Raw genomic sequence first — 56,498 nt, 5'->3', positions numbered from 1 at the left:
CGGAGCCGGGAAGTCCATGGACTCCAGGATCACCGGGTTCTTGTCGTCGGACAGCGTCTCACCGGTGGTGGTCTGCTTCAGGCCCATGACGGCGACGATGTCGCCGGCGCCCACCGACTCGATCTCCTCACGCTTGTTCGCGTGCATGCGGTAGATCTTGCCGATGCGCTCCTTCTTGCCCTTGACGGAGTTCAGCACGGAACTGCCGGACTCCAGGCGGCCCGAGTACACCCGGACGAAGGTGAGCTTGCCGAGGTGCGGGTCGCTCATGATCTTGAACGCGAGACCCGAGAAGGGCTCGTCGTCCGAGGGCTTGCGCTTGATGATCTGCTCGGCGTCGCCGACGGCGTGGCCCTCGATGGCCTCGACGTCCAGCGGCGACGGCAGGTAGCGCACGACCGCGTCGAGCAGGGGCTGGACGCCCTTGTTCTTGAACGCGGTGCCGCAGAACACCGGGGTGACGGTGACGGAGCCCGCGCCGCCCTTGGAGGCGAGGGTGATGCGGCGGATGGCCGCCATCAGCTGCTCCTGGCTGGGCTCGGTGCCCTCCAGGTACAGCTCCATCATCTCTTCGTCGTTCTCGGCGACGGCCTCGAGCAGCTTGCCGCGCCACTCGTCGGCGGCCTCGGTGTGGGTGTCCGGGATGTCGACGACGTCGTACATCTCGCCCTTGGTGGCCTCGGCGGACCACACGAGGGCCTTCATCTGGACGAGGTCGACCACGCCCTTGAAGTCGGCCTCGGCACCGATCGGCAGCTGCATGACCAGCGGAACCGCGCCCAGGCGGTCCACGATCATGTCGACGCAGCGGTGGAACTCGGCACCGGTCCGGTCGAGCTTGTTGACGAAGCAGATGCGCGGCACGCCGTAGCGGTCGGCCTGACGCCACACGGTCTCGGACTGGGGCTCGACACCGGCGACACCGTCGAACACCGTGACAGCACCGTCGAGCACGCGCAGGGAACGCTCCACCTCGACGGTGAAGTCGACGTGACCCGGCGTGTCGATGATGTTGATCGTGTGATCGACGTTCTCCAGCGGCCAGTGACAGGTCGTCGCGGCGGACGTGATCGTGATGCCGCGCTCCTGCTCCTGCTCCATCCAGTCCATCGTGGCAGCGCCGTCGTGGACTTCGCCGATCTTGTACGAGACACCGGTGTAGAACAGGATCCGCTCGGTGGTCGTCGTCTTGCCCGCGTCGATGTGGGCCATGATCCCGATGTTGCGGACCCTGGCCAGGTCAAGTGAAGTGGTAGCCATAAGGCTTCAGTCTTCTCTCGGTTCTCTCGATGGGGGCGCGGACTACCAGCGGTAGTGCGCGAAGGCCTTGTTGGACTCGGCCATCTTGTGGGTGTCCTCGCGACGCTTGACCGCGGCGCCCAGACCGTTGCTGGCGTCCATCAGCTCGTTCATCAGACGCTCGGTCATGGTCTTCTCGCGGCGGGCGCGGGAGTAGCCCACCAGCCAGCGCAGCGCCAGGGTGTTGGCACGGCCGGGGCGGACCTCGATCGGCACCTGGTAGGTCGCGCCACCGACACGGCGGGACTTGACCTCCAGGGAGGGCTTGACGTTCTCCAGGGCGCGCTTGAGCGTGATGACCGGGTCCTGCCCGGTCTTCTCGCGCAGGCCCTCGAGGGCGCCGTACACGATGCGCTCGGCGGTGGAGCGCTTTCCGTGCAGAAGAATCTTGTTGACGAGCGACGTCACCAGAGGAGAACCGTAGACCGGGTCGATGATGACCGGGCGCTTCGGGGCGGGGCCCTTACGAGGCATTCTTACTTCTCCTTCTTGGCGCCGTAGCGGCTGCGGGCCTGCTTGCGGTTCTTGACACCCTGGGTGTCGAGCGAGCCGCGGATGATCTTGTAGCGAACACCCGGCAGGTCCTTCACACGGCCACCACGCACGAGCACGATGGAGTGCTCCTGCAGGTTGTGACCCTCACCCGGGATGTAAGCGGTGACCTCGATGCCGCTGGTCAGTCGCACACGCGCGACCTTACGCAGGGCAGAGTTCGGCTTCTTCGGGGTGGTGGTGTAGACGCGCGTGCAGACGCCGCGGCGCTGGGGGGACCCCTTCAGCGCGGGCGTCTTGTTCTTCTCGACCTTGTCTTGCCGGCCCTTTCGGACCAGCTGCTGGATCGTAGGCACCGTTTCTCCGGTTTCTGTGTGCCGATCTCGATACTTCTAACCTGGGGTTTCAGCGGCTCACGCCGACCCACGCGGTCGGGTGTGTCGCGCACCTCATACGATTTCCGTCGAAGCGAAAGTGCGTATTTGTCGGTGTATCGGCCTCGGTGTCCCGTACGGACAAGTGCACGCACGAGAACCCGGGCACACCCCAGGCACAAGGTCAGAGCGTACCCAGCGCTCAGCCTTCGGTCAAAACATATGGTCTCGGCCGATGCCGCACCCTCCCGCCGGGCTCCGCCGGATGCTCGCGGGAACGCACTCAGCCGTGACTGACCGCCACTACCACCATAACGACGATCGCCGTGAGCGCGACCGTGAACGCGGTCAGAAGGTATCCCATCACCAGGCCGCACACCGCGAGCGCGTCGCCCCGCTCGCCCGTGCGCCGGATCTCCCGGCGCGCCATGTGCCCCAGCACCACGGCCGGTATCCCGGGGATCAGCAGTCCGAACATCCCCACCGCACCGCAGACCAGCGAGGCGACCGCCTTGGCGTTCACGGCCGGCGGCGGCGTGGGCAGCCGGCGGGGACGCGGGATGTCCACGGTGAGTCCGTACAGCTCCTGGTACGTCACCGCCTGGTAGGCCAGCCCGACCCGGTCCTCGAACTCCGGCTGGGTCAGCCGCCCTTCGGCGAACGCCGTCTTGAGCACGTCCACCGTACGCTCGCGATCATCGTGCGCAGCCCGCATCGCTCCATTATGCCCGGAAAACCACGTTCCGAGGGAGTCCCGTCACACGGTCGGCCGGACCGCGCCGCGCCTCCCCCGGTTCGAGCCGCCCGCAAAGGCCCCCAGGCCCGTCCAGGACGGCGGAAAGCCGCTGGGCGGCCACCCCCCGAAGGGATGGCCGCCCAGCGGCCTCGAGCGGACGACTCAGCCGTTGTACGGGCCGTAGTCGTAGTCCTCCAGCGGGACGGCCTGGCCGGAGCCGGTGCCGAACGGGCTGTAGTCGATGTCGTCGTAGCCGACGGCCGAGTACATCGCGGCCTTGGCCTCCTCGGTCGGCTCGACCCGGATGTTGCGGTAACGGGCCAGACCCGTACCGGCCGGGATGAGCTTGCCGATGATGACGTTCTCCTTGAGGCCCAGCAGCGAGTCGGACTTGGCGTGGATCGCCGCGTCGGTCAGGACTCGGGTCGTCTCCTGGAAGGAGGCGGCCGACAGCCAGGACTCGGTGGCCAGCGAGGCCTTGGTGATACCCATCAGCTGCGGACGGCCGGAGGCCGGGTGGCCACCCTCCGCCACGACCCGACGGTTCTCGGTCTCGAAGCGGCCGCGCTCGACCAGCTCGCCCGGCAGCAGCTCCGCGTCGCCGGACTCGATGATCGTCACCCGGCGGAGCATCTGCCGGATGATGATCTCGATGTGCTTGTCGTGGATCGACACACCCTGCGAGTTGTAGACCTTCTGCACTTCCCCGACCAGGTGGACCTGGACGGCCCGCTGACCCAGGATGCGCAGCACGTCGTGCGGGTTGGTGGCACCCACGGTCAGCCGCTCGCCGACCTCGACGTGGTCGCCCTCGCCCACCAGCAGACGGGCACGCTTGGAGATCGGGTAGGCGATCTCCTCGGCACCGTCGTCCGGGGTGATGACGATCTTCTTGGTCTTCTCCGTCTCCTCGATCCGGATGCGGCCGGCCGCCTCCGAGATCGGGGCGACACCCTTGGGGGTACGCGCCTCGAAGAGCTCGACGACACGCGGCAGACCCTGGGTGATGTCGTCACCGGCCACACCACCGGTGTGGAAGGTACGCATCGTCAGCTGGGTGCCGGGCTCACCGATGGACTGGGCGGCGATGATGCCGACCGCCTCACCGATGTCCACCAGCTTGCCGGTCGCGAGCGAACGGCCGTAGCACATCGCGCAGGTGCCCACCGCGGACTCGCAGGTCAGGACCGAGCGGGTCTTGACCTCCTCGACGCCGTTGCGGATGAGCTGCTCGATGAGCACGTCGCCCAGGTCGGTGCCGGCGGTGGCCAGCACCTTGCCGTCCACCACGACGTCCTCGGCGAGGCAGCGCGCGTACACGCTGGTCTCGACGTCGTCCGTCTTGCGCAGCGAACCGTCCTCGGAGCGCTCGGCGATCGCCAGCTTGAGGCCGCGCTCGGTGCCGCAGTCCTCCTCGCGGATGATGACGTCCTGGGAGACGTCGACCAGACGACGCGTCAGGTATCCGGAGTCGGCGGTACGCAGAGCGGTGTCCGCGAGACCCTTACGGGCACCGTGGGTGGAGATGAAGTACTCCAGCACGGTGAGACCCTCGCGGAACGACGCCTTGATCGGCCGCGGGATGGTCTCGTTCTTCGCGTTGGACACCAGACCACGCATACCCGCGATCTGACGCATCTGCATCATGTTTCCGCGGGCACCCGAGTCGACCATCATGAAGATCGGGTTGGTCTTCGGGAAGTTCGCGTTCATCGCCTCGGCGACCTCGTTGGTCGCCTTGGTCCAGATCGCGATGAGCTCCTGCGTGCGCTCGTCCTTGGTGATCAGACCGCGCTCGTACTGCTTCTGGACCTTCTCGTCCTGTGCCTCGTAGCCCGCGATGATGGCCTTCTTGGCCTCGGGCACGACGATGTCGGAGACGGCCACGGTGACGCCGGAACGGGTCGCCCAGTGGAAGCCGGACGCCTTCAGGTTGTCGAGCGTCGCCGCCACGATGACCTTCGGGTACCGCTCGGCCAGGTCGTTGACGATCTCGGAGAGCTGCTTCTTGCCCACCGGGTAGTCCACGAACGGGTAGTCCTCGGGCAGCAGCTCGTTGAAGAGCGCACGGCCCAGGGTCGTGTTCAGCCGGAAGGAGTCACCGAGCTGCCAGGGCTCCTCGCCCTCGACGTCCGCCGGCGGGGTCCAGCCACGCGGCGGGACGGTCCCGATCGGGAACCGGATGTCGATCCTCGACTGCAGCGAGAGCTCGCGCGCGTCGAAGGCCATGATCGCCTCGGCGGTCGAGCCGAACGCCCGTCCCTCGCCCCGGAGCTCGCGCTCCTCCGCGTCCGTGGTGAGGAAGAACAGACCCAGGACCATGTCCTGCGTCGGCATCGTCACCGGACGGCCGTCAGCGGGCTTGAGGATGTTGTTCGAGGACAGCATCAGGATGCGGGCCTCGGCCTGCGCCTCCGCGGACAGCGGCAGGTGCACGGCCATCTGGTCACCGTCGAAGTCCGCGTTGAACGCGGTGCAGACGAGCGGGTGGATCTGGATGGCCTTGCCCTCGACCAGCTGCGGCTCGAAGGCCTGGATGCCGAGGCGGTGCAGGGTCGGCGCACGGTTCAGCAGCACCGGGTGCTCGGCGATGACCTCTTCGAGCACGTCGTACACGACCGTGCGGCCGCGCTCGACCATGCGCTTGGCCGACTTGATGTTCTGCGCGTGGTTCAGGTCCACCAGGCGCTTCATCACGAACGGCTTGAAGAGCTCCAGCGCCATGGCCTTGGGCAGACCGCACTGGTGCAGCTTGAGCTGCGGGCCGACGACGATGACCGAACGGGCCGAGTAGTCGACGCGCTTGCCGAGCAGGTTCTGACGGAACCGGCCCTGCTTGCCCTTGAGCATGTCGGACAGCGACTTCAGCGGACGGTTGCCGGGGCCCGTGACCGGGCGGCCGCGGCGGCCGTTGTCGAAGAGCGCGTCGACGGCCTCCTGAAGCATGCGCTTCTCGTTGTTCACGATGATCTCGGGGGCACCGAGGTCGAGGAGGCGCTTGAGGCGGTTGTTGCGGTTGATGACGCGGCGGTACAGGTCGTTCAGGTCGGAGGTCGCGAAGCGGCCACCGTCCAGCTGCACCATCGGACGCAGGTCCGGCGGGATCACCGGGACGCAGTCCAGCACCATGCCCTGCGGCTTGTTGGTGGTCTGCAGGAAGGCGGAGACGACCTTGAGGCGCTTGAGCGCACGGGTCTTCTTCTGGCCCTTGCCGGTACGGATGATCTCGCGGAGCTTGGCGGCCTCCTCGTCGAGGTCGAAGGACTCCAGGCGCTTCTGCAGCGCCGCGGCACCCATCGAACCCTGGAAGTAGGTGCCGAAGCGCTCCCGCAGCTCGCGGTAGAGCAGCTCGTCACCCTCCAGGTCCTGGACCTTGAGGTTCTTGAAGCGGGACCACACCTCGTCGAGCCGGTCGAGCTCGCGCTGGGCACGGTCGCGCAGCTGCTTCATCTCACGCTCGGCGCCCTCGCGCACCTTGCGGCGCACGTCGGACTTGGCGCCCTCGGCCTCCAGCTCGCCGAGGTCGGCCTCGAGCTTCTTCTGCCGGGACTCGATGTCCGAGTCACGGCGCTGCTCGATCTGCTGACGCTCGACGGAGACCTGGGCCTCCAGCGAGGACAGGTCGCGGGTGCGACGCTCGTCGTCCACCCACGTGATCATGTAGGCGGCGAAGTAGATGACCTTCTCGAGGTCCTTGGGGGCGAGGTCGAGCAGGTAGCCCAGCCGCGACGGAACGCCCTTGAAGTACCAGATGTGGGTCACGGGAGCGGCCAGCTCGATGTGGCCCATCCGCTCACGACGCACCTTGGCGCGAGTGACCTCGACGCCGCAGCGCTCGCAGATGATGCCCTTGAAGCGGACACGCTTGTACTTGCCGCAGTAGCACTCCCAGTCCCGGGTGGGGCCGAAGATCTTCTCGCAGAAGAGTCCGTCCTTCTCGGGCTTCAGGGTGCGGTAGTTGATGGTCTCAGGCTTCTTGACCTCGCCATGGGACCACTGCCGGATGTCGTCCGCGGTCGCAAGGCCGATCCGCAGCTCGTCGAAGAAGTTGACGTCGAGCACTTTGTCGTCAATCCCTCTTTCGGGGTCGAAAGTCAAACATGTCTGAACGGTCCGGGGGAGGCGGGGAGCCGCTCACTGCGGCTCCCCGGCCGGCCCGTCAGACCTCTTCGACGCTGCTCGGCTCGCGCCGGGACAGGTCGATTCCGAGCTCCTCCGCCGCGCGGAAGACGTCCTCGTCCGTGTCGCGCATCTCGATGGACATGCCGTCCGAGGACAGCACCTCCACGTTGAGGCAGAGCGACTGCATTTCCTTGATGAGCACCTTGAAGGACTCGGGAATGCCCGGCTCGGGGATGTTCTCGCCCTTGACGATGGCCTCGTAGACCTTCACGCGGCCCAGGACGTCGTCGGACTTGATGGTGAGGAGTTCCTGCAGCGCGTAGGCCGCGCCGTACGCCTCAAGGGCCCACACCTCCATCTCGCCGAAGCGCTGACCACCGAACTGCGCCTTACCGCCCAGCGGCTGCTGGGTGATCATCGAGTACGGGCCGGTGGAACGGGCGTGCAGCTTGTCGTCCACCAGGTGGTGCAGCTTGAGGATGTACATGTAGCCGATCGAGATCGGGTCCGGGAACGGCTCGCCGGAGCGGCCGTCGAAGAGCCGGGCCTTACCCGAGGGCAGCACCATGCGCTGGCCGTCGCGGTTCGGGATCGTGGCCTCGAAGAGACCGGCGATCTCGTCCTCGCGGGCACCGTCGAAGACCGGGGTGGCGACGTTGGTGCCGGGCTCCACGCGGTCGGCGCCGATCGCCGTGAGGCGACGCGCCCACTCCTCGCTGAGACCGGAGACGTCCCAACCCTGGGCTGCGAGCCAGCCGAGGTGGATCTCCAGGACCTGTCCCGGGTTCATTCGGGACGGGACACCCAGAGGGTTGAGGATGATGTCGACCGCGGTGCCGTCCTCCAGGAACGGCATGTCCTCGATCGGCAGGATCTTGGAGATGACGCCCTTGTTGCCGTGACGGCCGGCGAGCTTGTCACCGTCGGTGATCTTGCGCTTCTGTGCCACGTAGACGCGGACCAGCTGGTTCACGCCCGGCGGCAGCTCGTCGCCCTCCTCGCGGTCGAAGACGCGCACGCCGATGACCTTGCCGGTCTCGCCGTGCGGCACCTTCAGCGAGGTGTCGCGGACCTCACGGGCCTTCTCGCCGAAGATCGCGCGCAGCAGGCGCTCCTCCGGGGTCAGCTCGGTCTCGCCCTTCGGGGTGACCTTGCCGACCAGGATGTCGCCGGCGACGACCTCGGCGCCGATGCGGATGATGCCGCGCTCGTCGAGGTCTGCCAGGACCTCCTCGGAGACGTTCGGGATGTCCCGGGTGATCTCCTCGGGGCCGAGCTTGGTGTCACGGGCGTCGACCTCGTGCTCCTCGATGTGGATCGAGGAGAGGACGTCGTCCTGCACCAGACGCTGGCTGAGGATGATCGCGTCCTCGTAGTTGTGGCCCTCCCACGGCATGAACGCCACCAGGAGGTTCTTGCCGAGCGCCATCTCACCGCGCTCGGTGGACGGGCCGTCGGCGAGCACCTGGCCGGCGATCACCCGCGCGCCCTCGTCCACGACGACCTTCTGGTTGAAGGACGTGCCCTGGTTCGAGCGGGAGAACTTGGCCACCCGGTAGGTGTTGTAGGTGCCGTCGTCGTTGGCGACGGTGATGTAGTCCGCGGAGACCTCCTGGACCACACCGTCCTTGTCGGCCTTGATGACGTCACCGGCGTCGACCGCGCAGCGGTACTCCATGCCGGTGCCGACCAGCGGGGCCTGCGCCTTGAGCAGCGGCACGGCCTGGCGCATCATGTTCGATCCCATGAGCGCGCGGTTGGCGTCGTCGTGCTCGAGGAACGGGATCATGGCGGTCGCGACCGACACCATCTGGCGCGGCGAGACGTCCATGTAGTCCACGTCCTCACCGGGGACGTAGTCGATCTCACCACCACGGCGGCGCACCAGGACGCGGGACTCCGCGAAGTGGTCGTCGTCGGTCAGCGGCGCGTTCGCCTGCGCGATGACGAAGCGGTCCTCCTCGTCGGCCGTGAGGAAGTTGACCTCGTCGGTGACGACACCGTTCTCGTCGACCTTGCGGTACGGGGTCTCCACGAAACCGAACGCGTTGACCCGCCCGTAGGAGGCCAGCGAGCCGATCAGACCGATGTTCGGGCCTTCGGGGGTCTCGATCGGGCACATGCGTCCGTAGTGGGACGGGTGCACGTCACGGACCTCGAAGCCGGCCCGCTCACGGGACAGACCACCGGGGCCCAGCGCGGACAGACGGCGCTTGTGGGTCAGGCCCGACAGCGGGTTCGTCTGGTCCATGAACTGGGACAGCTGGCTGGTGCCGAAGAACTCCTTGATGGAGGCGACGACCGGCCGGATGTTGATCAGGGTCTGCGGCGTGATCGCCTCGACGTCCTGGGTGGTCATCCGCTCGCGGACGACGCGCTCCATACGGGCCAGACCCGTGCGGACCTGGTTCTGGATGAGCTCGCCGACGTTGCGCAGACGACGGTTGCCGAAGTGGTCGATGTCGTCGACCTCGACGACCACGGAGGAACCGTTGTCGCCGGTGGTCTCGGTCTCGCCCGCGTGCAGCTTGACCAGGTACTTGATCGCCGAGATGACGTCCTCGACGGTCAGCACACCGGCGTCCAGCGGCGCGTCGGCACCCAGCTTCTTGTTGATCTTGTAGCGGCCGACCTTGGCCAGGTCGTAGCGCTTGGGGTTGAAGTAGAGGTTCTCCAGCAGCGTCTGCGCGGCCTCACGGGTCGGCGGCTCGCCCGGACGCAGCTTGCGGTAGATGTCGAGCAGCGCGTCGTCCTGGCCCTGGGTGTGGTCCTTCTCCAGGGTGGCGCGCATCGACTCGTACTCGCCGAACTCCTCGAGGATCTGCTCGGTGGTCCAGCCGAGCGCCTTCAGGAGGACGGTGACGGACTGCTTGCGCTTGCGGTCGATGCGGACACCGACCATGTCGCGCTTGTCGATCTCCATCTCCAGCCAGGCACCACGCGAGGGGATGACCTTGGCGGAGTAGATGTCCTTGTCGGACGTCTTGTCGATCTGGCTGTCGAAGTAGACACCCGGCGAGCGCACCAGCTGGGACACCACGACACGCTCGGTGCCGTTGATGACGAAGGTGCCCTTGTTGGTCATGAGCGGGAAGTCGCCCATGAAGACCGTCTGGGACTTGATCTCGCCGGTCTCGTTGTTGGTGAACTCGGCCGTGACGAAGAGCGGGGCCGCGTACGTGAAGTCGCGCTCCTTGCACTCGTCGATCGAGTTCTTCGGAGGCTCGAAACGGTGGTCGCGGAAGGTCAGCGACATCGACCCGGAGAAGTCCTCGATCGGGGAGATCTCCTCGAAGATCTCCTCCAGACCGGACTTGGTGGGGACGTCCTGGCCACTGTCCAGGGCCGCCTCGACGCGAGCCTTCCAGGCGGCGTTGCCGAGAAGCCAGTCAAAGCTCTCGGTCTGCAGCGCGAGGAGGTTCGGGACCTCGAGGGGCTCCTTGATCTTCGCGAAAGAGATGCGCAGCGGGGCGGTGCTTGCGCCGTTGTTCGAATTGGCAGTCGAGGCGTTGCGCGAGGCGGCCAAGAGGGGGTCCTTCCGAGGGCTCGGACTCACTACGCGCGTACCGGTTCCGCCCCCGGGCGCAGACAAGGATGTCCTGGTCAGGACGGTTCCTCATGTGTGCTCAGGCTTGGGCTTGCCCCTGGTGACGGGCCAGGCGACAGCTAACAGGCAGCGCAAAGGGTCAGTGTAGCCACTTGGCACACTGATGTCCAGTGCAGAGTTTCGGAGACCGGTGCTGCACCAATCTCGTCCTCCGGAGGGGTCGGTGAGATCCCCTTGTTGTGAGCCGTCATGCCCTCTTTCACGCTTGCCACGCTAGGCATTCCCGCATCGCCTTCGTTCCATGCCTCGGTCCATGGCCGATGTGACGACGCGTCCTGAGAATCGCGCGCTGCGTGCGGTTCGTCAAGGCCTCCGCCCCGCGGAGATCGTCACAGCTCGACGAAGCCGACGGTCCCGGAACAGTGATGATCACCCTACCCGGGTCGGTCGCCGGACCGGGTGACGCACCACGCAAACGACCGAGGGCGGCCACCCGAAAGGGTGGCCGCCCCGCGGCTGATCAGCCCCTCGGAAGGGGCAGAGATCACTTGACCTCGACAGCCGCGCCCGCGGCCTTGAGGGACTCGGCAGCCTTCTCGGCGGCCTCCTTGTTGACCTTCTCCAGGACCGGCTTCGGGGTGCCGTCGACGAGGTCCTTGGCCTCCTTCAGACCCAGGGAGGTCAGCTCGCGCACGACCTTGATGACCTGGATCTTCTTGTCGCCGGCGCCGGTGAGGATGACGTCGAACTCGTCCTTCTCCTCGACGGCCTCGGCCGGAGCACCGGGGACACCGGCGGCGGCGACGGCGACCGGGGCGGCGGCGGTGACGTCGAACTTCTCCTCGAAGGCCTTCACGAACTCGGAGAGCTCGATGAGGGTCATCTCCTCGAACTGGGCGAGCAGGTCGTCCTGGCTGAGCTTCGCCATGATGGCGGTCCTTCCACTAATTCGGCTGGTGCCGGATGTACATGTCGGCGGGCGTACGGGCCCGCTAGAGCACGGGAGTGGTTACTCCGCGTCCTCGGCGGGAGCCGGCGTACCGGCACCGCCCTGCTCGGCCTTCGCGCGCAGCGCTTCCACGGTGCGAACGAGCTTCGACGGCAGGGCCTGGAAGACAGCAGCGGCCTGGCCCTGCTTGGCCTTCATGGCACCCGCCAGCTTGGCGAGCAGCACCTCGCGGGACTCGAGGTCCGCGAGCTTCTTGATCTCATCGGCGGACAGCGGCTTGCCGTCAAGCACACCGCCCTTGATGATGAGGTTCGGGTTCTCCTTGGCGAAGTCACGGAGACCCTTCGCCGACTCCACCGGGTCACCGGTGACGAAGGCGACCGCCGTCGGACCCGCGAACAGGTCGTCCAGAGCGGTGATCCCGGCCTCGTTGGCCGCGATCTTGGTCAGCGTGTTCTTCACCACGGCGTACTGGGCGTTCTCACCGAGCGAACGGCGCAGCGTCTTGAGCTGCGCCACGGTGAGACCGCGGTACTCGGTCAGCACGGCGGCGTTGGAGCTGCGGAACTTGTCCGTCAGCTCCGCGACCGAACCGGCCTTGTCGGGCCTCGCCATAGAGCCTCGGCCTCCTTCCGGGTGATTCGGACCGCGCGGGAAGGGGCCGGGCAAAAACAAACGCCCCGGCGCAGGCGCACGGGGCGTGACTCGACCGGGACCGCGAGAGCGATTCCGGGAGTACATCCACTGTCACCTGCGCGGGCCGTCCGCATCAGCGGATCCTTCGGCTGCCGCGCCCTCACGGGCGCGCCAACAACCAGCGGTCTTTGGCTTCCCCGAAAGAATACGTGAACGGGTCCTTGCCAGGCAAATCCGCTATCGGGGCAGGTCAGCCCGTGGAACCGGTGCCCCCGGACAGATCGGACGGCTTCATGTTCTTGATCATCTCGAAGAGGTCGAAGGTGTCCTTCGCCGGCGGTGCCTCGACTGTGGCGGCGGTCCCGAAGTCGGAGTAGGTCGCGGCGATGCGGACCGTGCCCTCGGTCATCTTCATTCCGATGGCCATCCGGACCGGGAAGTGGTCCTCGTTGACCCAGATCTCGGTGTCGTACCCCTTGATGCCCGCCTTCTCGGCGCCGGCGATCGCGGCCTTGCGGTCCTTCTCGGGGACCAGGTCGGCGGCCTTGTTGGCGGCGATCATCTCCGCGAAGGTGAGCGTGCCCTTGTAGTGCTCGGTCTGCGCGCCGCCGACCTTCTCCGCGCCGACGTGCTTGAGGTTCGGCGACTGGAGCAGCAGGGCGAGCTGCTCGGCCGGGTCCTGGTTCATGTTCTCCAGGCCGGCGGTCATCCGCTTCTGCATCTCCGCGTCGCCGCTCGCCTCGGCCGCCGCCTCGAAGTCCATCTTCATCCAGCGCTTGCCGCCCGTCTCGGCGGCCATGCTCGCGCCCATGTCCATGTACATGGCGTTGTCCAGCATCTTCATGCGCACCTGGGAGGGACCGCCCGGGTCGCCCTCGGTGAGCGCGGAGCCCGTGACGGTGACGTCCATGACCGCGGGGTCCCAGCCCTGCACACCGGAGATCTGCGTGGTGCCGCCGCCCTGCGTCCCGGCGGGCGCGGTGATGGTCATGCGGACCTTGGCGGACTTCGCCTCGGAGGTCGTCGTGAAGGCGGCCTTGACGGCCTTGGCGATCTCGCTCTGCGACAGCACCCGGGAGACCGGCGAGCCGTCGGCCTTCTTCCGCTTCTTCCCGCCCCCGTCACCGTCGTCGCAGCCCGCGGCACCGGCGACGACGGCCACCGCCGCCAGACAGACGCCCGCACGCTTCCATCCGGACATGCTCATGCTTTCCCACCCCATGCTGTTGGTGTGCTGTGAGTCCCCCGTGAAACCTGAGACACCGTAACCCAAGCCACCGACAGCGCCGTACGCGATAAAACCGGCCCCGCACCTCCGGGAGGAGGTGCGGGGCCGGTTCACATCACACGAGCCGCAGGGGCCCGACCCGGTCAGACGGCGGCCGGGTCCTCCTCGACGAGGAGGTTGCGGGTGCGGTTCGGGTCCACCGGGATGCCGGGGCCGATCGTGGTGCTGATGGCGGCCTTCTTGATGTAGCGGCCCTTGGCGGCGGACGGCTTCAGACGAAGGATCTCGTCCAGGGCGGCGCCGTAGTTCTCGACCAGCTGCTGCTCACCGAACGAGGTCTTGCCGATGATGAAGTGCAGGTTCGAGTGCTTGTCGACGCGGAACTCGATCTTGCCGCCCTTGATCTCCGTGACGGCCTTGGCCACGTCGGGGGTGACGGTGCCGGTCTTCGGGTTCGGCATCAGACCACGGGGGCCGAGGACGCGGCCGAGGCGGCCGACCTTGCCCATGAGGTCCGGGGTGGCGACGACGGCGTCGAAGTCCAGACGGCCCTTCGCGACCTCGTCGATCAGCTCGTCGGCACCGACGATGTCGGCGCCCGCGGCACGCGCGGCCTCGGCACGGTCACCGGTCGCGAAGACCAGGACCCGGGCGGTCTTACCGGTGCCGTGCGGAAGGTTCACGGTGCCACGGACCATCTGGTCGGCCTTGCGCGGGTCGACGCCCAGACGGAAGGCCACCTCGACGGTGCCGTCGAACTTGCTGGTGGAGGTGTCCTTGGCGAGACGGACGGCCTCGAGCGGCGCGTACAGACGCTCCCGGTCGATCTTGGCGTCCGCAGCGCGGAGAGACTTGCTGCGCTTGCTCACTACTGCTCCTGTGTGTCGTGAGGAGTCGTGGTGCGGGCCGAGCAGGCCCTACCACGGAACTGCCGGTGGTGTGGGTCAGCCCTCGACCGTGATGCCCATGGAACGAGCGGTGCCGGCGATGATCTTCTCCGCGGCGTCCAGGTCGTTCGCGTTGAGGTCGGGCAGCTTGGTCGTGGCGATCTCGCGGACCTGGTTGCGCGTAAGCTTCGCGACCTTGGTCTTGTGCGGCTCGCCGGAGCCCTTCTCCACGCCCGCAGCCTTGAGGATCATGCGGGAGGCCGGCGGGGTCTTGGTGATGAAGGTGAAGGAACGGTCCTCGTAGACCGTGATCTCCACCGGGATCACCCAGCCACGCTGCGACTCGGTGGCCGCGTTGTAGGCCTTGCAGAACTCCATGATGTTGACGCCGTGCTGACCCAGCGCCGGGCCCACCGGCGGGGCCGGGTTGGCCGCGCCGGCGTTGATCTGGAGCTTGATAAGCCCCGTGACCTTCTTCTTCTTGGGAGGCATGTGCTCTCTCCGGGTCCTAGTGAGAGTTTTCCTGCCTGCGAGCAGGCATACCGCACCACGATAGCGGGTATCGTGCCGAGCTCTGAAACCGGGCAGGTCAGAGAAGCTCTCGGTCGGCGCCGCCCGCCCTCGGCCGCCCCCGCCGATCCGCGCTTCCGCGGCCGGCCACGGCCCCGCGCACACGCTCCCCGGACGCGCTGGCGGGCCTGCCCGGGGCGGACGCCCGGACACCCGAAGGGGTGCCGCAGCGGCCCGCCGTGCCCGGCGAGGACCGCGTCATGGGCGCCCACCCGGCACGGGGCCGGAGGCACCGCCGACCGTCGCCGCACGCGGAAGAGCCCCCGCCCGGCGGGAAACCGCGGGCGGGGGCTCTTCCGGTGTTCGGGGTGCGCTAGTTCTTCTGGATCTGGTCGAAGCTGAGCTCGACCGGCGTCTCGCGGCCGAAGATCTCCACGAGGCCCTTGACCTTCTTCGAGTCCGGGTTGATCTCGTTGATCGTGGCCTGCAGCGTCGCGAACGGGCCGTCGGTGACCGTGACCGAGTCGCCCACCTCGAAGTCCAGCACCTGGACCTCGACCTTGCGCTTCGGCACGGCGCCGCCCTCGCCGCCCTCGGCGGTGGCTGCTGCCAGCTCCTCGACCTCCGGGGCCAGCATCTTGGTGACCTCGTCCAGCGTCAGCGGGTACGGGTCGTAGGCGTTGCCGACGAAGCCGGTGACGCCGGGGGTGTTGCGGACGACGCCCCAGGACTCGTTCGTCAGGTCCATGCGCACCAGCACGTAGCCGGGCAGCTTGTTCTGGCGGACGGTGCGGCGGTCGCCGTTCTTGATCTGGACGACCTCTTCCTGGGGCACTTCGGCCTGGTAGATGTAGTCCTCGACGTTCAGCGAGACGGCGCGCTGCTCCAGGTTGGACTTCACGCGGTTCTCGTAGCCGGCGTAGGTGTGGATGACGTACCACTCGCCGGGGAGCACGCGCAGCTCCTCGCGGAACGCGGCGACCGGGTCCACCGGGGCCTGCTCCTCCGCGGCTTCCTCACTCGTGGCCTCGTCCGCCCCGTCCGCCTCGTCCTCGTCGACGACCTGGACGGCAGCCTGCTCGGCGGGCTCGCCGGCGGCCTCGTCTGCAGCCTCCGCCTGGTCGATGTCGCCGTCGGCTGCCTCGACGATGTCGAGCGCGGTGTCGTCGCCCTCGACGGTCTCGTCGGCGTCGTACAGGTTCGGGTCAGACACGGTCGCTGCTTCTTCCTTCACGATGTGGAACAGGCGGTCGGGCGCCGCGGGCGCCCTCCGCGGGAGGAATCACCCGAAGACGTACGAGACGCCCTTGTTGAATCCCCAGTCAATCACGGTAACGAGCGCGATGATGACCACAACGAAGACAATCACCACGCTGGTGTAGGTGACCAGATCGTTGCGCGTGGGCCAGACGACCTTGCGGAGCTCCGCGACGATCTGGCGGTAGAAGAGCGCGAGGCGGGCGAGAGGGCCCTTCTTGCCGCGCTTGCCACCGCGGCGGGGCTTCTTCGAGCCGGCGTCGTCGGATTCACTGTCGGGACGACCACTTTCAGGCGTCGCGGTGGAGCCCAGGGCTTCCGTCACTCGTCCTCACCTGAATCCGGTTCGTTTGCCGAAACAATCCTCAAAGCGTCTGCCTGCTTGTAGCAGGGCCGGAGGGACTCGAACCCCCAACCGCTGGTTTTGGAGACCAGTGCTCTACCAATTGAGCTACGACCCTTTGAGTGCCCCCCAACGTACCGCATCCGAGCGGCTGCACGATGTGCGCAGCCAAGATCAGCTCGCGGGGGCCATCGACGGATGAGTGTACGTGTTCGCGGGCCGGGCGTCGAATGCGAAGCGTGTCCGGGCGCGGTTCGGCGAGGTTCCGCTCGGTTCTGCCCGGAACGTGAACTCGTGTGCTCCGGTGCCGCCGGGTCTGCGACGATGCAGACATGACCGCTGCAACTGAACGACGCGTGTCGGCCCGCATCGGGTCGATCTCCGAGTCCGCGACGCTCGCCGTGGACGCGAAGGCCAAGGCCCTCAAGGCCGCCGGGCGACCGGTCATCGGCTTCGGAGCCGGCGAGCCCGACTTCCCGACCCCCGACTACATCGTCGAGGCGGCCGTGGAGGCGTGCCGCAATCCGAAGTTCCACCGCTACACGCCGGCCGGCGGTCTGCCGGAGCTGAAGGCCGCGATCGCCGCCAAGACGCTGCGCGACTCCGGCTACGAGGTCGACGCCTCCCAGATCCTGGTCACCAACGGTGGCAAGCAGGCCATCTACGAGGCCTTCGCCGCGATCCTCGACCCGGGTGACGAGGTCATCGTCCCGGCGCCGTACTGGACGACCTACCCCGAGTCGATCCGGCTGGCCGGCGGTGTCCCGGTGGACGTGGTGGCCGACGAGACCACCGGCTACCGGGTCTCCGTCGAGCAGCTGGAGGCCGCCCGCACGGAGAAGACCAAGGTCGTGCTCTTCGTGTCGCCGTCCAACCCCACCGGCGCCGTCTACACCGAGGCCGAGACCGAGGCGATCGGCCGCTGGGCCGTCGAGCACGGCCTGTGGGTGCTGACCGACGAGATCTACGAGCACCTGGTCTACGGCGACGCCGCCGCGGTCTCGCTGCCGGCGCTCTTCCCCGAGCTGCGCGACAAGTGCGTCGTCGTCAACGGCGTCGCCAAGACCTACGCCATGACCGGCTGGCGCGTGGGGTGGATCATCGGCCCCAAGGACGTCGTGAAGGCCGCCACCAACCTGCAGTCGCACGCCACCTCGAACGTGAGCAACGTCGCGCAGGTCGCCGCCCTGGCTGCCGTCTCCGGCGATCTGGTGGCCGTGGCCGAGATGCGCAAGGCCTTCGACCGCCGCCGCCAGACCATCGTGCGGATGCTCAACGAGATCCCCGGTGTCGTCTGCCCCGAGCCCGAGGGCGCGTTCTACGCGTACCCGTCGGTCAAGGCGCTGCTCGGCAAGGAGATCCGCGGCAAGCGGCCGCAGAGCTCCGTGGAGCTGGCCGAGCTGATCCTGGAGGAGGCCGAGGTCGCCGTGGTCCCGGGCGAGGCCTTCGGCACCCCCGGCTACCTGCGTCTGTCGTACGCGCTCGGTGACGAGGACCTCGTCGAGGGCGTCTCCCGGCTCCAGAAGCTGCTGGGCGAGGCCAAGGCCTGAGCGCCTGTTCCGACCGCCCCGCGGGCCCCCTGACCGGCCGGTCAGGGGGCCCGCGTGTGTGTGCGGGCAAGCCCTCGTTCGGGGAAAGCGACCGAAAGCGGTACCGGCACCCCCCACCGGTGCGGCAGGATCTGTGGATGGCACGCGATGTATCCCTCCTCCCCAAGGCGCACCTCCACCTGCACTTCACCGGCTCGATGCGGCCCGCGACCCTGCTGGAGCTCGCCGACAAGTACGGGGTGCACCTCCCCGAGGCACTGACCTCGGGCGAGCCGCCCAGTCTGCGGGCGACCGACGAGCGCGGCTGGTTCCGCTTCCAGCGCCTGTACGACATCGCGCGTTCCGTGCTCCGCTCCCCCGACGACATCCGGCGTCTGGTGCGCGAGGCCGCCGAGGAGGACGCCCGCGACGGCTCGGGGTGGCTGGAGATACAGGTCGACCCCACCTCGTACGCGCCGCGCCTGGGCGGGCTGATCCCTGCGATGGAGATCATCCTGGACGCGGTGGAGACCGCCTCCCGGGACACGGGCGTGGGCATGGCCGTCCTGGTCGCCGCCAACCGCACCAAGCACCCGCTGGACGCCCGTACGCTGGCCCGCCTCGCGGTGCGCTACACCGACCAGGGGGTGGTCGGCTTCGGGCTCTCCAACGACGAGCGCCGGGGGCTGGCCCGGGACTTCGACCGCGCCTTCGCCATCGCCCGGGAGGGCGGGCTGCTGGCGGCGCCGCACGGCGGCGAGCTGGCGGGCGCGGGCAGCGTCCGGGACTGCCTGGACGACCTCCACGCGAGCCGGGTCGGGCACGGCGTGCGGGCGGCCGAGGACCCGCGGCTGATGGCCCGGCTCGCGGAGCGCGGCGTCACCTGCGAGGTGTGCCCGTCGTCCAATGTCGCCCTCGGCGTCTACGACCGTCCCGAGCAGGTTCCGCTGCGCACCCTCTTCGACGCCGGCGTGCCGATGGCGCTGGGCGCCGACGACCCGCTGCTGTTCGGCTCGCGGCTCGCCGCGCAGTACGAGCTGGCCCGGCGGGCGCACGGCTTCACCGACGAGGAGCTGGCCGAACTGGCCCGCCAGTCGGTGCGCGGTTCCGCGGCGCCGGAGGGCGTGCGGAACAAGCTCCTGGCGGGCATCGACGACTGGCTCGGCGACTGATCCCGGCCGGGACGGGCCTGGGCGGCCGCCGGCGGCTCAGAGGCTGCCGGCGGCTCAGAGGCTGCCGGCGGCTCAGAGGCTGACGCCGACCGTCACCGGCTCGTTGACCAGGGTGATCCCGAAGGCCGCGTGGACGCCGTCGACGACCTCGCGGGCCAGCGCGAGCAGATCGGCGGTCGTCGCCCCGCCCCGGTTGGTCAGGGCCAGGGTGTGCTTGGTGGAGATCCGGGCGGGGCCGGTGCCGTAGCCCTTGGTGAAGCCCGCCTTGTCGATCAGCCAGGCGGCGGAGGTCTTGATGTGGCCGTCGCCCGCGGGGTAGGCGGGGGGCGCGGTGTCCGGGCCGAGCCGGTCGTGGACGCGGGTCAGGAAGTCCGCGTATCCGGCCTCGGTGAGGATCGGGTTGGTGAAGAAGGAGCCCGCCGACCAGGTGTCGTGGTCCTCCGGGTCCGACACCATGCCCTTGCCCGAGCGCAGCTTCAGCACCGTCTCGCGGGCGGTGGCCAGGGGCACCCGGTCGCCCGTACCGACGCCGAGGGCGCGGGCCACCTCGGCGTACTTCAGGGGGCCGGACATGCCGTCGGCGTCCTCCAGGGCGAAGCGCACCCGCAGCACGACGTAGCGCGCGGGGTCCGCCTTGAAGCGGCTGTGCCGGTAGGAGAAGGCGCACGCGGCGTTGTCCAGGACGACCGTCTCGCCGGTGGTCCGGTCGTACGCGATCACCTCGGTGATCGTGCTGGCGACCTCCTGGCCGTACGCGCCCACGTTCTGGATGGGCGTGGCCCCGGCGGAGCCCGGGATGCCGGCCAGGCACTCGACGCCCGCCAGGCCCGCCTCCACCGTGCGGGCGACGGCGTCCGTCCACACCTCGCCCGCCGCGAGCTCCAGCTCGGTGCCGTTCAGCTCGAAGCCGCCGGTGGCGATGCGCAGCGCGGTGCCGGCGAAGCCCTCGTCGCCGATCACCAGGTTGCTGCCGCCGCCGATGACCAGCAGAGGCGTCCCGGCGGCGTCGGCCTCCCGGACGGCCTCGACGACCTCGGCGTCCGTGGTCGCCGTCACCAGGCGGGTGGCGGGACCGCCGAGGCGGAAGGTGGTCAGGGGCGCGAGCGGGGCGTCGTTGAGTACGTGCACGGCATTCAGGGTACGGGGCGGGCGGCCGGACCACGGATGCCGCCCGTCCCGTACGGGATCAGAGCGCCTCCAGGAGCGTCGCGTTGGCCAGTCCGCCCGCCTCGCACATGGTCTGCAGCGCGTAGCGCGCGCCCCTGGCCCGCATGGCGTGGACGAGGGTGGTCATCAGCCGGGTGCCGCTGGCGCCGAGCGGGTGGCCCAGCGCGATGGCGCCGCCGTTGACGTTGACCTTGGCGGGATCGGCGCCGGTCTCCTGGAGCCAGGCGAGGACGACGCTCGCGAAGGCCTCGTTGACCTCGAAGAGGTCGATGTCCGCCAGGTCCAGCCCGGCTCGGCGCAGTACGCGTTCGGTGGCCGGGATGACGCCGGTCAGCATCAGCAGGGGGTCGGAGCCGGTGACGGCGAAGCTGTGCAGCCGGGCGAGCGGGCGCAGGCCCAGGCGCTCGGCCGTCTCGCCACTGGTGATCAGCACGGCGGAGGCCCCGTCGTTGACCGGGCTGCTGTTGCCCGCCGTGACCGACCACTCGATCTGCGGGAAGCGCTCGGCGTAGCCGGGGTCGGCGAAGGCGGGGCGCAGCCCGGCGAGGATCTCGGGCGTGGTCGCGGGACGGACGGACTCGTCCGTGGCGAGCCCGGCGAGCGGCGCGACCTCGGCGTCGAAGGCGCCGGCCGACCACGCGGCGGCGGCCCTGCCGTGCGACTCTGCGGCGAAGGCGTCCATCGCCTCACGGCTCAGCGACCACTTGGCGGCGATCAGCTCCGCGCTGATGCCCTGCGGCACGAGTCCGCCGGGGAAGCGCGCGGCGACGCCCGGGCCGAACGGGTCCGCGCCGGGCGGCACGTTGGACCACATGGGGACCCGGCTCATCGACTCCACACCGCAGGCCACGACGACGTCGTACGCGCCGGCGAGGACCCCCTGCGCGGCGAAGTGCACGGCCTGCTGCGAGGAGCCGCACTGCCGGTCGACCGTGGTGGCCGGGACGGAGTCCGGGAAGCCCGCCGACAGCCAGGCCCAGCGGGTGGTGTTCATGGCCTGCTCGCCGACCTGGTCGACGGTGCCGCCGATGACGTCGTCGACGAGCGCCGGGTCGATCCCGCTGCGGCCGACGAGCTCCTTGAGGGTGTGGGCGAGCAGCTCCACCGGGTGCGTCCCGGCGAGGGCACCTCCCGGCTTGCCCTTGCCGATGGGGGTGCGGACGGCTTCGACGATGACCGCGTCGCGCATGACGTTCTCGCCTTCTGCGGGGTGTGGGGCGGGACGAGTGGTTAGTTTGACTTTCAAACCATGACGCGGAGACGAGGGTAGGGCGAGTGGGTTTGGAATCACAACCCGCTGTGTGAGACTGGGCCGGTGAGCCCCACCACACCTGTGCCGCCGCTGCCGGGGCGTCCCTGCTCCGCCGCCGCGGCCCTGCACGTCGTCGGCGAGAAGTGGGCGCTGCTCGCGGTCCGCGAGATCCTCTACGGCAACCGGCGTTTCGACGCCCTCGCCCGCAACACCGGCGCCCCCCGCGACCGCCTCACCGCGCGGCTGCGCGCTCTGGAGGAGGCCGGCATCGTCGAACGGCGCGCCTACAGCGAGCGGCCGCCGCGGTACGAGTACCACCTGACGGAGGCGGGACGCGATCTCGCGCCGGTCATCCGGGCGCTGGTGGCGTGGGGCGACAAGTGGGCGGTGGAGGAGCCGCCGGTGGTACTGCGGCACCGGGGGGACCATCCGGTGGACGCCGTCGAGTACTGCCGCACGTGCGGGGACGAGGTCCACGACCGCGACCTCGCGCTCGACATCCGGAGCGAGGGGTGGACGCCCGCGGGGCGGACGGGGGCCACGCCACCCGGCTGAACGGCAGGCGGGCGGAGCGGGCGGAGCGGGCGGAGCGGACGGATCATGCCGCGAGGCGGGTGCGCCGCGTCGGCACACCCGCCTCGCGCGAGGCACCGTCAGGGCGCCGCGTCGACCAGGGGCTTGGCCGGGACCGGGGTCGCTCCGGGAACCTTCGCGGCGCGGCGTCCCGGGACGAGGAGCGCCGCGAGCGCGCCGACCGCGACGGCGGCCGCGCCCACCCAGAGCGCGGGGGTGAGGCCGTCGACGAACCGCGTCGCGGACTCGTAGCCGCCCTGGGCGGAGAAGACCGCCGCCAGGGTGGCGACGCCGAGGGCCCCGCCGACCTCGCGGAGGGCGTTGTTGGCGCCCGAGGCGATGCCCTGCTCCTCCGGCCGGACGCTGCCCATGACGATGTTGGCGCTGGGCGCGAAGTACATCGCCATCCCGATGCCGCTCACGATCAGCGCCGGCACCTGCGACGCGTACGACATGCCCGGCTCCACGATCAGGGCGAACCAGCCGAGCCCCACCGCCTGCAGGGCGAGCCCGGCGGCGACGACCGGCCGGCCGCCGATGCGGTCGGAGAGGAAGCCGGCGATGGGAGCGACGAGCATCGGCATGCCGGTCCAGGGCAGCATCCGCAGCCCCGCCTCCGTCGGGGAGTAGCCCGCGACGCCCTGGAGGAACTGGCTGAGCAGGAAGATCGAGCCGAACATGCCGAGGAACATCAGCAGGCTGGCCGCGTTGACGGCGGCGAAGGCGCGGCTGCGGAAGAGCCGCATCGGCAGGATCGGGTTGCGGGCGCGGATGCCGTGCCGGACGAAGGCGGCCAGCAGCACGCCGCCGCCGATGAGGCCGCCCAGGACCGGGCCGCTGGCCCAGCCGTCCGCGTTGCCGCGGACGAGGGCGTAGACGATGCCGAACAGACCCGCGCTGGCGAGCACCGTGCCGGTCAGGTCGAGCCGGGGGTCGGGGCCGTGGCTCTCGGTGAGCCGCAGCCGGGCGAGGGGCAGGAGGAGCAGGCCGATCGGGACGTTCAGCCAGAAGATCCACTGCCAGGAGATGTGCTCGGTCAGCGAGCCGCCGATGAGCGGTCCGGCGGCGACCGCGAGGCCGTTGACGGCGCCCCAGATGCCGAACACCATGCCGCGCCGCTCGGGCGGGACGGTGGCCGAGAGCAGGGTGAGGGTGAGCGGCATGAGGATCGCGGCGCCGACACCCTGGACGGCGCGGGCGGCGATGAGTTCGCCCATGCCGGGGGCGAGCGCGGCGGCGGCGGAGGCCGCGGAGAAGACGCCGAGCCCCACGAGGAACATGCGCCGGCGGCCGAAGCGGTCGCCCAGGGCTGCGCCGAACATCAGGAGGACGGCGAAGGTGAGCGTGTAGGCGCTCACCGTCCACTCCAGGTCCTCCAGGGCCCCGCCGAGGTCCGCGCGGATGGAGGGCAGCGCGGTGGTGACGACGAGATTGTCGAGCGCCGCCATGAACCCGGCGACGCTGGTGATGACGAGTGCCCAGGCGACGCTGCCGCGCCTGGCGTCCGTCGGTTGCTGTGCCATGAACTCCCCCAGCCGATTAGTAATTGATCAATAACTTTCATGGCCATGGGTCGGCCCGGGATGCGCCGGCGCCACCCGTCAGCCCTTCTCCGGGAAGCGGTCGCCATAGAGGTCCACGATCCCCGCCCAGCCGCGCTCGTCCTGCGGGACACCGAGCGCCACCAGCACGTTCACGAGCATCCCCGTGCCGAAGAACTGCGCCATGTCGCCGTCGCTCGCCCCTGTGCGCACCCTGACGTAGTCCCACAGACCCAGCCAGCCGCGCCGGCAGGCCTCGCGGATCTCCTCGTCGTCGACGGCGGCCACGTACATCTGGAGTTGCATCCGCAGGACGTCGCCGCCCCCGACGAGCTCCTGGTACGAACCGCACATCGCCTCGAAGGCGTCTTCCCCCTCCAGCCCCTCGGCCGCCTTCTCGAAGTGCGCCTCGATCGTCTCGACGCACCGCGCCGCGGCGGCCAGGAACAGCGCCTTCTTGTTCGGGAAGAGCCTGAAGAGGTACGGCTGCGACACACCCATGCGCTTGGCGATGACGCCGGTCGAGGTGCCGTTGTAGCCACCCGTGCCGAACTCCGCCATCGCCGCGCGGACCGCCGCCTCGCGGCGCTCGTCCGCGCTCATCCGCATCCCGTCGCCTGCCATGTGAAGTAAGTTATCAGTCAATAACAAGCCTGGGCAAGAGGAAGACGGCGGGCACGCCCGCCGCCCTCTCCTCACGGCTACGCGAGCCGGACCACCGCGCGGGACATGCCCAGCACCTTCTGCCCGGCGCTGACGGCCGTCACGTCCACCCGGACCGTGCGCTCGTCGTCGTCCAGCTTGGCCGCGACCTTGGCGCTGACCTCGATCAGCGCACCCGTGCCGTCGTTCGGCACCACGACCGGCTTGGTGAAGCGGACGCCGTACTCCACGACCGCACCCGGGTCGCCGGCCCAGTCCGTCACCACGCGGACCGCCGAGGCCATGGTGAACATGCCGTGCGCGATGACGTCCGGCAGGCCGACCTCCCTGGCGAACTTCTCGTTCCAGTGGATCGGGTTGAAGTCACCGGAGGCGCCGGCGTACTGCACGAGTGTGGCGCGGTTCACGGGGAAGGACCGCGCCGGCAGCTCGGTGCCGACCTCGACCTCGTCGTAGGAGATCTTCGCCGTCATCGGTCACTCACCCTCCGGCGCGCGCGCCACCAGTTTCATCAGCGCCGTCACCACGTGCTCGCCGCTCTCGTCGTGGACCTCGCCGCGGACGTCGATGACGTCGTTGCCCGCGAGCGACTTGATGGCCTCGATGGTGACCGTCACCGACAGGCGGTCACCGGCCCGCACGGGGCGGGTGTAGCTGAACTTCTGGTCGCCGTGCACCACCCGGCCGTAGTCCAGTCCCAGCTCCGGGTCGAGGACGACCTGCCCCGAGGCCTTGAACGTGATCACGAACGGGAAGGTCGGCGGCGCGATCACGTCCTGGTGGCCCAGGGCCTTGGCCGCGTCGGGGTCGGTGTAGACCGGGTTCGGGTCACCGACGGCCTCGGCGAACTCGCGGATCTTCTCCCGGCCCACCTCGTACGGAGCGGTGGGCGGATACGTCCGCCCCACGAAGGACTGGTCCAGCGCCATCGGCACCTCCTGGAGCTGTGATGTACACGTCGGCGGGTCCGCCAACGCCAAGAGGCCGCCCCCGTTGGCAGGGGCGGCCTCGTTGGTCTTACGGCCTGGATCAGCGCGTCTCGCGGTGCGCGGTGTGCGCGTTGCAGCGCGGGCAGTGCTTCTTCATCTCAAGACGGTCCGGGTCGTTGCGCCGGTTCTTCTTGGTGATGTAGTTCCGCTCCTTGCACTCCACGCAGGCCAGCGTGATCTTCGGGCGGACGTCGGTGGCGGCCACGTGAGTGCTCCTTGACGAACGGCAATAAGGTTTGAACACGGAAAGAGTAGCCGATTGAGGGACCGATCCCACAATCGGCTACGCGGGTAGCGGCGACCGGACTTGAACCGGTGACACAGCGATTATGAGCCGCTTGCTCTACCGACTGAGCTACGCCGCTTCGATGAAAAGATCACCCGCCGGGTGGCGGGTCATCCGATCACCAGAGCCCCAATACGGAATCGAACCGTAGACCTTCTCCTTACCATGGAGACGCTCTGCCGACTGAGCTATTGGGGCGAGCGAGGAAGACATTACACGGTCCGCAGCCGAAGGTGAAATCCGTATCTTGCGGGCAGTCGCCGGACCACCTCCCGCCTCCGCCGCCCCAGCCGCTCGGCCCCATACGTCACTTGACGTCACCAGTACGACTATTCGCTCTTCCCGGACGGACCGGGCACGGCCCCCTAGGCTCGGAACCGCGTGATCTTGCCTCCGGCCCCGAGGAGCGCGATGACCGACAGCCAGCCGCAGCAGCCCACCGACCCCCCGCTCGGCGAAGCCGCCCCAGCCCCCGCCCTCCTGCTCTGCGGTGCCCGCCTCGCCGACGGCCGCACCGTCGACGTGCGTCTGGCCGGAGCGCGCATCGAGGCCGTCGGCACCGCCGGCAGCCTCCACGAGGGCACCCGGGTCGACCTCGGCGGCTACCTCCTGCTGCCCGCCCCCGCCGAACCCCATGCCCACCTCGACACAGCCCTGACCGCCGGCTCCGCCGGCCCGCCCTCGTACGACGCCGAGGACGTGCAGCGCCGGGTCACCGAGGGCGCCCTCCACCAGCTCGGCCACGGCGCCACCGCGGTCCGCACCCACATCCGCATCGGCGACGTGCAGGGGCTGCGCGCCCTGGAGGCGGCGCTGCAGGCCCGGCGCGCGCTGCGCGGCCTGGTCGACGTGCAGACCGTCGCCGTGCCCCGGGTGCTCACCGGGCCCGCGGGCGCGGACGGCCTCGCCGTACTCCGCGACGCCCTCAAGATGGGGGCCGACGTGGTGGGCGGCTGCCCCGACCTCGACCCCGACCCGGCCGGCTACGCGGAGACCGTGCTCACCGTCGCCGCCGAGTTCGGCCTCCCCGTCGACCTGCACACCGACGCCGCCGACCCGGCCCGGCTCTCCCGGCTCGCCGCGATGGCGGGCGGGCTGCGCCCGGGCGTCGCCCTCGGCCCCTGCGGCGGTCTGACCCGGCTCCCGTACGACACCACCGTCCGTCTCGCCGGGCAGCTCGCCGCCGCCGGGGTCTCGCTGACCGCCCTCCCGCAGGGCGGCTGCGGCGCACTGGAGTCGGTGCGCCGGGGCGGCACCGCGCCGGTGCGGACGCTGCGGGCGGCAGGCGTCCGGATCGCCGCGGGCAGCGGCGCACTGCGCGATCTGGCCAACCCCGTCGGCCGCGGCGACCCCCTGGAGGCCGCCTTCCTGCTCGCCACACACGGCGAGTGCGCCCCCGGGGAGGCCTACGAGGCGGTGAGCCGGGACGCCCGCGCCGTCATGGGGCTGCCCGAGGTGCGGGTGGAGGCGGGCTTCCCCGCCGAGCTGCTCGCGGTGCGGGCCGACCGGCTGGAGAGCGCGCTGTCGCTGGCGTACAGCCGGATCGTCATCCACCGGGGGCGGGTCGTCTCGCGGACGAGCGCGGTGCGCGAGTACACCGACACCCTGGCGCTCGACCTGCCGCGTCAATCGAGGAGCCGCCGTGACCCGGCATGAACGGCACGCCGGGCGTAGCGTCGGTGGCATGCGCACTGTGATCGCTGGTGGACATGGACAGATCGCGCTGCGGCTGGAACGGCTGCTCGCCGCGCGCGAGGACGAGGTGGCGGGCATCATCCGCAGGCCGGAACAGGCCGATGACCTGCGCGAGGCCGGCGCCGAGCCGATCGTGCTCGACCTGGAGTCGGCGTCGGTGGACGAGGTGGCCCGGGCGCTGGCCGGCGCGGGCGCGGTCGTCTTCGCGGCGGGCGCGGGGCCGGGCAGCGGCGCCGCCCGCAAGGAGACCGTGGACCGGGACGCCGCCGTGCTGCTGGCCGACGCCGCCGAACGCGCGGGCGTGCGCCGTTACCTGATGGTCTCCGCGATGGGGGCGGAGGCCGATCCCCGCCCCGGTACCGACGAGGTCTTCGCCGCCTATCTGCGCGCCAAGGGAGCCGCCGACGCCGAGGTGCGCCGTCGTGCCGCCCTGGAGTGGACAATCGTCCGCCCCGGCCGTCTGACCGACGACCCCGGCACGGGGCGGGTCCGGCTCGCCGCCGACACCGGGCGCGGTTCGGTGACGCGTGACGACGTCGCGGCGGTCCTCGCGGAGCTGCTCGACACGCCCTCGACGGCGGGGCTCACCCTGGAGCTGATCGAGGGTCACACACCGGTGTCGGTCGCGGTGAAGGACGTCGCCGGCAACTGAACCGCACCCCGGAACGGATGCCTTGGCCCCCGGACCCCGTTTCCGCGAGGCGCGGATGTTGGCTGGGGCGGGCGGGTAGAGGGGGAACGGCCGAGATGCGATCAGCGCGGCTCTGGGCTGCACTTGATCGTATCGGGACGCCCAGCACCATCCCCCTGACGTCACGGAGAGAGCATGCCGATAAAGCCCCCGGCACCCCCGTTCACCCGCGAGACCGCGATCGAGAAGGTCCGCATCGCGGAGGACGCCTGGAACAGCCGCGACCCCGAGAAGGTGTCCCTCGCCTACACGCCGGACAGCCGGTGGCGGAACCGCGGCGAGTTCGTCCACGGACGGGAGGAGATCGTCGCGTTCCTCACCCGGAAGTGGACGAGGGAGCAGGAGTACCGGCTCATCAAGGAGCTCTGGGCCTTCGACGGCAACCGCATCGCGGTCCGCTTCGCCTACGAGTGCCGCGACGACTCCGGCAACTGGTACCGCTCCTACGGCAACGAGAACTGGGAGTTCGACGACGAGGGCCTGATGCGCGTACGCCTGGCCAGCATCAACGACACCCCCATCGCCGAGTCGGAGCGCAAGTACCACTGGCCGCTGGGACGGCGGCCCGACGATCACCCGGGTCTTTCCGACCTCGGGTTCTGAGCGGCCAGCGCCTGCTGCCGCAACTCCACCCGGGCCGCGGGCGAGCGGCCCGGGCCGGTACGCCAGTAGGGGTGCCAGAACAGACGGCAGGAGAGCCACAGCAGACGTCGCCGCAGCAGCGCCGCATGCGCCGGCTCCGCTGCGAGTCGCGCGTAGGTGCGGTGCCATTCGCGCTGCGCCTGCACCAGATCGGGCGGGAACACGGTGTTGGCCATGCACGATATTCAATCACGTGTTCGATTTTCTCGGCACGTCTCACGCGTCACTCGTAGGGGTGAGCTTGTGACGGAGCCCGCCGTCGGACGTCCTACGGCCCCGGGGCTCCCCCGCACCCCGGGGCCGTGGGAAGACGTGCCGTCGACGGGGCTGCCTACAGGTTCAGGACGACCAGGGCCCCCACACCACCCAGGCCCAGGGCGACGGCGGCATCGGCCCAGCCGCCCCTCCCCCAGCGGAAGTAGCGGTCCAGTGCGAGCCGCCCGGGGCCGATCGCGGCGATGCCGAGGGCGACGACGGTGATGGCCAGGTTGTACTCGATGCCGCCCTGCTCGTCCCACAGCCCGCGGGCGCCGGTCACGGTGGCCATCGCATTGATCATCACGCCGATCAGCGCGGCCGAGGCGAGCGGGGTGAGCAGCCCCAGCGCGAGGCCCACGCCGCCCAGGAACTCCGAGGCCCCGGCGATGGCGGCGTAGACCTTGCCCGGCGAGTAGCCCAGTTCCTCGAAGCCCTTGCCGGTGGTGGTGAGCCCCTGGCCGCCGAACCATCCGAGGGTCTTCTGGAGCCCGTGCCCCGCCATCAGGACGCCGAAGGTGAGCCTGATCAGCAGCAGGCCGCAGTCACCGGCGGTCACCCGCGGCCGCCGCGGCGGGACCTCCTCGGTCTGCGGCGGAACGCGCAATCGCTCAGCTATGTAGTGCATGGGGAACCCTCTTCTGCCTCCAAGCCCCGACGGGCGGCGCCGGCCGTCCCGGGGGGCAGCGGAGCGTGTTGATGCGGTCACCGCGGATCACACAGGCATCCCTCCTCCCTCGGAAGGCACGCGATATCTGTGTGCCGCTTTCAACCACTTTCCCCTCTTTCGTACATCTCATCCCGAAATTCTGGAAGTGCCGAATGGCACCGGTGGCCTCACCCCTCAGAGCCGCAGTCGCGGGGCCCGGTCGTCCGGGATGTCCGGACCGGCGAAGCGGAAGGGGACCGAGAGGACGGATGCCAGGGCCCGGCCGGCCCGGTCTGCGGCGTCCGCCGAGGGGCGGCGGCGGCTCGCGTCCCACTCTCCGCCGAGGTACCGCACCGCCCCGGTGGATCGCGGCCAGGTGGTGCCCGGCCGCGGGATCCGCGGTGATCGCCTGCGGGTCGACGAACCAGTCGCGGCCCGGGCGTGCGGGGACTCCGTGTCGAGGGGGCTGTCGGGGGTGCGGGGGCGATCCGGTCGCCGTGGTGGTCGTGGCGTCCGCCCACGAAGGGCTGGGCGTCGTGGAGCCCGAGGCCGCAGGCCCGGCCGGCCGGCCGGCCTCGAGGCCGACGCGGACCGCAAGGAGCGGGTTGTCCTGCGGGACGTACCCGCCCCGCGCGGCGGGGCCTGCCGGACGCCGGCGTACGGGGCGGCCTCAACCAGCCTCGCGGCGAACGAAGTTGCGCGGCCGTGCAACCCCCCGCGCGTTTTCGGGAGTACCTACGAACAGACGTCCACGCGGCGGCCACCACATCCGGTGGCCGCCGCAGGCCGGCGCGCGGGCCCACCGCGCCGGCCGTCAAGGACCGCCCGGCGCAGTGCCGGGCGGCGGCTTCGAAGGAGAAATGCTCCGTGGCTCTCAGTTTTGCCAGGAAGGCGGGCATGGCGACCGCCGCAGCGGTCGCCATCGGCGCGGTGTCGTTCGGCGCCTCCGCGGTGGCGGCGCCGGCGGGCCCGGCGGCACCGGCCGCACACCAGGTCGGCGCAGCACCCGCCGCCGCGGCCGCCAAGGCGGTCGCCGCGCCCCGGAAGCAGACGCCCGAGATCGTCACGCAGCTGATCGGCAAGGGCCGCGTGGACGGCAAGCGCTGGTCGGTCGCGCTGGAGTTCCACCGGACGCTGCCCGAGGGCTACGAACTGCCAACGTCCCCCGACGGGACCCCCGCCCCCGGCACGGCACTGCTGTGCCAGCGCATGTACATCGACGGCGTCCGCATCGACCACCAGGGCGGCCCCTGGTCCGACTGCCAGCCCGTCACCGGCACCCACGACCCCGCCGGCAGCGGCAGCATGGGCCTGTGGGGCTTCCAGGACAAGGGCACCAGCGGCTCCCGCCTCATGGTCTCCAACCCCGAGGCCGACATCGCCTACGGCATCGTCGACCTCACCGACGGCACCCGTCTGAAGGCCGCCACGGTCACCGTCCCGGGCACCGACTACCGCGCCTGGGCCGTCGCCATACCCAACGGCAAGACGATCTCCGCCGTCGACCAGTACGACAAGCGCCACCACCGCCTCACCCACGACACCTACTGGCGCTGACCCCGGGAAGAAGGACGGGCACCTCCTGCCGTGCAACCACGTGACCACCGAGCCGAGGACGGCGGACCGGACGCGGAGTTCACCCGGTTCGTCGCCGCCCGCTGGCGCGCCCTGACCCACACCGCGTACCTGCTCACCGGGGACTTCCACGAAGCGGAAGACCTGGTGCAGTCCACGCTGGCCAGGGTGTACCCGCACTGGGGACGGCTACGGCCCGAGCACGCCGAGCACTACGTGCGGCGCGCGCTGGTCAACACCAACCGTAGCCGGCACCGCCGCCGCAGGATCGCCCACCTCCTCCTTCCGTCACTGCCCGACACCCGCCCCGTCCCCGAGGACGTGGCGGGTGTCGGGGGCGTGGACGGCTACGACGCCTTGGCCCGCCTGCTCGCCGAACTGCCCGAGCGGCAGCGGGCGGTCGTCGTGCTGCGCTACTGCGAGGACCTGTCCGCGGAGGATGTGGCGGACATCCTCGGTTGTTCGGTCGGCACCGTGAAGAGCCAGGCCTCCCGGGCCCTGGACAAACTACGCAACCGGGGGACCCTCGCCCGGCTTCACCCGTCCAGCCGCCCCGCAGAGGCACGATGACTCCCGACCAGGACCGACACACCGCCCAAGAGGACTGGCTGCGCGACGCCTTCGTGCGGTCGCGCGACGCCTACCCCTCCTCGCAGGCTCCCGTCGAACGGATCCTCGCCACCGCGCGCGCCCGCAGGAAGCGCCATCGCGCCGCCACTGCGGTCGGCGCCGTGGCCGGTGCCGCCTGCGTCCTCGCCGCCGCCCTGGCCGTCGCACTCCAGGGTCCCCACCCTTCCGCCGGTCCCGCGCAGCGTTCCTCCCCCGCCGCGAGCCCGACCGCCACCGCGACGCCCGGGCCCCTCACCGTCTCGGTGGACGGGGGCACGACGGGCGGCGCCCCCTGGTCGGTGACGCTGGAGTTCCACCGGTCACTGCCGGAGGGCTACGAACTGCCCACGGCGCCCGACGGGACCACAGCCTCCGGCACGGCGCTGCTGTGCCAGCGGATGTACATCGGCGGCGTCCGCATCGACCACCAGGGCGGGCCCTGGTCCGACTGCCAGCCCGTCACCGGCAGCCACGACCCCGCCGGCTCCGGCAGCATGGGCCTGTGGGGCTTCCACGGCAAAGGCACCAGCGGCTCCCGCCTCATGGTCTCCAACGCCGAAGCCGACATCGCCTACGGCATCGTCAACCTCACCGACGGCACCCACCTCAAAGCCAACACGGTCACCGTCCCGGGCACCGACTACCGCGCCTGGGCCGTCGCCATACCCAACGGCAAGACCATCTCGGCCGTCGACCAGTACGACAAGCGCCACCACCGCCTCACCCACGAAACCCAGTGGCGCTGACCTCTGAACGAGCGTGGCCGCTGTCACATACCACCCGGCCGCCCTGTCCTCATGGAGAAAACACACCGGCCACGGAAGGTGGGGTTCCTCATCATGGGCGCCGAGCAGCCGCAGCAGGCCGAAGGCCATGTGCATACCGACCACCCGGGCCGGTACCTGGCGCGACTGCGCGAGTGGGCGGGCACGGCGGGCAGCCGCCCGCAGCCCGAGCGGCTCGCCGAGTGGTCCGACACGCACGGGACCATCGACTTCGAAGGCGGCCGGTGCACCCTGCAGGCGGGGCCCGATGCGCTGACGCTCCGCGTCGAAGCCGCCGACCGGAACGGCCTCCGGCGCATCCAGCGGCTGATCACCGAGCGCCTGCGGGAGACCGGCGGGCCCGACGCACCTCCGGTCACCTGGCAGCCGGCCGTGACCGTAACGCCCCACCCACGCCACCGCACGAAGCTCGGCATCGCAGCCGTCGTCGTCCTGGTCGTCGCCGCCCACCTGGGCCTGGGCGGACTCCTGCTGGCGTCCGGTCCCTGGAAGCACTGGGCCCTGGCCGCCGTACTGGCCGCCCTCCTGGCCAAGACCGCCTACATGCTCCGCCGCCGCACCGTTCGCCGCGGGCAGGCCCGCCAAGCCCGCTGATCCGCGGTAGCCGTCCATTGCCGCCGGCGGCAGAAGGCACGGCCGGTCCCATGAACGCTGCGCGCTCGCCGACCACGTTTCAGGAACCGCTCGGATCACGGTCGAGACCGGCGGCTGACCGTCACGGTCCCGCCAACGGGCCCGGCGCGCCGCGCCGGGCCCGACTCTCACATGGGTGAGCCTGGAGTTCCACCTGGCGTCGGCTTCACAGTCCGCGTGAAGTGGACCGCCCGGCCCGGTTCTAGCGCACGTCGACGTAGTCGGAGGCGCTGGTGGCGACGCCGGTCGTGGAGTTGCCGTAGTACACCCAGCGGTAGTAACCGTCGATCGATGCGGTGACCGTGGTCTTCAGGCCCCCGGTGCTGCTGGTGGTGGCCTTCTTGACCGTCTTGAAGGTGTCGGCGCCCTTGGCACGGAACTGGAGGCTGACCGAACGGCCGCTGTAGGCGCCGTACTTCTTCGTGCTCCAGTTCGCCCGGGTCAGCTTGCCCGTGACAGTGATCGGCTTGCCCTTGGTGACCGGCTCCGGCGAGGCGTTGGTGGTGGCCTTGGCCGCGCGCTTGAGCTGGACGGTCGTGGAGCGCGTCTCGCGTTCCGCGGTCTTCAGGCCGCCGCTGGCCTTCCACAGCCGCAGCGAGACGCCGACCTTCCAGGTCGTGGCGTCACTGTTGGAGTCGACGTGCTCCTGGCTCGGGTGCGGGTCGATGTAGAGGTTGCCCTCGCAGCGAGCGTGCTTGGAGTCGATCTCGTAACAGGTGTAGCTGCCCGGCCCGATGAAGTTCTCCCCGGTGTCCGCCGCCGTGTTGATGCTGCCGCGGTAGAGGAAGGGGAATGTGTCGTAGCGGGAGGGGTCGGCGGTGCTGTACCCGGAAGGCAGCGCGATGTTGAACCGCATGGACGGCTCCACCACCTTCGACGTGCCGACGACGATCGGCTTGCCGTTGTTGACGACGATGCTCGACACGGTGATGCCGGTGTCCGCCGCCTGAGCCGTCGGCGCGCTCAGCGCCGAGAGCCCCAGCGCCCCCACAAGCGTGGCCACCGCGGCGATTCGTCTGCCAGTTTTCATTCACACCTCTTCAGCAGAATGCCGTTGGAAGAGGCGGCAGCTTATCTGATGAGTTCATGCCTTCCGCCCCGCCCGCCCGGCCCACCGCCCTGCGCTATGGCTCGATGTCAAAGAGCGGGATGGTCGGTGGTGGCGGGGCGAGTACGGCGCGAAGGCGGTTGAGCGTCGCACGCCATTGCCTCCCGTCCCGTGGATCGACCCAGTTGGACGCCAATCCGGATTCGTCGCCGACGACGCGGGCGAGGGCTTCGTCCGCCAAGGGCCGGAGATCGGAGGGGAAGGCCGGCATCAGTGTTTCGGGGCCGTAGGACGTGTCGACTGGTTCACCGCCTGGACACTGCGCTGCGATCAGTGCCGCAGCGGCCACGGCTTCCTCCGCTTCCGTGAGGTAGCCGCTGGCGTCCACGGTCCGGGTGAGCACGCCGCGGATCAGGGCTTCGCGTTCCTCGGGCTTGGCGTCGTCGAGAGCGTCGGCAAAGTCCGCGGCGGTGTCGTTGTCGAAAGGGCCGGTAGCCCAGGTACCCATGATGATCTCCTCGCACGGCTACGCCCGGAGCCTCGCACCGGCCACTGACAAGGCGGTTGACGCCGACCAGGGTCCGCCGTCCCACGGATGCCCCACAGCCCCGCAGGTCGGGCACCGGATTCCCGTCCACACCCCGTCCACAACCGCTGGTAGAGGCCGTACAAGAACGGGACGAAGCGAGACAGTGACCAGCATCCGCCGGTGCAAACAAAACAGCCCCTGATCTGCGTTTCCGCAGCTCAGGGGCTGTGTTTCCACTGTGGCGGCGCCAGGATTCGAACCTGGGTAGGCTAAGCCGACGGATTTACAGTCCGCTCCCATTGGCCACTCGGGCACACCGCCTGGGAAGTGTCTCCGCGGGCCGCTTGTGTGCGGTCCCCCTTGGCGACGTCGTAAACAATACCCGATGCGCGGGGGTGCTCCGCCACCCTATTGATCAGCGCTCCGGGCGGGTCCGGTGGCTAGGCTTGCGGGGGCGGCCCGGTAGCGGGTCGCGAACCTGACAGATCAGAGCCAAGGAGCCAACAGAAGATGGCCGACTCCAGTTTCGACATCGTCTCGAAGGTCGAGCGGCAGGAGGTCGACAACGCCCTCAACCAGGCCGCGAAGGAGATCTCGCAGCGCTACGACTTCAAGAACGTCGGCGCGTCGATCTCGTGGTCCGGGGACAAGATCCTGATGCAGGCCAACTCCGAGGAGCGGGTCAAGGCCATCCTGGACGTCTTCGAGACCAAGCTGGTCAAGCGGGGGATCTCGCTGAAGTCGCTGGACGCGGGCGAGCCCCAGCTGTCCGGCAAGGAGTACAAGATCTTCGCGACCATCGAGGAAGGCATCTCGCAGGAGAACGCCAAGAAGGTCGCCAAGATCATCCGCGATGAGGGGCCCAAGGGCATCAAGGCCCAGGTCCAGGGCGAGGAGCTGCGCGTCACCTCCAAGAGCCGGGACGACCTGCAGGCCGTCATCGCGCTGCTGAAGGGCAAGGACCTCGACTTCGCGCTGCAGTTCGTGAACTACCGCTGAGCGAGGTCTTGCCGGAGGTCCCGGTCGGGAGGAGGCGGCCGGGGCCTTTGCCGCGCGCACGACGGGGCGCATTCGGAGGGTGCCGCCCGGGAGGCCGCCGCAGGTGCGTAGTGTCTTCCTGTTAGGTCTCCCCGGGACCGCCCCGCCCGTCGACGGCGGACCCGGGGCAGCGTCTCGAGGATGGAGCCGGGCATGCAAAGCCGCACCGCTTTGGTCGAGGACCTGATGAGCCGCTTCCCGCACGTTCCCCGCGAGGCGGTCATCAAGGAGGACCTGCTGCGCGGCGGGATCGCGTTCGACGAGTCCGCGCTCAGCGGCAACGAGGACGGCGACGTCAAACCGAAGTCTTACTTCATCTTCTCCTTCGACCATCGCACGCTCCCCGAATTGGGCGCCGCCGCGCTGAAGCGGCCGCCGGAGGAGATCGTGCTCACCGGCGGGCCGTACGACCTGCGCCGCACGGTGGTGTCGGTGCGGGTCAACCCGGCCTCGCCGTACCGCGTGCGGGCGGGCGGGCGCGGTGTGCTCGGCCTCTACCTCGACGGGGTGCGCATCGCGGACGTCGGCCTGCCGCCGATGCCGGCGTACTACCGGCACAGCCTGGAGAACGGGAAGTCGGTGATGGAGGTCGCGCCCACGATCCAGTGGGGCTACCTGATCTACCTGACGGTCTTCCGCGTGTGCCAGTACTTCGGCGCCAAGGAGGAGTGCCAGTACTGCGACATCAACCACAACTGGCGCCAGCACAAGGCGGCCGGCCGCCCCTACACGGGTGTGAAGCCGGTCGAGGAGGTGCTGGAGGCGCTGGAGATCATCGACAAGTACGACGAGACGAAGTCCTCCACCGCGTACACCCTCACCGGCGGGGCGATCACCTCCAAGGTCGCCGGACGGGACGAGGCCGACTTCTACGGCCACTACGCGAAGGCCATCGAGGAGCGCTTCCCCGGTCGCTGGATCGGCAAGGTCGTCGCGCAGGCGCTGCCCAAGGAGGACGTGCAGCGCTTCAAGGACTACGGCGTGCAGATCTACCACCCCAACTACGAGGTGTGGGACCGCCGTCTGTTCGAGCTGTACTGCCCCGGCAAGGAGCGCTACGTCGGCCGGGACGAGTGGCACCGCCGCATCCTGGACTCGGCGGAGATCTTCGGTCCGCGCAACGTGATCCCCAACTTCGTGGCGGGCGTGGAGATGGCCGAGCCGTTCGGCTTCACCAGCGTCGGGGAGGCGATCGACTCCACGGCGGAGGGCCTGCGCTTCTTCATGTCGCGTGGCATCACGCCGCGCTTCACCACCTGGTGCCCGGAGCCGACGACCCCGCTGGGCAAGGCGAACCCGGAGGGCGCGCCGCTGGAGTACCACATCCGCCTGCTGGACGTGTACCGCGCGACGCTGGAGGAGTACGGGCTGAGCTCGCCGCCCGGGTACGGCCCGGCCGGTCCCGGCAACGCGGTGTTCTCGGTGAGCTCGTTCATGGACAGCCTGCCGGCGTCGGCGCCCGTCGGAGTGAGCTGAGTGCCGGTCCTGCTGATCGTGCATCACACGCCGTCGCCCAACCTGCAGGCGATGTTCGAGGCGGTGGTCGCCGGCGCGACCACCGACGAGATCGAGGGCGTGGACGTCGTACGGCGGGCCGCCCTCGCGGCGACGGCCTCCGACGTGCTCGCGGCGGACGGCTACCTGCTGGGCACGACGGCGAACCTCGGCTACATGTCGGGGGCGCTCAAGCACTTCTTCGACCAGGTCTACTACCCCTGCCTGGACAGCACGCGCGGCCGCCCGTTCGGCTACTACGTGCACGGCGGCAACGACGTCACGGGGACGGTGCGGGGGATCCGGTCGATCACCACGGGCCTGGGCTGGGAGCAGGCCGCGGCGGAGGTGACGGTCACCGGGGAGCCGTCCAAGGCCGATCTGCGGGCCTGCTGGGAGCTGGGCGCGACCCTGGCCGCCGGGCTGGCGGACTGACCGCACGGGCCCGGCGCCGACGTGCCGGGCCCATGCCCCCGTCCTACCGTGGAGGTGGAGAGAGGGGGCAGCACCCATGGCACCCCATGTCCTGGACGACGCGGCAGTGGACGCCCTGCGCTCGGGGTTCACGGGCGAGGTCGTCGCACCGGAAGACCCGTCGTACGACGAGAGCCGCACGCTGTTCAACGCGATGATCGACCGCAGGCCGTCCGTGATCGCCCTGTGCGAGACGGTGGACGACGTGGCCGCCGCGATCCGCTTCGGCCGTGAGCGCGGGCTGGAGGTCGCCGTCCGCGGGGGCGGGCACAGCGTCGCCAGCAACGCCCTGAGCGACGGCGGCATCGTCGTCGACCTGCGGCGTATGCACGCGGTGGTCGTCGATCCCGCGGCGCGCACGGCACGGGTCGGCGGGGGCGCCACGATGAGCCACCTGGACCGGGCGACGCAGCCGTTCGACCTGGTGACCACCGGCGGGCGGGTGTCCACCACCGGCGTGGGCGGCTTCACCCTCGGAGGCGGATCGGGGTGGCTGGAGCGCAAGTTCGGGCTGGCCTGCGACAACCTGGCGGAGGCCGAGCTGATGACGGCGGACGGCACCCTGGTGCGGGCCGCCGAGGACGAGAACCCGGAGCTGTTCTGGGCCCTGCACGGGGGCGGCGGCAACTTCGGCGTCGCCACCTCCCTGACGCTGCGGCTGCACCCGCTGCCCGCGGCCACCCTGGCCGTGCTGCTGTGGCCGCCGGACGCCGGCCCCGAGGTGCTGCGCGCCTACCGCACCCTGCTGGCGTCGGCCCCGGACGAGGTGGGCGGGGGCATGCTCTTCCTGACCGGGCCGCCGGAGGAGTTCGTGCCGGAGCACCTGGTGGGGACGCTCGCGTGCGCCGTGGTGTTCACGTACGCGGGCACCGCGGACGTGGCGCGCGAGGTGCTGGAGCCGCTGCTCGCGCTCGCTCCGCAGGGCCGCCTGATGGCGGAGATGCCGTACGCGGATCTGCAGTCCATGCTCGACGACCCACCGGGCTACCGGAACTACTGGTCGGCGGAGTACCTGGACGACTTCCCCGACGAGGCCGCGGACCGCTTCTGCGCCCGCGCCCGGGACATGGTGGTCCCCTCCCCCTCCCAGCAGATGCTGTTCCCCGGGGGCGGCGCTGTGGCGCGCGCTCCGGCCGACTACCCGCTGCCCTGGCGCCGGGCGCCTTGGGTGGCGCACCCGTTCGGTCTGTGGGCGGACCCGGCGGACGACGAGCGGGCCCGGCGGTGGGCGCACGACGTCCGTGCGGACCTGCGGCAGTGGTCGTCGGGCGCGGTCTATCTGAACTTCATCGGCGACGAGGGCGAGGGCCGGGTGATCGCCGGACTCGGTGCGCACAACCTGGGTCGGCTGGCACGGGTGAAGACCGAGTTCGACCCGGAGAACGTCTTCCGGCTGAACCACAACATCGAGCCGGGCTGAGGCCCGGCAGGGGGACGCGGGCCCGCGTTCAGCGGGTGGCGTACGGGGCGTCGACGGGGACGATCTCGCGGCCGAGCGGCACCAGGGAGATCGGCACCATCTTGAAGTTGGCGATGCCGAACGGGATGCCGATGATCGTCAGGCAGAAGCCGATGCCCGCGATCACATGGCCGATGGCGAGCCAGATGCCCGCGAAGACCAGCCAGATGATGTTCCCCAGCAGCGACCCGACCCCCGCGTCGCGGCGTTCCACCGTGGTGCGGCCGAAGGGCCACAGCACGTAGTTGGCGATCCTCAGGGACGCGATCCCCCAGGGGATGGTGATGATGAAGATGAACATCAGCAGGCCCAGCAGGGCGTAGCCGATCGCCATCCACAGGCCCCAGATGATCAGCCACACGACGTTCAGGACGATGTTGACCGCCTTCATTGCCCAAGCCTCCCATGCGTCCGCGGGCCCCGCCCGTCAGGGGGCGGGAGCCGCCGCTCCGTCAGGCGTCCCCCGCAGGGCCCGTACCCGCGCGCCGGCCGGGCCGCACGTGCGCGTTCAGCGGCGGTGGCCGGCCATCTCCTCGAGGCGGGCGATGCGCTCGGCCATCGGGGGGTGGGTGGAGAAGAGCTTGGACACGTCGCCGGGGCGGAACGGGTTGGCGATCATGAGGTGGCTGGTGGTCTCCAGCCGGGGCTCGGGCGGCAGCGGGGCGCGCTTGGTGCCCGTCTCCAGCTTGCGCAGCGCGGAGGCGAGGGCGAGCGGGTCGCCGGTGAGGCGGGCGCCGGAGGAGTCGGCCTCGTACTCGCGGGAGCGGCTGACGGCGAGCTGGATGAGGGAGGCCGCGACGGGGCCGAGGATCATCATCAGGAGCAGGCCGAACAGGCCGGGGCCCTCGTCGTCGTCGGAGCGGCCGACGGGGATCAGCCAGGCGAAGTTGACGAGGAACACGACCACGGAGGCCAGGGCGCCGGCGACGGACGAGATGAGGATGTCGCGGTTGTAGACGTGGCTGAGCTCGTGGCCGATGACGCCGCGCAGTTCGCGCTCGTCGAGGAGGCGCAGGATGCCCTCGGTGCAGCAGACGGCGGCGTTGCGCGGGTTGCGGCCGGTGGCGAAGGCGTTGGGGGCCTCGGTCGGGGAGATGTAGAGCCGCGGCATGGGCTGCCGGGCGGAGGTGGAGAGTTCGCGCACCATGCGGTACAGCGCCGGCGCCTCGAACTCGCTGACCGGGCGGGCGCGCATCGAGCGCAGCGCGATCTTGTCGCTGTTCCAGTACGCGTAGGCGTTGGTCCCGAGGGCTACGACGAGTGCGACGATCAGTCCCGTACGGCCGAAGAAACTGCCGATGATCAGGATGAGAGCCGACATTCCGCCCAGGAGCGCGGCGGTCTTCAGGCCGTTGTGCCGGCGGTGCACGGTACACCCTCCAAGTTGTGCATCAGGAGGACCATCTCTCCTCGTTCAAGGAGAACCTCCCGAAGGGGCCAACGCCACCGGAAGGGCGTTAGTTCCCTTGTGCACCTTCCGGCCGGGTGCTCAGAGCAGGGTGGCGGAGGCGAAGCGGAGGACGAGCTGGGGTGCGCCGGACAGCACGATCCCGACGACGGCGGTGAGCGCGATGGCGGCGCCGAGCGGGCGCGACGGGCCCGACGGACGTACGGCGGCGGCCGGCTCCGCGCCGGGCTTCGCGAAGAGCAGGACCGTCCACCGAAGGTAGTACACGAGCGCGATCACGACGTTGACGGCCATGACGGCGGCCAGCCAGCCGAGGCCCGCGTCGACGGCCGAGGAGAAGACGGCGACCTTGGCGAACAGGCCGATGACGCCGGGCGGCAGACCGGCCAGGCAGAGCAGGAAGAAGGCCATGGCCAGCGCGGCGAGCGGGTGGCCGCCGTGGAGGCCGCGGTAGTCGGTGAGCCGGTTCTGGGGCGCGGTGCGGCCGACGAGCGCGGCGACGCCGAAGGCGCCGAGGTTCACGGCGGCGTACATCAGCGCGTAGGCCAGCGTGGTGCCGATCTGGCGGTCGGGGTCGGTGTACGCGGCGGCGGCGATCGGGACGAGCAGGTAGCCCGCCTGGCCGATGGACGACCAGGCCAGCAGGCGGACCGCGCTGCGCGGGCGGTCGGGGCGCTGCACCAGCGCGCCGACGTTGCCGACGGTCATGGTGAGGGCGGCCAGGACGGCGACGGCGGGGCCCCAGACGTGCGCGTAGGGCCGGAAGGCGACGACCGTGACGAGGATGAGGCCGGCGAACCCGGCGGCCTTGCCGACGACCGACAGGTAGCCGGCGACCGGGAGCGGGGCTCCGGTGTAAGTGTCGGGCACCCAGAAGTGGAAGGGGGCGACGGCGAGCTTGAAGGCGAAGCCGACGACGGTGAGGGCGGCGCCGGCGGCGGCGAGGGTGTCCAGGCGGGGGTCGACGCCCTGCAGTCCCTTGGCCATGGCCTCCAGGTGGAGGGTACCGGTGGCGGCGTAGACGAAGCTGACGCCCAGCAGGGTGACGGCGGTCGCGGCGACCGAGGACAGGAAGAACTTCAGGGCCGCCTCGCTCGACAGCCGGTCGCCGCGGCGCAGCCCCACCAGGGCGAACGACGGGAGGGTGGTGACCTCCAGGGCGATCACGAGGGTCGCCAGGTCGCGGGAGGCGGGCAGCAGCGCGGCGCCGGAGGCCGAGGAGAGCAGCAGGAACCAGAACTCGCCGGCCGGCAGCTCGTCGAGGGTGTGCACCGACAGCAGGGCGGCGACGAGCGCGCCGGCCAGGACCAGCAGCTGCACGACGAGCGTGAAGCGGTCGGCGACGTAGGAGCAGTCCGCGGGGCTGCCGACGAGGCAGAAGGTGCTGCGGTCGCCGTCGAGCAGCGGCAGCAGGCTCAGTCCGGCGAGCACGAGGCCGGCCAGGGTGATCCCCACCAGCGGCTGCTTGCGGCCCTCGGGCAGGAAGAGGTCGGCGACCAGCACGACGAGCGCGGCCGCCGCCACGATGCCGGGCGGGGCGATCGCGGCCCAGTCGACCGACTGGACGACGGAGGTGGCGAGGGTGCTCATCAGCTGCCTCCGAGCAGGGTGCGCACGGCCGGGTCGGTGAGACCGAGCAGGGCGGCGGGCCAGAGGCCCGCGAGGACGGTCAGGACGACCAGCGGGGTCCAGGCCGCGAACTCGTAGCCCCGGACGTCGGCGAGTGCCGGAGCGGCCTGGACGGTGTCGCGTTCGCCCATGCACACGCGGCGCACGACGACGAGGAGGTACGCGGCGGTGAGCAGGGTGCCGAAGGCGGCGACCGCGGTGAAGACCAGGTACGCACCGCGGTCCAGGCCCGGGGCGGGCTTGAAGGACCCGAACATCGCGAGCATCTCGCCCCAGAAACCGGCCAGACCCGGCAGGCCGAGGGAGGCGACGGCCGCGAAGGCGAGCAGGCCGCCCATGCGGGGGGCCTTGCCGTACAGCGCGGCGCCGGTCTGCCCGGCGAGGCTGTCCAGGTCGGTGGAGCCGTAGCGGTCCTTGAGGGCGCCGACCAGGAAGAAGAGCAGGCCGGTGATGAGCCCGTGGGCGATGTTGGCGAAGAGCGCGCCGTTGACACCGGTGGGGGTCAGGGTCGCGATGCCGAGCAGCACGAAGCCCATGTGGCCGACGGAGCTGTAGGCGATGAGCCGCTTGAGGTCGCCGCCGGCGCCGCGGCGGGCCAGGGCCAGGCAGGCCAGCGAACCGTAGACGATGCCGACGACCGCGAGGGCGGCCAGATAGGGCGCGAAGGTCTGCATGCCCTCGGGGGCGGCCGGGAGCAGGATCCGCACGAAGCCGTAGGTGCCCATCTTGAGCAGGACCCCGGCCAGCAGCACCGAGCCGACCGTGGGCGCGGCGGTGTGGGCGTCGGGGAGCCAGCTGTGCAGCGGCCACATCGGGGCCTTGACGGCGAGGCCGAGGCCGATGGCGAGGACGGCGATCAGCTGCGTGGAGTGACTGAGCGGTGACCCGTTGTCAGTGGCGAGTGCCACCATGTCGAATGTGCCCGCCTTCAGCCCGATGAGGAGCAGGCCGAGCAGCATGATCACGGAACCGAGCAGTGTGTAGAGGATGAAGCGGAGGGCGGACTTCTCCCGGTTCTCGCCGCCCCAGCGGGCGATGAGGAAGTACATCGGGATGAGGACGGTCTCGAAGGCGAGGAAGAAGAGCACCAGGTCGAGCACGGCGAAGGTGGCGAGCGTGCCCGTCTCCAGGAGGAGCAGGAGCGCCACGAAGGCCTTCGGGGAAGGACCCGCGGGCATCTTGAAGTAGCTGTAGAGCGCGCAGAGGAAGGTCAGCAGCGCGGTCAGGACGAGGAGGGGGAGGCTGATGCCGTCGATGCCGAGGTGGATGCGGATGCCGAGCGCCGGGATCCAGCTGATGTCGGTGCTCGCCTGCATCGTCGCGGGGTTGTCGTGGTCGAAGCCCGCGGCGAGGACGATGCTCAGGACGAGGACGAGACCGGTGACGGTGACGCCGTGGCGCAGCACGGCCTGGTCGGGGTTCTTCCCCTTCAGGCCGGGCGGGGGCGGCAGCAGGGCCGCCGCGGCGCCGAGCAGCGGCAGGAGGACGGCGGCCGCGAGGACGTACTGGAGGACGGTGTCGTTCACGGCTCACGCTCCGACGGCGACGAGGACGGCGAGTATCACGGAGCCGGCCAGCAGCACGCTGATATAGGTCTGCACGTTGCCCGTCTGGGTGCGGCGCACGAGCGCGCCGAGCAGCCGGGGCAGTCCGCCCGCGCCGCGGACGTACGTCTCGACGACCTCGCGGTCGAGGAAGCGGACGAGGCCGGAGGCGGCGAGCACGGGGCGGACGAAGAGCTTGGCGTACAGGGCGTCGAGGCGGAAGCCGTGCGAGGCGGGCTCGAAGAGCGGGCCGAGCAGCAGGCGTCCTGGGTCGGCGGGGTCCTGGGCGGCGGCGACGTCCCCGTAGACCTGCTCGTGTGTCTGCAGTGCCGCGGCCTCGGTGAGCGCCGGCTCCTCCTCCGCGGCCTCGGCGGTGACGACCGCGCCGAGCGGGGCGCCGCGGCGGGTCGCGGCGGCCTGCCAGGCGCCGTAGGTCGCGAGGATGCCGACGACGGCGAGGCCGACCCCGAGGATCGAGGTGACCAGGGTCGGGGCGAGGGCGTTGCCGTCGAGCCAGGCGGGGAGGTCGAGGAGCGAGGGTACGAGGGCGACGGCGCCGAAGGCGAGGGTCGGGACGGCCAGCACCCACAGCACGACGGTCATGGCGGCCGGTTCCCTGCCGTGGGCCTCGGGAGCCGTGGCGCCCCGGCCGCGGAAGGCGAGGAGGAACAGACGTGTGGCGTAGCCCGCGGTGAGCACGGCGGTGAGCAGCGCGGCGACCAGGACGAGCCAGCCGACGGCCGACGGGACGCCCTCGGCGTGGCCGGAGGCGGCGTGCTCGGCCGCCCGCAGCACCGACTCCTTCGAGAAGAAGCCGGAGAAGGGCGGGATGGCGGCCAGGGCGGCCAGCGCGATGCCCATGGTCCACATGGCGTCGGGGACGCGCTTGCCGAGGTCGCCCATGCGGGACATCGCGGCCAGCGAGTTGGTGCCGGCGGCGTGGATGACGACGCCGGCGGCGAGGAAGAGGAGGGCCTTGAAGGCACCGTGCGAGACGAGGTGGAACACGGCGGCGCTACGGTCGCCGACGGCGAGGGCGGCGGCCATGTAGCCGAGCTGGCCGATCGTCGAGTAGGCGAGCACGCGTTTGATGTCGTCCTGGGCAAGCGCGGCCAGAGCGGAGCCGATCATGGTGACGGCGGCCAGCACGCCGAGCACCGCGAGGGTGACGGTGGAGGCCTCGAAGACCGGCAGCAGCCGGGCGACGAGGTAGATGCCGGCCGCGACCATCGTGGCGGCGTGGATCAGCGCGGACACCGGGGTGGGGCCGGCCATCGCGTCGGGCAGCCAGGTGTGCAGCGGGAACTGCGCCGACTTGCCGGCGACCCCGGCGAGCAGCAGCAGGCCGACGACGGTCGGGTGCGCGATCTCGCCGTGGGTCGCGGCGGTGAGGATGCCGTTGATCCGGAAGGTCCCGGCGTCGGCGGCGAGCGCGAAGACACCGATCAGGAAGGGGACGTCACCGAGCTTGGTGACGAGGAAGGCCTTGAGGGAGGCGGCCCGGGCGACCTCGGTCTCCCAGTAGTGGCCGACCAGGAAGTACGAACAGATGCCCATGATCTCCCAGCCGACCAGCAGCACCATCAGGTCGCCGGTGTAGACGACCAGGAACATGGCGGCGGTGAAGAGGGAGACCAGGGCGGAGTAGGAGGCGTACCGGGGGTCGTGGCGCAGGTAGGCCGTGGAGTACAGCTGCACGCAGGTGGCGACCAGCCCGACGAGGACGGCGATGAGCACCGCGAAGCCGTCGAGGTGCAGGGCCAGGTCGACGGGCACCGAGCCGGTCGGGGTGAGCCGGGTCGCGGCGTCGGTGGCCGGGCCGCTGCCCTGCCGTACGGCGACGACGACGGCCAGCACGAAGGCGGTCGCGGTGGGCAGCACGGCCAGCGGCCGGGCGAAGCCGGGGGCGGTGCGGCCGAGCAGCAGACCGCCGACGGCGCCGAGGAAGGGGAGGAGGGGGACGAGGACGGCGAGGGTCGTCAGGGTCACGCTGCGGCCTCGGCCTTCTCTTCGGGTGCGGAGGGCCCGTCCCCTTCGCCCTGCGGGTCGTGCGGATCATGCGGTCCGTGCTCGGCGAGGTCGGTGAGGCGGTCGACGTCCGAGCTGCCCCGGTTGCGGTACACCAGCAGCACGATGGCGAGACCGATGCCGATCTCGGCGGCGGCGACGACGATGACGAACAGCGTCAGCGCCTGCCCGGCGTGGAGGGTGTCGCGGAGCCAGACGTCGAAGGCGACCAGGTTGAGGTTGACCGCGTTCAGCATCAGCTCGACCGACATCAGGACGAGGATCGCGTTGCGCCGGGCGAGGACGCCGTACAGGCCGACGGAGAACAGGAGGGCGGCGAGGACGGCGGGATAGGCGAGATGCATCAGCGCTCCCCCGGCTGCTGACGGGACTGCTTGCGGGACAGGACGATCGCACCGACGAGCGCGGCGAGCAGGAGCACGGACAGCGCCTCGAACGGCAGCACCCAGTGGCGGAAGAGGATCTCGCCGGTGACCTTGGTGGAGCCCTGCGGGGCGCCGTCCACGTCGATCCAGGTGGACCGGAAGGCGTCCACCACGACCCACACCAGCGTGCCCGCGGCGGCGACCGCCACGGCGAGGGCCGCGATCCGGTTGCCGGAATCGGCGTCCGGGGAGCGCCCGATGGGCGCCTTGGTGAGCATCAGGCCGAACAGCACGAGCACGACGACGGACCCGACGTAGATCAGCACCTGCACCCAGGCGATGAACTCGGCGGTGAGGAGGAGGTATTCGACGGCGACGCCGCCGAGCGCGACGACCAGCCACAGTGCGGCGTGCACCAGCTGCTTGGTGGTGACGCTGACGACGGCGGCGGCGAGGGTCGCGACGCCGACGAGGACGAAGACGATCTCGACCCCGGTCGGGGACAGGAAGCCGGGGTGGGCTGCGGCGACGTTCACGCCTCGCCCCCCGGCTGCTCGCGCCCGGTCCCTGCCTCGCCCTGGGCGGCGGCGGCCGCTGCGGCGGCCTTCTCCGCAGCCTTGCGGGCGGCACCCAGTTCCTTGGGCTCCTCGGCGGCCGGGTCGAGCGGCGGCGGGGCGGGCACGGTCCACATCCACTCGCGCAGCTTGTCGCGCTCGTGGGTGAGTTCGAGGATGTCGGTCTCCGCGTACTCGAACTCCGGCGACCAGAACAGGGCGTCGAAGGGGCACACCTCGATGCAGATGCCGCAGTACATGCAGAGCGAGAAGTCGATGGCGAAGCGGTCCAGCACGTTGCGGCTGCGCTCGCGGCCACCGGGGGCGGTGGCGGGCACCGTCTCCTTGTGGGAGTCGATGTAGATGCACCAGTCGGGGCACTCGCGGGCGCACAGCATGCAGACCGTGCAGTTCTCCTCGAACAGCGCGATCACTCCGCGGGAGCGGGGCGGCAGTTCGGGCTGCACCTCGGGGTACTGCGCGGTGTGCGAGCGCCGGGTCATCGTGCGCAGGGTGACGGCGAGGCCCTTGGCCAGGCCGGAACCGGGGATGCCCATCAGGAGATCACCACCTTCACCACGCCGGTGAGCGCGATCTGGGTCAGGGCGAGCGGGATGAGGACGGTCCAGGCGAACCTCTGCAGCTGGTCCTCGCGCAGCCGGGGGTACGTGACCCGGAGCCAGATCACGACGAAGGCCAGGGCCGCGGTCTTGAGCAGCGTCCACAGCCAGCCGAGGCTGTCGGACCAGGGGCCGTGCCAGCCGCCCAGGAACAGGACGGTCGTCAGGCCGCAGAGCACGACGATGCCGGCGTACTCCGCGAGCAGGAACAGGGCGAAGCGCATCCCCGTGTACTCGGTGTAGGCACCGAAGATGATCTCCGAGTCCGCGACGGGCATGTCGAACGGCGGGCGCTGGAGCTCGGCGAGGCCGGCCGTGAAGAACACGACGGCTCCGATCAGCTGCCACGGCGTCCACCACCAGGCGTACGCGTCGACGATGCCGGGCAGTGACAGCGTCCCGGCCGCCATGGCGACGGACGCGGCGGCGAGCAGCATCGGCAGCTCGTACGACATCAGCTGTGCTGCGCTGCGCAGACCGCCGAGGAGGGAGAACTTGTTGGCCGAGGCCCAGCCGGCCATGAGCGAGCCGAGCACGCCCACGCCCATCACGGCGAGGACGAAGAACAGGCCCGCGTCGATGTCCTGGCCGACGAGTCCGCCGGGGCCGATCGGGATCGCGATGAGGACCAGGAGGTAGGGCAGCAGTGCGACGGCGGGCGCGAGCTGGAAGATCTTCCGGTCCGCGTCGGCCGGGACCACGTCCTCCTTCTGCGCGAACTTCACGCCGTCGGCGACGAGCTGGGCCCAGCCGTGGAAGCCGCCGGCGTACATGGGCCCGAGACGTCCCTGCATGTGGGCCATGACCTTGTGCTCGGTCTGGCCGACGACCAGGGGCAGGACGAGGAAGGCGACGAGCACGGCGAGCAGCCGGAGGATCACTTCGAGGGCGTCGCTCACGGTGTGCTGCCTCCTTCTGCGTCGTCGTTGCCGGGGGCGTCCGGCGGGGTGGCCGGGCTGCCGTCGGGGGAGTTTTCGGCGGGGGAGCTTTCGGCGGGCTCGCCGGTGCCGCCCTTGGCGGGCGGCGCGGGTTTGCCGGGTTTCGCCGCGTCGGGCTCCGCCGCCGGAGCGGCGGCGGCCGGTTCGGCGGCCGGTTCTGCGGCCGGTTCTGCGGCCGGTGCGGTGTCGCGGGGGACGTCCCAGGGGGCGTCCGGGGTGCGCTTGCGGGGCGTCACGGGAGCGGCGGGGGCCTCAGGGGCCTCGGCGGCTCCCGTCCGGCCGGCCTGGCCGGCCGAGCCGTCGCTCGCCGAGCGGGTGCGGCGCGGGGTGGCGGCGGGGGCCTCGGACGCCGCCGGGGCCTCGGCGGCACCCTGGCTGGCGGAGCCCTCGGTGACACTGCGCGTACGCCGGGCCGGGCGCTCGGCGGCGCCCGCCGCACCTGCGGCTCCGGCGGCGCGCGGGGTCCGGGCGGGGCGCGCCGGGGCGGGCGGGAGCTGGCCCTTCATCGGGCCCCAGTCGTTGGGATCGGGCACACCGGGGGGCAGCATCTGCCGCCTCTTGGGGCCGCCGTGGTCGGACTCCCCCGGCTCCTTCGCGCCGGGCCACGCCTTCGCGACGCGTGCCGCCAGCACGAAGTCCTTGCGCAGCGGGTGCCCCTCGAAGCCTTCGGGCAGCAGCAGCGGCACCAGGTGCGGGTGCCCGGTGAAGTCCACGCCGAACATCTCGTGCGTCTCGCGCTCGTGCCAGGCGGCACCCGCGTAGACGCCGACGGCGGTCGGCAGGGCCGGTGCCTCGTGCGGGACGGTCGTACGGATCATCAGGCGCCGCACCGAGCCGACCGCGGGGGCGACGACGTGGGCGCAGACGCGGAAGCCGGCGCCGCCCTCGTCGACGGCGCTGAGCCAGTCGAAGAAGGTGCAGCCGAGGGTGTCCCGGGCGGCGCGCAGGGCGTCGGTCCAGGAGGCGGCGGGGACGTCGACGGTCAGCAGGCCGTACGCCTCCTCCGCCGTGGCCTCGGCGCCGAAGACCTCGGCGACGGCGTCCGGCTCGGGGAGCCGGTCGAAGGGCGTGGTCACTTCGCGGCCTCCCCGGGCGGCGGCGGGGCCTGGACGAGGCCGCTGCGCAGCGCCGCGGTGGACGCGCGCGGGGTGCCGCCGTCGCCGTAGCGCTCGCCGAGCGACTCGCGGGCGATCTTCTCCTGGAGCTTGAGGATGCCCTGCAGCAGCGCCTCGGGCCGCGGCGGGCAGCCGGGCACGTAGACGTCGACGGGGATGATCTGGTCGACGCCCTTGGTCACGGAGTACGAATCCCAGTAGGGGCCGCCGCAGTTGGAGCAGGCGCCGAAGGAGATGACGTACTTCGGCTCGGGCATCTGCTCGTACAGACGCTTCACGGCCGGGGCCATCTTGTCGGTGACGGTGCCCGAGACGACCATGAGGTCGGCCTGGCGCGGGCCGGGCGCGAAGGGGATCACGCCGAGCCGGATGAAGTCGTGCCGGGCCATGGAGGCGGCGATGAACTCGATGGCGCAGCAGGCGAGCCCGAAGTTGAAGACCCACAGGCTGTAGCGGCGGCCCCAGTTCAGGACCACCTTCATCGGTTCGGGTGCCAGGCGCGCGAGCGTACCGAGGCGTCGCGGCTCCGGCAGGTACTCGGGAGTGCTCACATCGGTCACATCGGTCACGTCCATTCCAGGACGCCCTTCTTCCAGGCGTAGAGCAGACCGACGGCGAGGAAGCCGAGGAAGACGAACATCTCGACCAGCGTCGTGCCGCCGTACCCCTCGGCGGCGAACACCGTCGCCCAGGGGAAGAGGAAGATCGCGTCGACCGCGAAGATGACGTACAGGAACGAGTAGACGTAGTAGCGGATCTGGGTGTGCGCCCAGCCCTCGCCGACGGGGTCGACGCCGCACTCGTACGTGAGCATCTTCTCCTGCGTCGGCACCACGGGCCGCAGCAGGCGACCGGCCCCGAAGGCCACGGTCACGAAGAGCACCCCGAGCACCGCGACCAGCCCGACGACCGAGTAGCCGTGGAAGTAGTCCACGTCCGTCCGCCCCTCGTTTCTCGTCGTAAGCGCGTTGTCCAGCGATCCCGGTGGATCTTTTAGACGATCTGTACGAACGGAGTCTAGGCCCTGCCCCCCGGAGCCGAACCACCCGTCCTCACCGGTGGTACGGATAACCCCACCTTGTCCTGGCAGGCGCACCCCATGGCGGTGGCCGCCCCGTCCCCGGCAGGCTTGACGTCATGACCATCAACTCCCAGCGCGGGGAAGCCGCCCCGCTGCCGCCGGCGCGCTTCGCCTTCGACGCGGTGACGTGGAAGGAGATCGCGTATCTCCTGGCGAACCTGCCCGTGGACATCGCGGGCTTCGTCTACGTAGCCGTCGTCCTCTACCTCGGCGTCGGGCTGTCGGTGACGGTGATCGGCCTGCCGCTGCTGGCTCTGGGGCTGGCCGGGTGCCGGCTGCTGGGGCGGCTGGAGCGGATACGGGCGCGCGGCATGCTCGGGGTGGCCGTGGACGAGCCCCGGTCGCTGAGCCCCGGGCGGATGGGCTTCTTCCCCTGGCTGTGGACCTCGCTGAAGGACCCGGTGGGGTGGCGCCACGCGCTGTACTTCTTCATCCGGCTGCCGTGGGGGATCGCGACCTTCACCATCGCCTTGACCTCGCTCTTCGTCGCGTGGCCGGTGCTGCCGTTCATCGCCCGGGGGCTGGCCAACGCGGACCGCGCGATGGTCCGCGGCCTGCTGTCGCCCTCCGACGAGCTGGAGCGGCGGATCGCCGAGCTGGAGTCCGATCGCGGCACGGTGGTCGACACCGCCGCCGCCGACCTGCGGCGCATCGAGCGCGACCTGCACGACGGGGCGCAGGCGCGGCTCGTCGCACTCGCCATGGACCTGGGCCTGGCCAAGGAGAAGCTCCAGGAGGATCCGGAGGCGGCGGCGCGGATGGTCGGGGAGGCCCACGGCGAGGTGAAGCTGGCCCTCCAGGAGCTGCGCGACCTGGCCCGCGGCATCCACCCCGCCGTCCTCACCGACCGCGGCCTGGACGCCGCCCTGTCCTCGGTGGCCGCCCGGTGCACGGTTCCGGTGCAGGTCCAGGTGGACCTGGCCGGCCGGCCGGCGCCGGCGATCGAGGGCATCGCGTACTTCACCGTCTCCGAGCTGCTGCAGAACATCAGCAAGCACAGCGGGGCGCGCCGGGCCGTCGTCGAGCTGTGGCGCTCGGACGGCCGGCTGATGATCCAGGTCCGCGACGACGGCCGGGGCGGGGCGACCACGTCGGGCGGCAGCGGTCTGGGCGGGCTGGCCGAGCGGCTGGACTCCGTGGACGGTCTGCTGGTGGTCGACTCCCCGGCCGGCGGCCCGACGACGGTGACGGCCGAGCTGCCCTGGCGGGACCGCGCCTGAGCCGGGTACGGGAAGGCCGGTGCCCTCGCTGAGGGCACCGGCCTTCTCCCGTGCCGCCGGGCACCCGTGCCACCTGGGGTCCGGGCCGCCTGGAGTCCGGGCCGCCGCAACGTGGGGGTGGGGTTTTCCCCAGGTCGAAGACGCCTATCCGCACCATGGGGGAGAAGGCCTCGGAGGACGAGGCTGGAGGTATCACAGGCGGTCGCAGAGGGACGACGAAGAGGACGGACGTGACCATGGCATACGGTTTCCCGGAACCGCGCGAGCACCGGCTGCCCGCGGCGCTGCGCGCGCCGATCGAGGCCCGCACCTGGCGCGAGCTGCTGTATCTGCTGCTGAACCTGCCGATGGGCATCATCGGCTTCGTCTTCACCGTGACGATGCTGTCGCTCGGCGCGGGGCTGCTGGTCACCTTCCTCGGGCTGCCCGTCCTCGCCCTGATGCTGGCCGGGTGCCGTGGACTCGGCGTCGTGGAGCGCGAGCGGGCCCGCCAGTGCCTGCGCATCGACGTGGCCGCGCCCGAGCCGCTGCGCCGGCGGCCCGGCCAGGGCTTCATGTCGTGGCTCGGCGGCCAGCTGACCAGCGGTGCCTCCTGGCGGCACATCCTGTACTTCTTCGTGCACTTCCCGTGGGGCGTGTTCACCTTCTCCGTGGCCATCTCGTTCTTCACCTACGGCTGGGGGCTCCTCACGTACCCGCTGTGGCAGTGGGTCTTCCCGGCCTACACCGACCAGCCCGGACTCCAGCTGTACGGGGACGGGAACGGCAACGGCTGGTGGCTGGACTCGCCGTTCGAGGTGGCCATGACCTCCGTGCTCGGACTGCTGCTCGTCCTGGTCACCCCCTGGCTGATCCGGGGCATGGCGTACGTGGACCGGGGCCTGGTCGCCGGGCTGCTGGGGCCGTCGCGGCTGGCCAGCCGCGTCACGGAGCTGGAGTCGGACCGCGGCACGGTGGTCGACACCGCCGCCGCCGACCTGCGGCGCATCGAGCGCGACCTGCACGACGGGGCGCAGGCGCGGCTCGTCGCACTCGCCATGGACCTGGGCCTGGCCAAGGAGAAGCTCCAGGAGGATCCGAAGGCGGCCGCCACCATGGTCGAGGAGGCCCACGGCGAGGTGAAGCTGGCCCTCCAGGAGCTGCGCGACCTGGCCCGCGGCATCCACCCCGCCGTCCTCACCGACCGCGGCCTGGACGCCGCCCTGTCCGCCCTCGCGGCGCGCTGCACCGTGCCGGTGCAGGTGAGCGTGGACCTGCCGGGGCGGCCGGTGCCGGCGATCGAGGGCATCGCGTACTTCACCGTCTCCGAGCTGCTGCAGAACGTCAGCAAGCACAGCGGTGCCTCGCGCGCCGCGGTCGACCTGTGGCGCTCCGGGGACCGGCTGATGATCCACGTCGTCGACAACGGGCGCGGCGGCGCGTCCACGGGGCGCGGCTCGGGTCTGGCCGGGCTCGCGGAGCGGCTGGGGGCGGTGGACGGCGTCCTCGCGGTGGACTCCCCCGCCGGCGGCCCGACCACCGTCGCGGCGGAGCTGCCCTGGCGTACCTGACCCCGCGAGGGCGTCGGGCCCGGAAGAACCGTAGAACCGGCGAACCCGATGAACGGGGAACCGGGGAACCGGAGAACAGGAAAACCGGAAGAACCGCAGGACCCTGCGGACAGAGAAGACCGGAAGAACCGAGAGGACGCTGACCGCGCCCCCCTCCGTCCCTCCCCCGCACTCCGCCCCGGCGGCAAGGCCGTGTGCCGGCCGCCGGAAGCTGGAATGCTGGGGAGGGACACGTCGACGTCGACATGGGGGAGCCGGTAGCGGTGGAGGACAGAGTGCGCGTGGTCATCGCCGAGGACTCGGTGCTGCTGCGGGAGGGACTGACCCGTCTGCTGACCGACCGCGGGCACGAGGTCGTCGCCGGGGTCGGCGATGCCGAGGCCCTGCTGAAGGTGATCGGCGAGCTCGCCGCCGAGGGCGCGGTGCCCGACGTGGTCGTGGCCGACGTGCGGATGCCGCCGACCCACACCGACGAGGGCGTGCGCGCCGCGGTGCGGCTGCGCCGCGACCATCCGCAGCTGGGCGTGCTGGTGCTGTCGCAGTACGTCGAGGAGCAGTACGCCACCGAGCTGCTGGCTGGCAGTTCCCGCGGGGTCGGGTATCTGCTCAAGGACCGGGTAGCCGATGTCCGGGAGTTCGTCGACGCGGTCGTCCGCGTGGCGGGCGGCGGTACCGCCCTGGACCCGGAGGTGGTGGCGCAGCTGCTGGGGCGCAGCCGCAAGCAGGACGTGCTGGCCGGTCTCACCCCGCGGGAGCGCGAGGTGCTGGGGCTGATGGCGGAGGGCCGGACGAACTCCGCGATCGCCAAGCAGCTGGTGGTGAGCGACGGCGCGGTGGAGAAGCACGTCAGCAACATCTTCCTCAAACTGGGGCTGGCCCCCAGCGAGGGCGATCACCGACGCGTCCTGGCCGTGCTCACGTACCTCAATTCCTGATCTTCTGACGTATCGTCAGAGGAGCCCGCGGAGGCACAGAACCGAAGCGGCGCCGGGAGGCGTCCCATATGGAGGAAGCAGGCAGCACGGGCTCCGGGGGGCGGTGACCGTGACCCATCAGGGCACAAAGGGAGCTCAGCGCGGCGCCCACGATGCGGGAAGACCCGGGAAGGCGACCCTTACCCACGTACGATGGCGCGTGGGACACAAGGTCACGGCCCCGGTCGTGAGCCGCCGCCTCGAAGGAGGTCCGATTCAGTGACCAGCCAGGTCAGCAGCCCGACAACCCCCGATCGTCCCGTTCTGGGCGAGCAGCGGAAACCGGCCAAGGAGACCAGGAAGCTCGATCGGGTGGTGATCCGTTTCGCCGGGGACTCCGGTGACGGGATGCAGCTCACGGGAGACCGGTTCACCTCGGAAACGGCGTCGTTCGGCAACGATCTGTCCACCCTGCCGAACTTCCCGGCCGAGATCAGGGCTCCTGCAGGCACCCTGCCGGGCGTCTCGAGCTTCCAGCTGCACTTCGCCGACCACGACATCCTCACCCCGGGTGACGCCCCGAACGTCCTGGTCGCGATGAACCCGGCGGCGCTGAAGGCGAACATCGGGGACCTGCCGCGCGGCGCGGAGGTCATCGTCAACACGGACGAGTTCACCTCCCGCGCGATGGGCAAGGTCGGCTACGCGGCCTCGCCGCTGGAGGACGGCTCGCTGTCGGCCTACGCGGTGCACCCGGTGCCGCTGACCACCCTGACGGTCGAGGCGCTCAAGGAATTCCCGCTGACCCGCAAGGAGGCCGAGCGCAGCAAGAACATGTTCGCGCTCGGGCTGCTGTCGTGGATGTACCACCGCCCCACCGAGGGCACCGAGGACTTCCTGCGCAAGAAGTTCGCGAAGAAGCCCGAGCTGGCCGAGGCGAACGTCGCCGCCTTCCGCGCGGGCTGGAACTTCGGCGAGACGACCGAGGACTTCGCCGTCAGCTACGAGGTGGCCCCGGCCGAGGCGGCCTTCCCGGCCGGCACCTACCGCAACATCTCGGGGAACCTGGCGCTGTCGTACGGCCTGGTCACCGCGAGCCGCCAGGCGGACCTGCCGCTCTTCCTGGGCTCGTACCCGATCACGCCGGCCTCGGACATCCTGCACGAGCTGAGCAGGCACAAGAACTTCGGTGTGCGCACCTTCCAGGCCGAGGACGAGATCGCGGGCATCGGCGCCGCGCTCGGCGCGGCCTTCGGCGGCTCGCTGGCCGTCACCACCACCTCCGGTCCGGGCGTCGCGCTGAAGTCCGAGACCATCGGCCTCGCGGTCTCGATGGAGCTGCCGCTGCTGGTCGTCGACATCCAGCGCGGCGGGCCCTCGACGGGTCTGCCGACCAAGACCGAGCAGGCCGACCTGCTGCAGGCGATGTACGGGCGCAACGGTGAGGCGCCGGTCCCGATCGTGGCGCCGTGCACCCCCGGCGACTGCTTCGGCGCCGCGCTGGAGGCGGCCCGCATCGCGCTGACCTACCGCACCCCGGTCCTCCTGCTCTCCGACGGCTACCTCGCCAACGGCTCCGAGCCGTGGCGGGTCCCCGAGCTGGACGAGCTGCCCGACCTGCGGGTGCAGTTCGCGACCACGCCCAACCATGTGGCCGAGGACGGCACCGAGGAGTTCTGGCCGTACCTGCGCGAACCGGAGACGCTGGCTCGCCCCTGGGCGGTGCCGGGCACTCCCGGCCTCGAGCACCGCATCGGCGGCATCGAGAAGCAGGACGGCACCGGGCACATCTCGTACGACCCGGCCAACCACGATCTGATGGTGCGCACCCGGCAGGCCAAGATCGACGGCATCGAGGTGCCCGACGTGGTCGTCGACGACCCGGACGGGCAGGCGCGGACGCTGGTGATCGGCTGGGGCTCGACGTACGGTCCGATCACGGCGGCCGTACGGCGCATCAGGGGCGCAGGGGGCGCGGTCGCGCAGGCCCATCTGCGCCATCTGAACCCCTTCCCGAGGAATCTCGGGGAGGTCCTCGGGCGTTACCAGAAGGTAGTGGTCCCGGAGATGAACCTCGGCCAGCTCGCCCATCTGCTGCGGGCGAGGTACCTGGTCGACGCACGCTCGCACACCCAGGTCACCGGCCTGCCCTTCAAGGCCGAGCAACTCGCTGCCGCCATCCAGGAGGAGAGCGCAGATGTCTGAGGCTCCTGCCGTCGAACACCGCACGCCGGGGCTGCCGGCGCTGTCCCTGGTCCCCAAGGCCGAAGCCAAGCAGTCCATGAAGGACTTCAAGTCGGACCAGGAAGTGCGCTGGTGCCCCGGCTGCGGTGACTACGCGATCCTCGCCGCGGTGCAGGGCTTCATGCCCGAACTGGGCCTGGCCCGGGAGAACATCGTCTTC

General features: G+C 70.7%; 55 protein-coding genes and 4 tRNA genes (2 of these 59 only partly in view). 19 read left to right on the top strand and 40 right to left on the bottom strand.

Annotated features, from left to right (window positions below):
- The 14 genes from fusA to CHF15_RS26700 form a co-directional block, all read right to left on the bottom strand.
- A protein-coding gene (gene fusA, locus CHF15_RS26765; RefSeq protein ID WP_089226438.1) for an elongation factor G crosses the window boundary here: on the bottom strand, positions 1–1,260 show its 5' portion. Its footprint begins 870 nt before the window's first position; the window shows 1,260 of its 2,130 coding nt (coding positions 1–1,260); its start codon is at positions 1,258–1,260; its stop codon lies beyond the left edge, outside the window.
- A 42-nt stretch (positions 1,261–1,302) separates the two neighbouring features.
- The gene (gene rpsG, locus CHF15_RS26760; protein ID WP_018558864.1) at positions 1,303–1,773 is read right to left on the bottom strand and encodes a 30S ribosomal protein S7; all 471 of its coding nucleotides are present in this window, start codon (positions 1,771–1,773) and stop codon (positions 1,303–1,305) included.
- A gap of 2 nt (positions 1,774–1,775) precedes the next feature.
- Entirely contained in the window at positions 1,776–2,147 is a 372-nt protein-coding gene (rpsL, locus tag CHF15_RS26755; protein ID WP_014144289.1) for a 30S ribosomal protein S12, read from the bottom strand.
- A 301-nt stretch (positions 2,148–2,448) separates the two neighbouring features.
- Positions 2,449–2,880: a DUF1707 and DUF4190 domain-containing protein gene (locus tag CHF15_RS26750; protein WP_089226437.1), complete on the bottom strand. Its 432-nt coding sequence runs from the start codon at positions 2,878–2,880 to the stop codon at positions 2,449–2,451.
- Between the two features lie 183 nt (positions 2,881–3,063).
- The gene (locus tag CHF15_RS26745; RefSeq protein WP_018558862.1) at positions 3,064–6,963 is read right to left on the bottom strand and encodes a DNA-directed RNA polymerase subunit beta'; all 3,900 of its coding nucleotides are present in this window, start codon (positions 6,961–6,963) and stop codon (positions 3,064–3,066) included.
- A 97-nt stretch (positions 6,964–7,060) separates the two neighbouring features.
- On the bottom strand, positions 7,061–10,549 hold the full coding sequence (rpoB, locus tag CHF15_RS26740; RefSeq protein ID WP_089226436.1) for a DNA-directed RNA polymerase subunit beta: 3,489 nt from the start codon (positions 10,547–10,549) through the stop codon (positions 7,061–7,063).
- Between the two features lie 565 nt (positions 10,550–11,114).
- Positions 11,115–11,498, bottom strand: coding sequence for a 50S ribosomal protein L7/L12 (gene rplL, locus CHF15_RS26735; RefSeq protein ID WP_089226435.1), 384 nt, complete (start codon positions 11,496–11,498; stop codon positions 11,115–11,117).
- Positions 11,499–11,579: 81 nt separating this feature from the next.
- A complete protein-coding gene (rplJ, locus tag CHF15_RS26730) occupies positions 11,580–12,134 on the bottom strand; it encodes a 50S ribosomal protein L10 (protein WP_089226434.1) in 555 nt (184 codons plus the stop codon).
- Between the two features lie 271 nt (positions 12,135–12,405).
- A complete protein-coding gene (locus tag CHF15_RS26725; protein WP_089226433.1) occupies positions 12,406–13,356 on the bottom strand; it encodes a hypothetical protein in 951 nt (316 codons plus the stop codon).
- A gap of 170 nt (positions 13,357–13,526) precedes the next feature.
- Complete coding sequence (rplA, locus tag CHF15_RS26720; protein WP_089226432.1) at positions 13,527–14,252, bottom strand: 50S ribosomal protein L1; 726 nt, start codon at positions 14,250–14,252, stop codon at positions 13,527–13,529.
- A gap of 75 nt (positions 14,253–14,327) precedes the next feature.
- The gene (gene rplK / locus CHF15_RS26715) at positions 14,328–14,762 is read right to left on the bottom strand and encodes a 50S ribosomal protein L11 (protein WP_018558856.1); all 435 of its coding nucleotides are present in this window, start codon (positions 14,760–14,762) and stop codon (positions 14,328–14,330) included.
- Positions 14,763–15,153: 391 nt separating this feature from the next.
- Positions 15,154–15,993 (bottom strand): transcription termination/antitermination protein NusG, encoded by an 840-nt coding sequence (gene nusG / locus CHF15_RS26710; RefSeq protein WP_089226431.1) that lies wholly within the window; start codon positions 15,991–15,993, stop codon positions 15,154–15,156.
- Between the two features lie 69 nt (positions 15,994–16,062).
- Complete coding sequence (gene secE / locus CHF15_RS26705; RefSeq protein ID WP_089226430.1) at positions 16,063–16,362, bottom strand: preprotein translocase subunit SecE; 300 nt, start codon at positions 16,360–16,362, stop codon at positions 16,063–16,065.
- 63 nt (positions 16,363–16,425) lie between these two features.
- Positions 16,426–16,498 (bottom strand) — tRNA-Trp (locus CHF15_RS26700).
- Between the two features lie 214 nt (positions 16,499–16,712).
- On the opposite strand from CHF15_RS26700, the gene CHF15_RS26695 reads away from it, so the two are divergent.
- Together CHF15_RS26695 and CHF15_RS26690 are read left to right on the top strand one after the other, a co-directional pair.
- A complete protein-coding gene (locus tag CHF15_RS26695) occupies positions 16,713–17,930 on the top strand; it encodes a pyridoxal phosphate-dependent aminotransferase (RefSeq protein WP_089226429.1) in 1,218 nt (405 codons plus the stop codon).
- A 137-nt stretch (positions 17,931–18,067) separates the two neighbouring features.
- A complete protein-coding gene (locus CHF15_RS26690) occupies positions 18,068–19,081 on the top strand; it encodes an adenosine deaminase (protein WP_089226428.1) in 1,014 nt (337 codons plus the stop codon).
- Positions 19,082–19,153: 72 nt separating this feature from the next.
- Here CHF15_RS26690 and CHF15_RS26685 read toward each other — a convergent pair whose 3' ends face one another.
- Positions 19,154–20,209 (bottom strand): UDP-N-acetylmuramate dehydrogenase, encoded by a 1,056-nt coding sequence (locus tag CHF15_RS26685; protein WP_089226427.1) that lies wholly within the window; start codon positions 20,207–20,209, stop codon positions 19,154–19,156.
- 58 nt (positions 20,210–20,267) lie between these two features.
- Positions 20,268–21,437 (bottom strand): thiolase family protein, encoded by a 1,170-nt coding sequence (locus CHF15_RS26680; RefSeq protein WP_089226426.1) that lies wholly within the window; start codon positions 21,435–21,437, stop codon positions 20,268–20,270.
- Positions 21,438–21,563: 126 nt separating this feature from the next.
- Here CHF15_RS26680 and CHF15_RS26675 point away from each other — a divergent pair, with 126 nt between their 5' ends.
- Entirely contained in the window at positions 21,564–22,055 is a 492-nt protein-coding gene (locus CHF15_RS26675) for a winged helix-turn-helix transcriptional regulator (protein WP_378360440.1), read from the top strand.
- Between the two features lie 98 nt (positions 22,056–22,153).
- Here the strand turns inward: CHF15_RS26675 and CHF15_RS26670 are convergent, their stop codons facing one another.
- From CHF15_RS26670 to CHF15_RS26640, 7 genes are all read right to left on the bottom strand, one after another.
- Positions 22,154–23,596: a DHA2 family efflux MFS transporter permease subunit gene (locus tag CHF15_RS26670; protein WP_089226424.1), complete on the bottom strand. Its 1,443-nt coding sequence runs from the start codon at positions 23,594–23,596 to the stop codon at positions 22,154–22,156.
- Between the two features lie 78 nt (positions 23,597–23,674).
- Positions 23,675–24,238 carry a TetR/AcrR family transcriptional regulator gene (locus CHF15_RS26665; RefSeq protein WP_179279970.1) on the bottom strand — a complete coding sequence of 188 codons (564 nt, stop codon included), beginning with the start codon at positions 24,236–24,238 and terminating at the stop codon, positions 23,675–23,677.
- Positions 24,239–24,315: 77 nt separating this feature from the next.
- Positions 24,316–24,750 (bottom strand): MaoC family dehydratase, encoded by a 435-nt coding sequence (locus tag CHF15_RS26660; RefSeq protein ID WP_089226423.1) that lies wholly within the window; start codon positions 24,748–24,750, stop codon positions 24,316–24,318.
- Positions 24,751–24,753: 3 nt separating this feature from the next.
- The gene (locus tag CHF15_RS26655; protein WP_089226422.1) at positions 24,754–25,206 is read right to left on the bottom strand and encodes a MaoC family dehydratase N-terminal domain-containing protein; all 453 of its coding nucleotides are present in this window, start codon (positions 25,204–25,206) and stop codon (positions 24,754–24,756) included.
- A gap of 100 nt (positions 25,207–25,306) precedes the next feature.
- Entirely contained in the window at positions 25,307–25,471 is a 165-nt protein-coding gene (rpmG, locus tag CHF15_RS26650) for a 50S ribosomal protein L33 (RefSeq protein WP_004571794.1), read from the bottom strand.
- Between the two features lie 87 nt (positions 25,472–25,558).
- Positions 25,559–25,631 (bottom strand) — tRNA-Met (locus CHF15_RS26645).
- Positions 25,632–25,677: 46 nt separating this feature from the next.
- Positions 25,678–25,750: transfer RNA gene (locus tag CHF15_RS26640), tRNA-Thr, on the bottom strand.
- A 213-nt stretch (positions 25,751–25,963) separates the two neighbouring features.
- Here CHF15_RS26640 and CHF15_RS26635 point away from each other — a divergent pair.
- The 3 genes from CHF15_RS26635 to CHF15_RS26625 all read left to right on the top strand — a co-directional run bounded on the left by CHF15_RS26635 (position 25,964) and on the right by CHF15_RS26625 (position 28,541).
- A complete protein-coding gene (locus CHF15_RS26635; protein ID WP_089226421.1) occupies positions 25,964–27,208 on the top strand; it encodes an amidohydrolase family protein in 1,245 nt (414 codons plus the stop codon).
- A gap of 28 nt (positions 27,209–27,236) precedes the next feature.
- Positions 27,237–27,899, top strand: coding sequence for an NAD(P)H-binding protein (locus tag CHF15_RS26630; protein WP_089226420.1), 663 nt, complete (start codon positions 27,237–27,239; stop codon positions 27,897–27,899).
- A 174-nt stretch (positions 27,900–28,073) separates the two neighbouring features.
- Positions 28,074–28,541 carry a nuclear transport factor 2 family protein gene (locus CHF15_RS26625; RefSeq protein WP_089226419.1) on the top strand — a complete coding sequence of 156 codons (468 nt, stop codon included), beginning with the start codon at positions 28,074–28,076 and terminating at the stop codon, positions 28,539–28,541.
- Here CHF15_RS26625 and CHF15_RS26620 read toward each other — a convergent pair.
- Both CHF15_RS26620 and CHF15_RS26615 read right to left on the bottom strand, forming a co-directional pair.
- The gene (locus CHF15_RS26620) at positions 28,511–28,756 is read right to left on the bottom strand and encodes a hypothetical protein (RefSeq protein WP_089226418.1); all 246 of its coding nucleotides are present in this window, start codon (positions 28,754–28,756) and stop codon (positions 28,511–28,513) included. The genes CHF15_RS26625 and CHF15_RS26620 overlap by 31 nt on opposite strands.
- A 155-nt stretch (positions 28,757–28,911) precedes the next feature.
- Positions 28,912–29,463, bottom strand: a complete 552-nt coding sequence (locus CHF15_RS26615; RefSeq protein WP_245939053.1) for a DoxX family protein — start codon at positions 29,461–29,463, stop codon at positions 28,912–28,914.
- A gap of 888 nt (positions 29,464–30,351) precedes the next feature.
- On the opposite strand from CHF15_RS26615, the gene CHF15_RS26610 reads away from it, so the two are divergent.
- The 4 genes from CHF15_RS26610 (at position 30,352) to CHF15_RS26595 (ending at position 33,047) form a co-directional block, all read left to right on the top strand.
- Positions 30,352–31,041 carry a hypothetical protein gene (locus CHF15_RS26610; RefSeq protein ID WP_143681637.1) on the top strand — a complete coding sequence of 230 codons (690 nt, stop codon included), beginning with the start codon at positions 30,352–30,354 and terminating at the stop codon, positions 31,039–31,041.
- Between the two features lie 30 nt (positions 31,042–31,071).
- Positions 31,072–31,629, top strand: a complete 558-nt coding sequence (locus tag CHF15_RS26605) for a SigE family RNA polymerase sigma factor (RefSeq protein WP_089226415.1) — start codon at positions 31,072–31,074, stop codon at positions 31,627–31,629.
- Positions 31,626–32,414: a hypothetical protein gene (locus CHF15_RS44480; RefSeq protein ID WP_089226414.1), complete on the top strand. Its 789-nt coding sequence runs from the start codon at positions 31,626–31,628 to the stop codon at positions 32,412–32,414. Before CHF15_RS26605 ends, CHF15_RS44480 begins: the two co-directional genes overlap by 4 nt.
- Positions 32,415–32,507: 93 nt before the next feature.
- Complete coding sequence (locus tag CHF15_RS26595; protein WP_179279969.1) at positions 32,508–33,047, top strand: DUF2218 domain-containing protein; 540 nt, start codon at positions 32,508–32,510, stop codon at positions 33,045–33,047.
- Positions 33,048–33,288: 241 nt separating this feature from the next.
- Here CHF15_RS26595 and CHF15_RS26590 read toward each other — a convergent pair whose 3' ends face one another.
- From CHF15_RS26590 to CHF15_RS26580, 3 genes are all read right to left on the bottom strand, one after another.
- The gene (locus CHF15_RS26590; protein ID WP_089226412.1) at positions 33,289–34,116 is read right to left on the bottom strand and encodes a hypothetical protein; all 828 of its coding nucleotides are present in this window, start codon (positions 34,114–34,116) and stop codon (positions 33,289–33,291) included.
- A 94-nt stretch (positions 34,117–34,210) separates the two neighbouring features.
- Entirely contained in the window at positions 34,211–34,642 is a 432-nt protein-coding gene (locus CHF15_RS26585; protein WP_089226411.1) for a DUF4259 domain-containing protein, read from the bottom strand.
- Positions 34,643–34,902: 260 nt separating this feature from the next.
- Positions 34,903–34,984, bottom strand: a tRNA-Tyr gene (locus CHF15_RS26580).
- Between the two features lie 189 nt (positions 34,985–35,173).
- Here CHF15_RS26580 and CHF15_RS26575 point away from each other — a divergent pair.
- The 4 genes from CHF15_RS26575 (at position 35,174) to CHF15_RS26560 (ending at position 39,089) form a co-directional block, all read left to right on the top strand.
- A complete protein-coding gene (locus tag CHF15_RS26575; RefSeq protein ID WP_018558836.1) occupies positions 35,174–35,662 on the top strand; it encodes a YajQ family cyclic di-GMP-binding protein in 489 nt (162 codons plus the stop codon).
- 192 nt (positions 35,663–35,854) lie between these two features.
- Positions 35,855–37,177 carry a radical SAM protein gene (locus CHF15_RS26570; protein WP_089226410.1) on the top strand — a complete coding sequence of 441 codons (1,323 nt, stop codon included), beginning with the start codon at positions 35,855–35,857 and terminating at the stop codon, positions 37,175–37,177.
- Positions 37,178–37,630 carry a flavodoxin family protein gene (locus tag CHF15_RS26565; protein ID WP_089226409.1) on the top strand — a complete coding sequence of 151 codons (453 nt, stop codon included), beginning with the start codon at positions 37,178–37,180 and terminating at the stop codon, positions 37,628–37,630. It abuts the gene before it with no gap.
- 76 nt (positions 37,631–37,706) lie between these two features.
- The gene (locus CHF15_RS26560) at positions 37,707–39,089 is read left to right on the top strand and encodes an FAD-binding oxidoreductase (RefSeq protein WP_089226408.1); all 1,383 of its coding nucleotides are present in this window, start codon (positions 37,707–37,709) and stop codon (positions 39,087–39,089) included.
- A gap of 28 nt (positions 39,090–39,117) precedes the next feature.
- Here the strand turns inward: CHF15_RS26560 and CHF15_RS26555 are convergent, their stop codons facing one another.
- The 12 genes from CHF15_RS26555 to CHF15_RS26500 form a co-directional block, all read right to left on the bottom strand.
- Positions 39,118–39,519: a YccF domain-containing protein gene (locus CHF15_RS26555; RefSeq protein WP_089226407.1), complete on the bottom strand. Its 402-nt coding sequence runs from the start codon at positions 39,517–39,519 to the stop codon at positions 39,118–39,120.
- Between the two features lie 117 nt (positions 39,520–39,636).
- Positions 39,637–40,497, bottom strand: coding sequence for a zinc metalloprotease HtpX (gene htpX, locus CHF15_RS26550; protein WP_089226406.1), 861 nt, complete (start codon positions 40,495–40,497; stop codon positions 39,637–39,639).
- Positions 40,498–40,617: 120 nt separating this feature from the next.
- On the bottom strand, positions 40,618–42,126 hold the full coding sequence (locus tag CHF15_RS26545; protein ID WP_089226405.1) for an NADH-quinone oxidoreductase subunit N: 1,509 nt from the start codon (positions 42,124–42,126) through the stop codon (positions 40,618–40,620).
- A complete protein-coding gene (locus CHF15_RS26540; RefSeq protein WP_089226404.1) occupies positions 42,126–43,691 on the bottom strand; it encodes a complex I subunit 4 family protein in 1,566 nt (521 codons plus the stop codon). The genes CHF15_RS26545 and CHF15_RS26540 overlap by 1 nt, the downstream gene beginning before the upstream one ends.
- Positions 43,692–43,694: 3 nt before the next feature.
- Positions 43,695–45,698: an NADH-quinone oxidoreductase subunit 5 family protein gene (locus CHF15_RS26535; RefSeq protein WP_089226403.1), complete on the bottom strand. Its 2,004-nt coding sequence runs from the start codon at positions 45,696–45,698 to the stop codon at positions 43,695–43,697.
- The gene (gene nuoK, locus CHF15_RS26530; protein ID WP_089226402.1) at positions 45,695–46,081 is read right to left on the bottom strand and encodes an NADH-quinone oxidoreductase subunit NuoK; all 387 of its coding nucleotides are present in this window, start codon (positions 46,079–46,081) and stop codon (positions 45,695–45,697) included. The genes CHF15_RS26535 and nuoK overlap by 4 nt, the downstream gene beginning before the upstream one ends.
- Positions 46,081–46,638 carry an NADH-quinone oxidoreductase subunit J family protein gene (locus CHF15_RS26525; RefSeq protein WP_089226401.1) on the bottom strand — a complete coding sequence of 186 codons (558 nt, stop codon included), beginning with the start codon at positions 46,636–46,638 and terminating at the stop codon, positions 46,081–46,083. Before CHF15_RS26525 ends, nuoK begins: the two co-directional genes overlap by 1 nt.
- Entirely contained in the window at positions 46,635–47,213 is a 579-nt protein-coding gene (locus CHF15_RS26520) for a NuoI/complex I 23 kDa subunit family protein (RefSeq protein ID WP_089226400.1), read from the bottom strand. The genes CHF15_RS26525 and CHF15_RS26520 overlap by 4 nt, the downstream gene beginning before the upstream one ends.
- Positions 47,213–48,175, bottom strand: a complete 963-nt coding sequence (nuoH, locus tag CHF15_RS26515; protein WP_089226399.1) for an NADH-quinone oxidoreductase subunit NuoH — start codon at positions 48,173–48,175, stop codon at positions 47,213–47,215. Before nuoH ends, CHF15_RS26520 begins: the two co-directional genes overlap by 1 nt.
- The gene (locus CHF15_RS26510) at positions 48,172–49,290 is read right to left on the bottom strand and encodes an NADH-quinone oxidoreductase subunit C (protein ID WP_089226398.1); all 1,119 of its coding nucleotides are present in this window, start codon (positions 49,288–49,290) and stop codon (positions 48,172–48,174) included. The genes nuoH and CHF15_RS26510 overlap by 4 nt, the downstream gene beginning before the upstream one ends.
- Complete coding sequence (locus CHF15_RS26505; protein ID WP_089226397.1) at positions 49,287–49,904, bottom strand: NADH-quinone oxidoreductase subunit B; 618 nt, start codon at positions 49,902–49,904, stop codon at positions 49,287–49,289. The genes CHF15_RS26510 and CHF15_RS26505 overlap by 4 nt, the downstream gene beginning before the upstream one ends.
- Positions 49,895–50,263 carry an NADH-quinone oxidoreductase subunit A gene (locus CHF15_RS26500; RefSeq protein ID WP_018558821.1) on the bottom strand — a complete coding sequence of 123 codons (369 nt, stop codon included), beginning with the start codon at positions 50,261–50,263 and terminating at the stop codon, positions 49,895–49,897. Before CHF15_RS26500 ends, CHF15_RS26505 begins: the two co-directional genes overlap by 10 nt.
- Before the next feature lie 203 nt (positions 50,264–50,466).
- Between CHF15_RS26500 and CHF15_RS26495 the strand changes: the two genes are divergently transcribed.
- From CHF15_RS26495 to CHF15_RS26475, 5 genes are all read left to right on the top strand, one after another.
- Entirely contained in the window at positions 50,467–51,630 is a 1,164-nt protein-coding gene (locus CHF15_RS26495; protein ID WP_089226396.1) for a sensor histidine kinase, read from the top strand.
- Positions 51,631–51,866: 236 nt separating this feature from the next.
- Complete coding sequence (locus tag CHF15_RS26490) at positions 51,867–53,180, top strand: sensor histidine kinase (protein ID WP_089226395.1); 1,314 nt, start codon at positions 51,867–51,869, stop codon at positions 53,178–53,180.
- A gap of 275 nt (positions 53,181–53,455) precedes the next feature.
- Positions 53,456–54,115, top strand: a complete 660-nt coding sequence (locus CHF15_RS26485) for a response regulator transcription factor (protein WP_026250958.1) — start codon at positions 53,456–53,458, stop codon at positions 54,113–54,115.
- 258 nt (positions 54,116–54,373) lie between these two features.
- A complete protein-coding gene (locus CHF15_RS26480; RefSeq protein WP_089226394.1) occupies positions 54,374–56,299 on the top strand; it encodes a 2-oxoacid:acceptor oxidoreductase subunit alpha in 1,926 nt (641 codons plus the stop codon).
- Positions 56,292–56,498, top strand: the start of a protein-coding gene (locus CHF15_RS26475; protein WP_089226393.1) for a 2-oxoacid:ferredoxin oxidoreductase subunit beta. It continues 879 nt past the right edge of the window; only the first 207 of its 1,086 coding nucleotides appear in the window; its start codon is at positions 56,292–56,294; its stop codon lies beyond the right edge, outside the window. The genes CHF15_RS26480 and CHF15_RS26475 overlap by 8 nt, the downstream gene beginning before the upstream one ends.

Origin of the sequence: Actinacidiphila glaucinigra, from assembly GCF_900188405.1 — a bacterium.
Taxonomy (GTDB): domain Bacteria; phylum Actinomycetota; class Actinomycetes; order Streptomycetales; family Streptomycetaceae; genus Actinacidiphila; species Actinacidiphila glaucinigra.
Note: the sequence above shows the minus strand (reverse complement) of the source record. Positions and strands in the feature narration are given on the sequence as shown.

Bases quoted from the DNA above. Each gene is read 5' to 3' on its own strand.
- rpsG (WP_018558864.1), bottom strand. From the start codon at position 1,773: ATGCCTCGTAAGGGCCCCGCCCCGAAGCGCCCGGTCATCATCGACCCG.
- CHF15_RS26750 (WP_089226437.1), bottom strand. From the start codon at position 2,880: ATGCGGGCTGCGCACGATGATCGCGAGCGTACGGTGGACGTGCTCAAG.
- rplL (WP_089226435.1), bottom strand. From the start codon at position 11,498: ATGGCGAAGCTCAGCCAGGACGACCTGCTCGCCCAGTTCGAGGAGATG.
- rplJ (WP_089226434.1), bottom strand. From the start codon at position 12,134: ATGGCGAGGCCCGACAAGGCCGGTTCGGTCGCGGAGCTGACGGACAAG.
- CHF15_RS26725 (WP_089226433.1), bottom strand. From the start codon at position 13,356: ATGTCCGGATGGAAGCGTGCGGGCGTCTGTCTGGCGGCGGTGGCCGTC.
- rplK (WP_018558856.1), bottom strand. From the start codon at position 14,762: ATGCCTCCCAAGAAGAAGAAGGTCACGGGGCTTATCAAGCTCCAGATC.
- CHF15_RS26695 (WP_089226429.1), top strand. From the start codon at position 16,713: ATGACCGCTGCAACTGAACGACGCGTGTCGGCCCGCATCGGGTCGATC.
- CHF15_RS26690 (WP_089226428.1), top strand. From the start codon at position 18,068: ATGGCACGCGATGTATCCCTCCTCCCCAAGGCGCACCTCCACCTGCAC.
- CHF15_RS26680 (WP_089226426.1), bottom strand. From the start codon at position 21,437: ATGCGCGACGCGGTCATCGTCGAAGCCGTCCGCACCCCCATCGGCAAG.
- CHF15_RS26670 (WP_089226424.1), bottom strand. From the start codon at position 23,596: ATGGCACAGCAACCGACGGACGCCAGGCGCGGCAGCGTCGCCTGGGCA.
- CHF15_RS26665 (WP_179279970.1), bottom strand. From the start codon at position 24,238: ATGGCAGGCGACGGGATGCGGATGAGCGCGGACGAGCGCCGCGAGGCG.
- CHF15_RS26660 (WP_089226423.1), bottom strand. From the start codon at position 24,750: ATGACGGCGAAGATCTCCTACGACGAGGTCGAGGTCGGCACCGAGCTG.
- CHF15_RS26655 (WP_089226422.1), bottom strand. From the start codon at position 25,206: ATGGCGCTGGACCAGTCCTTCGTGGGGCGGACGTATCCGCCCACCGCT.
- CHF15_RS26635 (WP_089226421.1), top strand. From the start codon at position 25,964: ATGACCGACAGCCAGCCGCAGCAGCCCACCGACCCCCCGCTCGGCGAA.
- CHF15_RS26630 (WP_089226420.1), top strand. From the start codon at position 27,237: ATGCGCACTGTGATCGCTGGTGGACATGGACAGATCGCGCTGCGGCTG.
- CHF15_RS26625 (WP_089226419.1), top strand. From the start codon at position 28,074: ATGCCGATAAAGCCCCCGGCACCCCCGTTCACCCGCGAGACCGCGATC.
- CHF15_RS26620 (WP_089226418.1), bottom strand. From the start codon at position 28,756: ATGGCCAACACCGTGTTCCCGCCCGATCTGGTGCAGGCGCAGCGCGAA.
- CHF15_RS26615 (WP_245939053.1), bottom strand. From the start codon at position 29,463: ATGCACTACATAGCTGAGCGATTGCGCGTTCCGCCGCAGACCGAGGAG.
- CHF15_RS44480 (WP_089226414.1), top strand. From the start codon at position 31,626: ATGACTCCCGACCAGGACCGACACACCGCCCAAGAGGACTGGCTGCGC.
- CHF15_RS26595 (WP_179279969.1), top strand. From the start codon at position 32,508: ATGGGCGCCGAGCAGCCGCAGCAGGCCGAAGGCCATGTGCATACCGAC.
- CHF15_RS26590 (WP_089226412.1), bottom strand. From the start codon at position 34,116: ATGAAAACTGGCAGACGAATCGCCGCGGTGGCCACGCTTGTGGGGGCG.
- CHF15_RS26585 (WP_089226411.1), bottom strand. From the start codon at position 34,642: ATGGGTACCTGGGCTACCGGCCCTTTCGACAACGACACCGCCGCGGAC.
- CHF15_RS26575 (WP_018558836.1), top strand. From the start codon at position 35,174: ATGGCCGACTCCAGTTTCGACATCGTCTCGAAGGTCGAGCGGCAGGAG.
- CHF15_RS26570 (WP_089226410.1), top strand. From the start codon at position 35,855: ATGCAAAGCCGCACCGCTTTGGTCGAGGACCTGATGAGCCGCTTCCCG.
- CHF15_RS26560 (WP_089226408.1), top strand. From the start codon at position 37,707: ATGGCACCCCATGTCCTGGACGACGCGGCAGTGGACGCCCTGCGCTCG.
- CHF15_RS26555 (WP_089226407.1), bottom strand. From the start codon at position 39,519: ATGAAGGCGGTCAACATCGTCCTGAACGTCGTGTGGCTGATCATCTGG.
- CHF15_RS26545 (WP_089226405.1), bottom strand. From the start codon at position 42,126: ATGAGCACCCTCGCCACCTCCGTCGTCCAGTCGGTCGACTGGGCCGCG.
- nuoK (WP_089226402.1), bottom strand. From the start codon at position 46,081: ATGCATCTCGCCTATCCCGCCGTCCTCGCCGCCCTCCTGTTCTCCGTC.
- CHF15_RS26520 (WP_089226400.1), bottom strand. From the start codon at position 47,213: ATGGGCATCCCCGGTTCCGGCCTGGCCAAGGGCCTCGCCGTCACCCTG.
- CHF15_RS26505 (WP_089226397.1), bottom strand. From the start codon at position 49,904: ATGGACGTGACCGATGTGACCGATGTGAGCACTCCCGAGTACCTGCCG.
- CHF15_RS26495 (WP_089226396.1), top strand. From the start codon at position 50,467: ATGACCATCAACTCCCAGCGCGGGGAAGCCGCCCCGCTGCCGCCGGCG.
- CHF15_RS26490 (WP_089226395.1), top strand. From the start codon at position 51,867: ATGGCATACGGTTTCCCGGAACCGCGCGAGCACCGGCTGCCCGCGGCG.